This window comes from Bifidobacterium polysaccharolyticum (assembly GCF_016101585.1).
Taxonomy (GTDB): domain Bacteria; phylum Actinomycetota; class Actinomycetes; order Actinomycetales; family Bifidobacteriaceae; genus Bombiscardovia; species Bombiscardovia polysaccharolytica.
Window position 1 is genome coordinate 1826 of record NZ_JACFQG010000003.1, and the last position, 57671, is coordinate 59496.

At 59.9% G+C, this 57671-nt stretch carries 37 protein-coding genes, 1 tRNA gene, 2 rRNA genes and 1 pseudogene (2 of these 41 running past the window's edge); 34 read left to right on the plus strand and 7 right to left on the minus strand.

From position 1 onward, the window contains the following. From H3T90_RS05595 to H3T90_RS05605, 3 genes are all read left to right on the plus strand, one after another. Positions 1 to 1634: ribosomal RNA gene (locus tag H3T90_RS05595) — 23S ribosomal RNA — on the plus strand (it extends 1622 nt beyond the left edge of the window). 166 nt (positions 1635 to 1800) lie between these two features. After that, positions 1801 to 1917, plus strand: a 5S ribosomal RNA gene (gene rrf / locus H3T90_RS05600). 197 nt (positions 1918 to 2114) lie between these two features. Further along, positions 2115 to 3053, plus strand: coding sequence for an aldo/keto reductase (locus H3T90_RS05605; protein ID WP_046323594.1), 939 nt, complete (start codon positions 2115 to 2117; stop codon positions 3051 to 3053). Between the two features lie 1134 nt (positions 3054 to 4187). Here H3T90_RS05605 and H3T90_RS05610 read toward each other — a convergent pair. Further along, the gene (locus H3T90_RS05610) at positions 4188 to 4556 is read right to left on the minus strand and encodes a DUF4235 domain-containing protein (RefSeq protein ID WP_046323595.1); all 369 of its coding nucleotides are present in this window, start codon (positions 4554 to 4556) and stop codon (positions 4188 to 4190) included. Positions 4557 to 4666: 110 nt separating this feature from the next. On the opposite strand from H3T90_RS05610, the gene H3T90_RS05615 reads away from it, so the two are divergent. Further along, positions 4667 to 5368 carry a histidine phosphatase family protein gene (locus H3T90_RS05615; protein WP_046322235.1) on the plus strand — a complete coding sequence of 234 codons (702 nt, stop codon included), beginning with the start codon at positions 4667 to 4669 and terminating at the stop codon, positions 5366 to 5368. Between the two features lie 695 nt (positions 5369 to 6063). Then, on the plus strand, positions 6064 to 6834 hold the full coding sequence (locus H3T90_RS05620) for an HAD family hydrolase (protein WP_198229888.1): 771 nt from the start codon (positions 6064 to 6066) through the stop codon (positions 6832 to 6834). Between the two features lie 157 nt (positions 6835 to 6991). On the opposite strand, the gene H3T90_RS05625 is transcribed toward H3T90_RS05620, so the two are convergent. Further along, positions 6992 to 8593, minus strand: a complete 1602-nt coding sequence (locus H3T90_RS05625; RefSeq protein WP_198229889.1) for an alpha-amylase family glycosyl hydrolase — start codon at positions 8591 to 8593, stop codon at positions 6992 to 6994. Positions 8594 to 8973: 380 nt separating this feature from the next. Between H3T90_RS05625 and H3T90_RS05630 the strand changes: the two genes are divergently transcribed. The 7 genes and pseudogenes from H3T90_RS05630 to H3T90_RS05660 all read left to right on the plus strand — a co-directional run. After that, on the plus strand, positions 8974 to 9999 hold the full coding sequence (locus H3T90_RS05630) for a LacI family DNA-binding transcriptional regulator (RefSeq protein WP_232350599.1): 1026 nt from the start codon (positions 8974 to 8976) through the stop codon (positions 9997 to 9999). Positions 10000 to 10250: 251 nt separating this feature from the next. After that, positions 10251 to 11639, plus strand: coding sequence for a glycosyl hydrolase family 32 (locus H3T90_RS05635; RefSeq protein WP_198229891.1), 1389 nt, complete (start codon positions 10251 to 10253; stop codon positions 11637 to 11639). A 254-nt stretch (positions 11640 to 11893) separates the two neighbouring features. Then, a complete protein-coding gene (gene dnaK, locus H3T90_RS05640) occupies positions 11894 to 13792 on the plus strand; it encodes a molecular chaperone DnaK (RefSeq protein WP_144178255.1) in 1899 nt (632 codons plus the stop codon). Position 13793: 1 nt separating this feature from the next. Next, the gene (grpE, locus tag H3T90_RS05645; protein WP_198229892.1) at positions 13794 to 14519 is read left to right on the plus strand and encodes a nucleotide exchange factor GrpE; all 726 of its coding nucleotides are present in this window, start codon (positions 13794 to 13796) and stop codon (positions 14517 to 14519) included. Between the two features lie 148 nt (positions 14520 to 14667). Beyond that, positions 14668 to 15672 (plus strand): DnaJ C-terminal domain-containing protein, encoded by a 1005-nt coding sequence (locus tag H3T90_RS05650; protein ID WP_144178253.1) that lies wholly within the window; start codon positions 14668 to 14670, stop codon positions 15670 to 15672. 52 nt (positions 15673 to 15724) lie between these two features. Further along, entirely contained in the window at positions 15725 to 16255 is a 531-nt protein-coding gene (locus H3T90_RS05655; protein ID WP_110424916.1) for a heat shock protein transcriptional repressor HspR, read from the plus strand. 202 nt (positions 16256 to 16457) lie between these two features. Continuing rightward, positions 16458 to 17723, plus strand: a pseudogene (locus tag H3T90_RS05660) (DEAD/DEAH box helicase); the annotation flags it as partial. A gap of 486 nt (positions 17724 to 18209) precedes the next feature. Here H3T90_RS05660 and H3T90_RS05665 read toward each other — a convergent pair. Then, complete coding sequence (locus H3T90_RS05665; protein WP_198229894.1) at positions 18210 to 19322, minus strand: LacI family DNA-binding transcriptional regulator; 1113 nt, start codon at positions 19320 to 19322, stop codon at positions 18210 to 18212. 333 nt (positions 19323 to 19655) lie between these two features. On the opposite strand from H3T90_RS05665, the gene H3T90_RS05670 reads away from it, so the two are divergent. From H3T90_RS05670 to H3T90_RS05715, 10 genes are all read left to right on the plus strand, one after another. Next, positions 19656 to 21302 (plus strand): ABC transporter substrate-binding protein, encoded by a 1647-nt coding sequence (locus H3T90_RS05670; RefSeq protein ID WP_198229895.1) that lies wholly within the window; start codon positions 19656 to 19658, stop codon positions 21300 to 21302. A 131-nt stretch (positions 21303 to 21433) separates the two neighbouring features. Beyond that, positions 21434 to 22414 (plus strand): ABC transporter permease, encoded by a 981-nt coding sequence (locus H3T90_RS08895; protein ID WP_198229896.1) that lies wholly within the window; start codon positions 21434 to 21436, stop codon positions 22412 to 22414. Positions 22415 to 22419: 5 nt separating this feature from the next. After that, positions 22420 to 23388 (plus strand): ABC transporter permease, encoded by a 969-nt coding sequence (locus H3T90_RS05680; RefSeq protein ID WP_198229897.1) that lies wholly within the window; start codon positions 22420 to 22422, stop codon positions 23386 to 23388. Then, entirely contained in the window at positions 23385 to 25055 is a 1671-nt protein-coding gene (locus H3T90_RS05685) for an ABC transporter ATP-binding protein (RefSeq protein ID WP_198229898.1), read from the plus strand. Before H3T90_RS05680 ends, H3T90_RS05685 begins: the two co-directional genes overlap by 4 nt. A gap of 24 nt (positions 25056 to 25079) precedes the next feature. Beyond that, on the plus strand, positions 25080 to 25973 hold the full coding sequence (locus H3T90_RS05690; RefSeq protein ID WP_198229899.1) for an alpha/beta fold hydrolase: 894 nt from the start codon (positions 25080 to 25082) through the stop codon (positions 25971 to 25973). A 113-nt stretch (positions 25974 to 26086) separates the two neighbouring features. Next, positions 26087 to 29677 carry a hypothetical protein gene (locus tag H3T90_RS05695; RefSeq protein ID WP_198229900.1) on the plus strand — a complete coding sequence of 1197 codons (3591 nt, stop codon included), beginning with the start codon at positions 26087 to 26089 and terminating at the stop codon, positions 29675 to 29677. 1416 nt (positions 29678 to 31093) lie between these two features. Further along, the gene (locus H3T90_RS05700; RefSeq protein WP_232350600.1) at positions 31094 to 32302 is read left to right on the plus strand and encodes an extracellular solute-binding protein; all 1209 of its coding nucleotides are present in this window, start codon (positions 31094 to 31096) and stop codon (positions 32300 to 32302) included. Between the two features lie 3 nt (positions 32303 to 32305). Next, positions 32306 to 33226 carry a carbohydrate ABC transporter permease gene (locus H3T90_RS05705; protein ID WP_198229901.1) on the plus strand — a complete coding sequence of 307 codons (921 nt, stop codon included), beginning with the start codon at positions 32306 to 32308 and terminating at the stop codon, positions 33224 to 33226. A gap of 163 nt (positions 33227 to 33389) precedes the next feature. Next, positions 33390 to 34178 (plus strand): carbohydrate ABC transporter permease, encoded by a 789-nt coding sequence (locus H3T90_RS05710; RefSeq protein WP_232350601.1) that lies wholly within the window; start codon positions 33390 to 33392, stop codon positions 34176 to 34178. Positions 34179 to 34293: 115 nt separating this feature from the next. Beyond that, on the plus strand, positions 34294 to 35475 hold the full coding sequence (locus H3T90_RS05715; protein WP_198229902.1) for a glycoside hydrolase family 1 protein: 1182 nt from the start codon (positions 34294 to 34296) through the stop codon (positions 35473 to 35475). Between the two features lie 224 nt (positions 35476 to 35699). Here H3T90_RS05715 and H3T90_RS05720 read toward each other — a convergent pair. After that, positions 35700 to 35772 (minus strand) — tRNA-Ala (locus H3T90_RS05720). A 140-nt stretch (positions 35773 to 35912) separates the two neighbouring features. Next, positions 35913 to 36614 carry a VTT domain-containing protein gene (locus tag H3T90_RS05725; protein ID WP_198229903.1) on the minus strand — a complete coding sequence of 234 codons (702 nt, stop codon included), beginning with the start codon at positions 36612 to 36614 and terminating at the stop codon, positions 35913 to 35915. 819 nt (positions 36615 to 37433) lie between these two features. Between H3T90_RS05725 and H3T90_RS05730 the strand changes: the two genes are divergently transcribed. The 10 genes from H3T90_RS05730 (at position 37434) to H3T90_RS05775 (ending at position 52649) form a co-directional block, all read left to right on the plus strand. Next, the gene (locus H3T90_RS05730; RefSeq protein WP_232350602.1) at positions 37434 to 38168 is read left to right on the plus strand and encodes an ABC transporter permease subunit; all 735 of its coding nucleotides are present in this window, start codon (positions 37434 to 37436) and stop codon (positions 38166 to 38168) included. 19 nt (positions 38169 to 38187) lie between these two features. Beyond that, positions 38188 to 39129, plus strand: coding sequence for a carbohydrate ABC transporter permease (locus H3T90_RS05735; protein WP_232339520.1), 942 nt, complete (start codon positions 38188 to 38190; stop codon positions 39127 to 39129). 364 nt (positions 39130 to 39493) lie between these two features. Continuing rightward, positions 39494 to 41242, plus strand: a complete 1749-nt coding sequence (locus H3T90_RS05740) for a type 2 periplasmic-binding domain-containing protein (protein WP_198229904.1) — start codon at positions 39494 to 39496, stop codon at positions 41240 to 41242. Positions 41243 to 41401: 159 nt separating this feature from the next. Beyond that, on the plus strand, positions 41402 to 43153 hold the full coding sequence (locus H3T90_RS05745) for a type 2 periplasmic-binding domain-containing protein (protein ID WP_046322271.1): 1752 nt from the start codon (positions 41402 to 41404) through the stop codon (positions 43151 to 43153). Positions 43154 to 43394: 241 nt separating this feature from the next. After that, entirely contained in the window at positions 43395 to 44072 is a 678-nt protein-coding gene (locus H3T90_RS05750) for an SGNH/GDSL hydrolase family protein (protein ID WP_198229905.1), read from the plus strand. Further along, entirely contained in the window at positions 44059 to 45582 is a 1524-nt protein-coding gene (locus H3T90_RS05755; protein ID WP_198229906.1) for an alpha-L-fucosidase, read from the plus strand. Before H3T90_RS05750 ends, H3T90_RS05755 begins: the two co-directional genes overlap by 14 nt. Positions 45583 to 45658: 76 nt before the next feature. Beyond that, complete coding sequence (gene yicI, locus H3T90_RS05760; protein WP_198229907.1) at positions 45659 to 47686, plus strand: alpha-xylosidase; 2028 nt, start codon at positions 45659 to 45661, stop codon at positions 47684 to 47686. Between the two features lie 237 nt (positions 47687 to 47923). After that, positions 47924 to 49003 carry a glycoside hydrolase family 5 protein gene (locus H3T90_RS05765; RefSeq protein ID WP_198229908.1) on the plus strand — a complete coding sequence of 360 codons (1080 nt, stop codon included), beginning with the start codon at positions 47924 to 47926 and terminating at the stop codon, positions 49001 to 49003. 12 nt (positions 49004 to 49015) lie between these two features. Next, positions 49016 to 50518, plus strand: coding sequence for a glycoside hydrolase family 43 protein (locus H3T90_RS05770; RefSeq protein ID WP_198229909.1), 1503 nt, complete (start codon positions 49016 to 49018; stop codon positions 50516 to 50518). Positions 50519 to 50609: 91 nt separating this feature from the next. Beyond that, positions 50610 to 52649 (plus strand): beta-galactosidase, encoded by a 2040-nt coding sequence (locus H3T90_RS05775; protein ID WP_198229910.1) that lies wholly within the window; start codon positions 50610 to 50612, stop codon positions 52647 to 52649. 70 nt (positions 52650 to 52719) lie between these two features. Here H3T90_RS05775 and H3T90_RS05780 read toward each other — a convergent pair whose 3' ends face one another. Together H3T90_RS05780 and H3T90_RS05785 are read right to left on the minus strand one after the other, a co-directional pair. Further along, on the minus strand, positions 52720 to 53559 hold the full coding sequence (locus H3T90_RS05780; RefSeq protein ID WP_198229911.1) for an alpha/beta hydrolase: 840 nt from the start codon (positions 53557 to 53559) through the stop codon (positions 52720 to 52722). A 76-nt stretch (positions 53560 to 53635) separates the two neighbouring features. Further along, complete coding sequence (locus tag H3T90_RS05785; RefSeq protein WP_198229912.1) at positions 53636 to 56137, minus strand: glycoside hydrolase family 94 protein; 2502 nt, start codon at positions 56135 to 56137, stop codon at positions 53636 to 53638. Positions 56138 to 56545: 408 nt separating this feature from the next. On the opposite strand from H3T90_RS05785, the gene H3T90_RS05790 reads away from it, so the two are divergent. Then, positions 56546 to 57367 (plus strand): TetR/AcrR family transcriptional regulator, encoded by an 822-nt coding sequence (locus H3T90_RS05790; protein ID WP_110424761.1) that lies wholly within the window; start codon positions 56546 to 56548, stop codon positions 57365 to 57367. Positions 57368 to 57474: 107 nt separating this feature from the next. Then, positions 57475 to 57671, plus strand: partial view of a glycoside hydrolase family 1 protein gene (locus tag H3T90_RS05795; RefSeq protein WP_232350603.1) — the 5' portion only. Its footprint extends 1270 nt past the window's final position; 197 of the gene's 1467 nt are visible here — the first part of the coding sequence; it begins with the start codon at positions 57475 to 57477; its stop codon lies beyond the right edge, outside the window.

A 57671-nucleotide genomic window follows, 5' to 3' on the forward strand; every position in this document is an offset into this window, starting at 1 on the left:
GAATGGATGAAGGAGTCGATATTCTCCTACCGGCGTCAAGCCGTCCAATCCAAGACGCGGAAGCGTGCCCTTACCTGTGTCGGGTGGTGGTCTTCGGACCGTCCGATGGCATGGGACCGGCGTGTGGATGCGTGGCGGGTAGCGCGGGAGTGACACGGAACGGGAGCCGGGCCGCGGTGGTGGTTGTCCGTGGTCAAGCATGCGGCGCGTCGGGCAGGCAAATCCGTCCGGCATGAGCGTGAGGTGTGATGATGGGGGGTCTTGTGCCCCGAATCCGGTGTGCCGTTCCGTCGAGAAAAGCTTCGGCGTGAGGAGTGGCGCCGCCCGTACCCTAAACCGACACTGGTGGTCAGGTAGAGTATACCAAAGCGATCGAGCGAATCCTGGTCAAGGAACTCGGCAAATCACTCCCGTGCCTTCGGTATAAGGGAGGCCCCTGCCGGTGAGGCGCTTCACGCGCGGAGCCGGCGGGGGCGGCACAGACCAGGGGGTAGCGACTGTTTACCAAAAACACAGGTGCATGCGAAGACGTAAGTCGCTGTATATGCACTGACGCCTGCCCGGTGCCGGAAGGTTAAGAGGATCCGTCATCCCTCTTCGGAGGGGGCAGCGGTGAATTCAAGCCCCGGTAAACGGCGGTGGTAACTATAACCATCCTAAGGTAGCGAAATTCCTTGTCGGGTAAGTTCCGACCTGCACGAATGGCGTAACGACTTCCCCACTGTCTCGACCAGGAGCTCGGCGAAATTGCAGTACGAGTAAAGATGCTCGTTAAGCGCAGAAGGACGAAAAGACCCCGGGACCTTTACTATACCTTGGTATTGGCGTTAGGTGCGGACTGTGTAGCATAGGCGGGAGGCTTCGAAGCGGGTGCGCCAGCATCCGTGGAGCCGGAATGTGAAATACCGCTCTGTCCTCATCTGGCCTCTAACCTCGGCCGGTCATCCCGGCCAGGGACAGTGCCTGGCGGGTAGTTTAACTGGGGCGGTTGCCTCCCAAAGAGTAACGGAGGCGCCCAAGGGTTCCCTCAGCCCGGTTGGCAATCGGGTGTTGAGTGCAATCGCACAAGGGAGCTTGACTGCGAGACCGACGGGTCGAGCAGGGACGAAAGTCGGAGATAGTGATCCGGTGCCGGCGTACGGACGCGGCATCGCTCAACGGATAAAAGGTACCCCGGGGATAACAGGCTGATCATCCCCAAGAGTCCATATCGACGGGATGGTTTGGCACCTCGATGTCGGCTCGTCGCATCCTGGGGCTGGAGCAGGTCCCAAGGGTTCGGCCGTTCGCCGATTAAAGCGGCACGCGAGCTGGGTTCAGAACGTCGTGAGACAGTTTGGTCTCTATCCTCTGCGCTCGTTGGAATCTTGAGGAGCCCTGCCCATAGTACGAGAGGACCTGGGTGGACGAACCTCTGGTATGCCGGTTGTCGCGCCAGCGGCACGGCCGGTTGGCTACGTTCGGATGGGATAACCGCTGAAAGCATCTAAGCGGGAAGCCCCCTCCAAGATAAGGATTCCATGAAGCCCCCGGGCTTCTGAAGACCCCATGCAGAACACATGGTCGATAGACCGGACGTGGACACCCCGCAAGGGGCGGAGCCGACCGGCACTAATGGTCGAAGACAACACAACAACCCGCCCCCGCAAGGGGCGGCGGCATCAACCCGACTGCGAAGCCTGCCTGCGGCAATGAACACGAAACCACAGGCGATCGAACACACGAGACACGCGTCCACCATCCGGTCCCCAAGCCGCCAGGACACCCCGACCCCCCACGGGATCGGCAGAATTGAAGATTCGCGGCGGTCATGGCCTGGGGGAGACGCCCGGTCCCATTCCGAACCCGGAAGCTAAGACCCAGCACGGCAATGGTACTGCACCCGGAAGAGTGTGGGAGAGTAGCACACCGCCGCCACAACACGAAAAAGTAAAGGCCTCTGATGACACGAATCACCAGAGGTCTTTACTGTATACACGGCCATACACCCAATGCCGCTTCTGCAGATATTGCTCCAGTCTTGAGCTTTTATCGGCTCGGTTCTTGCTCCGTCCTACAAACAAGACACCGGCCCTTGTTAGAGTGAGAAGAACCTGACAACAAAGGAGATGACAGTGAAGACAATCGAATTGGGTACCTCTGGTGTCGAATTCTCTAGCGTAGCCCTTGGGGCCATGAGGATTGACAACAAGACCAGGCAGGAGGCATCAGAGATTGTAAAGGCGGCACTGGATGCCGGCATAGATTACTTTGACACCGCAGACTGCTATCACGATGGTCTGTGCAGCACCATGCTGGGCCAGGCCTTGAAGGACTGCGGTGTGAAAAGGGAGGATGTTGGTATACAGACTAAATTCGGCATCTTCCGAGATAAGGAGAGTGGCAGGGTCACCCGTTATGACTTTTCCAGGAAGCACCTGTTGGAGGCCATGGAGCAGGAGCTCGAGAACCTGCAGACTGACTACGTGGACTTCGTCCTTCTGCACCGGCCCGACACCCTGGTCGAGCTGGATCAGCTAGCCGAGGCCTTCAATGAGCTTCAATCTTCAGGCCGCGTTCGCCACTTCGGGGTCAGCAACGTCAATCCCATGCAGGTAGAGCTTCTTCAGAGTGCCCTGGATCAGAAACTTCAGGTGAACCAGTTGCAGTTCGGCCTTGGCCATACCGGTATGATTCGCCAGGAGATTCATGTGAATATGGCCGACGAGGCCAGTCTAGACCACGACGGAGGGATTTTGGCTTACTCCCGCCTCAAGTGCATGACTATTCAAGCATGGAGTCCTTTCCAGAGTGGGACCGGCGAGGGGGTCATCATTGACAACCCGAAGTTCCCTGAGCTCAACGACTGCCTTGCCAAGATCGCAGATGAACATGGGGTCAGTAAGAACGCCATTGCAGTCGCATGGATACTCCGTCATCCGGCCGGGATGCAGGTCATCATCGGATCCATGAACCCGTCCAGGATTGCTGAAATGGCCTCCGGGGCGGATGTAGAACTGTCTGCTGAGGAGTGGTATCAGCTCTATGTGAGCGCGGGCAACGATATCTTCTAAATCCTGTGGTCTTCCGCGCTGTACTGTCACAGTGCCTGCCGGATCTTTGGAACAGACAATCGGGAATCGGTGGGGAAGACCGATATAACTGCTGGAAAGCAGTTATTCCCATAGTTGCAGGGTCAGTTGCTATGCGTTATTTTGTTCCCCACCGGTGCCCCCGGTAGCGCCAAAATCACGTACCACGACCAGACAAAGGTTGCTAGGGCCGCGGAGCTATATCGAACGAGGGGCGAAGCGCTGGGTCTCTCGCTGTGGCTTCTGCTAAATCTGGCATCTGGCCAGTCATGACCCAACCCTTTATGATCGCCTGCATGGGCATGATCACCGTGCTAAGCCGCGATCGGGGAAGAGGAGCTAAGCCACGCCATTGAAGAGGGGAAGTCCAGTGCATCGGGTCGGTTGTGCTGGACTTCCCCTTTATAATTTCTATTTTCATATTCTTCTTACTATTCCCGTAGTGGCCTGTCTGTCAGCTTGGATCATCGATACCATTTCAAATTTCCCCTGCACCCGGCCTGTAACTTGTCAGGAAAGCCCTCTTCTATCTTGTTGCCAATCCGCCTCTGGCACCCGACTTTGCAGGCCGACGGTCAACGGTCCAGGTGGAAGCCTTGCCTTCGATGGATAGGAGCATCGGCTCATGGGCCGACCCGGAATCCACAGCATGATCTGCGATGATGGCGCTATAGGTTCTGTGCGGGGTGTCTGTCTTCCCAATGTCTCTGTAGTAACGCTGGACTACCTCATCGAAATCGGCCAGGGCTCGCTCGGTTCGTTCGTCCTAGGTCTGCCTTCAGCGCTCAACTCAGGGTAGCGGTTCTCCGAATATCCGGGGCCGCATGCTGTGTCGTCTCTTCCAGCGCTTGGACATCATTGTCGCTCACTGGACGGCTTGGTGAAACGCCTGGTGGACCGTTTCCCATGAGCACTCGGATAATCTCGTTGGCCACCGGTTTGAACCGGTATTGTCAGAAGGTCCCCTCGTGTGAGAGTTACACCTGACATAGGCTTACTCTGTTGTTAGAGGGTGCGACACACAAACGAGCCAGCTCACATTATCGCTGACACGGCCTCGGCACCGATTCCGTTCTGCCCGGGGTTTCTCTACAACAGTCCCTGACTGATTCAACCCTAACGGCGTTGATGACGGCGGTCCACGAATGCCTGGGACCCCCGGTCGATCACTCCCGAGACCAGGGTGGTGAGGGCGGCTGAAAGGACAGCGAAGGCCAGGCTGGCTATAGCCCCCTGCTGCTGCCCCTCTTCGGACTCGAGCCCCCCATTACGTCGAGTCTGTGCATTGTCCCAGAACGATTGGAATATCTTGCCGGCTAGGTAGCCGGCAAGGGATGGCAAGACCCACTTGATGACCTTGTCGGTGAGGGAGTCTGGGTCAGATTTAACTGAAGAAGTCATATCGCGTACCTTGTCGTCTATTGCGTGGAAACGTTCGACGATGGCATCAGCACCGTCCTTGGAAGGCCCAATCGCACTAGTCATGATGCCATTATCCCACACTGCACCGCTTGTGCCTGATACTGGGGGCCGTCGTGGTCCATACGGATGGTGTTGCTTTTCGGTACCGCAGGGGGCGAAGGTAGAATAGATACATGACAGTTTCACAGCCAATCGCGAGTGAAGGAGCTCGCAGCAAAGGACGCGTCGTCTTGCTGCGCCATGGTCAGACTGCATGGAGTCTGTCGGGACAGCACACCGGAAAAACGGACATACCCCTCACGGGGGAGGGGCGGGATCAAGCCAGGAAGGCGGGGGAAAGGCTCAGACAGGCCTTCCCGGACGGGTTCGAACCGGAATACGTGTATGCATCACCGCTGAAGAGAGCCCAGGACACAGCCCGTTTGGCAGGTTTTGACAGAATGACCATATGCGATGACCTGGCTGAGTGGGACTACGGGCGGGCAGAAGGGCGGACCAGACAGGAGGTGTCGCGTCTGGCCGGTCGTGAGTGGAACCTGTGGCGCGACGGCACTCAGGCTCTGGGATCGGACATGGATGGGACCTGGCAGGACACCCTTCCGTCCGGAGAACATGTGACGGTCAGAAACGGACCGGGGGAGACTCTGAACCAGGTGGCCCTTCGGGCTGGGCGGCTGGTGGCCAGGCTGGAGCCTTTGGTCAATCAGGGGCGGCAAGTCCTTCTGGTGGCCCACGCCCATATTCTGCGGATTCTGACGACCCAGTGGTTGAGCCTGCAGGCAGATGATGCCTGCAAGTTCCGCCTGGACACGGCCCACTACAGTGTCCTTTCCCAGTACAAGGGCAACAATGTGATAGAGACTTGGAACTGCTGAAGATTCGGAGGGCCTTCCATCCTGGACCATACCGTCATCTTCTGTCACAGGCACGTGTGCCTTCGGATTTGCCACTGCTAGATCCAGATGAGGGTCTTGACAGGTTTCCGCGCCATAGGTAACAGCTCCAAGGCAAAAAACACCAGGGCCGCCTCGGAGTTTGCCGCCTGCGGGGGGTACCAGTGCTCAGAGCCCATTACGAGGTGGGGGCATCGTCCTCACCGACCAGGATCTAATGAAGGACTGCGGAGTCAGCGCAGATATGGTGGCGGTAGCTCAAAACGATGCGCTGGATGAACGCATCTGTTGACCGGATCAACTAGACAGGCACGGCTGGTTTTCATCGCTGGTTTTTGAGACTCTGTGCGGGCTTCGGCGAGGCTATCATGAGAGTCAAAGTCAATGCTGACAACGTTGCTGCAAGGACCGAGTACTGGAATGACACTTATTAAAACTAAAAACCGACTGGCCCATGCCGTACAATCCGAACGGGGACGCAATCAGAGTTCACAGTGTTTTCGGCCCCATTCATGCGAGCGCATGGGGGCGCGGTGATGGCGGCGGAGCCTGACCGCTTCTTGGCCGTTGCATCTCTGGCGTGCGGGAATGGCGAGCCGGAGTATCGCAGTGGCGGGGATCTTGCATCGGCGGGTGGCCGATGCCGACTATATTGAGGACGCGAAAGGGCGGACATTATGCCACAGCGATTCACCACGGTCTTCTTCGACCTCTATGGGACCCTTCTGGACATTAGGACCGACGAGGATGGACCTGAAGGATGGCAGTACCTCTGGGAGTATTTCCACTCCCGCTGTGACATCTGGCCTGATGCCACAGCTGTCAGGAGGGATTTCAAGCGGATTCAGGCCCCATTACAAGCTGAGGCGGATCGCCGTTACGAGGTCGGTGAGGTGGAGGTCCGTAAGGTCTTCGCCGCCCTCTTTGATCAGGCTGGTCTACCCCACGATTGGCGTGATGTAGACGACCTGGCCTGGTCCTTCAGAAAGGCCACCACCACCCTTCTCAGGCCATACCCGGGTGCTTTTGACCTCTTGGAGGCTCTGAAATCGGCGGGGCTGCGGGTCGTTCTAGTCAGCAATGCACAGGCCTCCTACACGGATCCCGAGTTGGATTTGACCGGCCTGCGTCCGCACCTGGACCGGATCTTTATATCCAGCGACTGTGGGGTGAAGAAGCCCGATCCCGCCTTCTTCCGGATGGCCCTGGACGCAGAAGGGGCCGACCCGGACAGGACAGTCATGGTGGGCAACGACCGCGGTGCGGACATCATCGGAGGCAACCGCAGCGGTCTGACCACGGTCTATTTGGCCACTGGTATATCGCCGGGTAGTGACGGCGGTTTCTCGCCCGAAGCGGACCTCTCCCTTGCTGGTGCGGACTATGACCAAGTCTTCGACTTGGCCACAGGGGGTCTCAATATCGGAGGGGACCGCAACCAGTCATAAGGAGGGGGCGATTGTAGGTTGTTCCTGGACTGCACGGATTCCGCGGATACGGGAGCATCCGACCCGCTGCCCGATCCCGAAGTGGGGAGGAGATGCAGCGGGCCGGGTTTGACCAGTACCTCCAGGAATGAGCAACCGGTTTGTGAGGGGTTTTGATTTAAAGTGCCAGAACTGCGAAACTCTGTCCCCTCAGGGCCAGGGTGCCTTGGGAAAGATCGCTATTTACCATGACCAGGGGGTGTGGAATATGGTCGGTGGCACCGGCGCTGGCCAGACTCAGTGGGAGGTCCTCCTCCTTTCGGCTGGGATTGAGAGCCACCAGGAGGCGATCGTCGCCCTGGGTGCGGGTGTAAGCGAAGGAACGGCCATGCCTGGGGGCGTGGACCACGGCGAAGTCGGCGCCCGGTCTCAGGGACTGGTGCCCACTCCTCAAGGTGGTCATCTGCCTGATGAAGGTCAGGAGTGATTCCGGGTCTCCATCCTGGTCGGCCACGTTCGGGGCGTCGGGACTCCCGTCCACGGGCAGATAGAGTTCGGTCGGGTCGGCCTTGGAGAACCCTCTGTTAGCCGAGCTGTCCCACTGCATGGGGGTGCGGGAACCTGTCCGGTGATAGCCGCCCTCCTTGGTGGGCAGGGTTTGGTAGCGCATTCCGATTTCGTCACCGTAGTAGATGAAAGGGACCCCTGGCATGGTCAGGAACATTCCATAAGCCACCTTGATTTCTTCGGGGGTCAGACGGGGCGCTAGGCGGGTGGTGTCGTGGTTGCAGGTAATGAAGCAGAAGCTTCCCAGATTTCGGCTACGCAGGTATTGGGGAAGGTAATCAGCCAGGAAGTCCGATATGCCGGTCTTGCTGTCTGCCTTGAAGTAGCTGGCATCGTCAGGCCCTTCCAGCTCGTCTTCAGTGTTGCGTGTCAGGAAGTTGTAACCGTTTGGTACGCCTGCCCACCGCCAATTCAGGTAGAAGTCCATGTCGAAGCCAGCCTCCAGGGACTGCCAGGGCTTGCCCCATTCAGAGACGAATGCTGCCTGGGGGAATTCCTTCCTGATCGGCTCGAAAAGGCGATGCCAGGTGTCGATGGTGGCCGTCTTTTCCTTGTCGTCGTTCTTGACGAGAGAGTCGGCCATGTCCACTCTGAAGCCATCGCAACCCTGACTCAGCCAGAAGCGCATGACGTCGATCATGGCCTGACGGGTGGCAGTTGGACCCGGGTCGTCGGGTGACTGCTGCCAGGAGCGGTCCCTTGAAGCGAATCCATAGTTGAGGGCTGGTTGGCACTTGAAAAAGTTGAGGATGTAGGCGGCATCCCTGGGAGCCTCACCGCCTATGAAGGGCATGCCGGGGTAGCCCTCGAAGCTGCTGTCCGTCCAGATGTAGCGGTCGGAGTACACGTTGCGGGAGGCCCGCCCGCTGCTGGCGAACCAAGCGTGTTCTTCGCTGGTGTGCCCGGGAACCAGGTCCAACAGGACATGGATTCCCCTTCGATGGGCCTGTCCGAAGAGGTCGACCAGGTCCCGGTTGGTCCCGTAGCGGGGGGCCACTTTGGTATAGTCCCTGACGTCGTAGCCTGCGTCCTTGAACGGGGAGTCAAAGCAGGGGTTGATCCACAGGGCGTTGCAACCCAAGGAGGAAATGTAGTCCAACTTGGCTGTTATGCCCGGTATGTCACCGATGCCGTCACCGTTGCTGTCGTAGAAGCTTTGAGGATAGATTTCGTAGAAGACTGCTTCGTCCAGCCATGATGGTGTCTGGTGCATATATACTCGCTTTTTCCGTCTGACCTTCGTCGGTCTATCTGTATGGACGCTGACCATGGTAGAGATCGATGATGACAATGGATGCATCATAAAAAACTGGGGCGGTCGATGACCGAGGCTGGCGGAACAGCGCGCCGTTGGTAGTGGGGTTCGGGCTGATTATCTGGGACAGGGCCGCATCGAGCACCCACGGCGGGTCCCAGCCAAGACCGGCTTGGGCGAATGAAGGACCACAATACGGTAGAGACCGATACCCCCGGCTCTGCGTGCCATGTCATGTATCGTGGACCTCACCGCATACTTCTCGCTCACGCCTATCGGTTCGTTGCCGTCGCTTGCAATCAGTGGTAGGCAATGGTGCCCGTCTAGAATGAATGGACATGGTCACTCTTCAGGATATTGCCCGAGCCGCCGGGGTCTCGGTCGCCACTGCCTCGTGGGCCATTAATGATGATCCCAAAGCCCGTATTCCCCAAGCCACCCGTGACAGGGTCCGCAGGGTGGCCTCCGAACTGGGTTACCGTCGCAACGCTCTGGCGCGTGGGCTTGCCAGGGGGCATTCCGATCTGATTGGTTTTATCAGCGACGGGGTCGCCACCTCACCATTCGCCGGTCAGGTGATTCGCGGTGCCCAGGATGAGGCATGGAGGCAGGGGAAGATTCTACTCGTCGTGGATACGGGCGGGGACAGGAAAATAGAGGAGAGGGCCTTCGAGTTTATGTTGGAACGCCGGGTGGAGGGGCTGGTCTATTCCAGCTGGGTCCACCGCCGGGTCGACGCTCCTGCGGGGCTGGCCGGTGTAAACGCAGTGCTAGTCAACTGTTACGACCGGCTGGGCCGTCTGCCAGCCGTGGTCCCGGATGAGGTCGGTGGAGGGCTCAGCGCCACCCGCCTACTGCTCCAGGCCGGCCACCGGCGGATCGCCTTCATCAACGCCAGCGCCCGGACCCCGGCCTCCGTGGGTCGGCTCAAGGGCTACCGGAAGGCGCTGTCCGAGGCCGGTGTGACCTACGACCCCTCCCTGGTGATCCGCGAGAAGGAGGCAGACCAGGAGTCGGGCTACCGGGCCATGCGCGAGGTGATGGCTACCGGTGCCACGGCCGTCTTCTGCCACAACGACCGCACGGCCATGGGCTTCTATGATGCCCTACGTGAATGTGGGCAGCGGGTTCCCGATGATATATCCGTGGTCGGCTTCGACAATCAGGAGGTGATATCCGCCCACCTCCACCCGGCTCTGACTACCGTGGGCCTGCCCCAGTATGACCTGGGGAGATTGGGAATACGTGCGCTCATGGCAAGGGGGGACGATTTGACTAACCATCCGGCTGCTGGCTCTGGCGGCCTCGAGCCGCAACTGGTTCCTTGCCCTCTGGTCGTCAGGGATTCTATAGCCCGGATCTGATCCTCTGTTGCCTCCGCCCCGGGGGCAGAAACTGCCCGGTCTTCTCTGTGGCTATCTCATGCCATTCGTTCCGCTTCTTGTGGAAACTCCTGTCCGACTGCTTGCCGGGTCGCCATCCCGTTTGACAGCGGCGTAGGCACTTTTATAATGGTTGCTTAACCGCTTAAACAACTGGCGGGGATCCTGCCGAGGTCGTCGAGGAAGATGCGCGGCCCGGACGTATGGATCATCGGCGATATGAAAGGGTCAACATGAATAAGCTCTACTATCAATTCCCAGGCACCTGGTTTGGGGACTGCATGCCCTATGGGAAAGGCGATGAGTTCTTCCTCTTCCATCAGCGCGACACCCGCGATCCGGCCCCATTCGGGCAACCCTTCGGATGGGACCTGGCCACCACCAGGGACTTCGTCCATTACCAGGACTGTGGCACCGCCATACCCAGGGGTGGTGACGGAGACCAGGACCAGTTCATTTTCGCAGGCAGCGTCTTCGAGGGGCCGGACGGCTACCACGCTTTCTACACGGGTTTCAACCGTGATTATCCGGCCGAGGGCAAGGCCTCTCAGGTCCTGATGCAGGCCGTCAGCCAGGATCTCCGCCATTGGAGGAAGTTGGACCAGGCCCCCTCCATCGCCCCCCAGCCCGGGTACGACCCCGACGACTGGCGAGACCCAATGGTGGTCAGGGACGAGCAGGCCGGTAACTACCTGCTCATCCTGGGAGCACGGAAGAAAGGGCCCAAGACCATGCAGACAGGCCGGACGGTCAAATTCATTTCCGACGACCTGGTTCACTGGGAGTTCGGCGGGGATTTCTGGGCCCCCGGTCTTTACACCATGCATGAGATGCCTGACCTATTCAGAATCGGGGACTGGTGGTACCACATCGTCACCGAATACAGCGACCGACATGGGATGACCTACCGGATGTCGCACAGCCTGAAAGGCCCATGGACAGCCCCTGTGGATGACGCCTTCGACGGGAGCGGATACTATGCGGGTCGTACCTTCGAGCTGGGCGGTAGACGGGTTCTCTTCGGCTGGGTGGGGACCAAGGCAGGCGACGACGACAGGAACAACTATGAGTGGGGCGGGACCTTCGTTCCCCACGAGGTCTATCAGAGGGAGGATGGATCCCTGGGTGTGAGGCCGGTGGATACCCTCTGGGCCGCCTTCAACCCCCGCACCCCCATGGACGATGTGGACATCCAGGCACCTCATGAGAGGAAGGAGGTGGTCATTGACCTCGACTGCCCCGACCTCTTCTCATTCGAAGCTGATGTCAGATTCACCCCGGGCACCCGGTCCTTCGGTCTGCGCCTGCGGGAGGAGGCCGGGACCGGGCGGTCTTACCAGTATGACTTCCAAGTGGGGCAGGGACGTTACCTGTTCGAGGGGTCGCCCAATGACCCCTGGTTCACGGTCATGAACATAGGCCTTGAAAGGCCGATCCGTCTGGAGGCCGGACGCATCTACCACCTCCAGCTGGTGGTCGACGATACCATAGCCACCCTCTATGTGGATGGAGTGGCCCTGAATGCCCGGATTTACCGGCCGGGGCAGGCCTTGGGCATCTATGTGACCGAGGGCGGTCTTCAAGTCACCGGGATGAGCCTGGCCAAGGGCCTGCAGAAGTAGATGTCTTCCTGTCGGCCTCTGGTCGTACAGATCCGGTTCGGGCATCCTCCTGATGAATTTGTGCCATGACGGGAATAATATTTGCCTCGGGAAGTTGAGTGATGTAGGCTCAAGTTTCGGAGTGGTCATGATGGCTGCTTGCCCGGGCCGACGGGAGCCGGCCATCGGGACCACGAACGAAGCGCGAGCGGAGAACGTGAACGACGAGGTGCGGGGTCAGGCCCTACGCCCAATTTCATCAGGAGGTAACGAGTATGGCACGTGCAGTTGGCATCGATCTGGGAACCACCAATTCCTGCATTGCAACCCTGGAGGGCGGCGAGCCCACCGTAATCGTCAATGCTGAGGGCGCGCGGACCACGCCGTCGGTGGTGGCATTCAGCAAGTCCGGCGAGATTCTGGTCGGCGAGGTGGCCAAGCGTCAGGCCGTCACTAATGTGGACCGGACCATCAGCTCGGTCAAGCGCCACATGGGCACCGACTGGTCCGTCGAGATCGACGGCAAGAAGTGGACCCCTCAGGAGATTTCGGCCCAGATCCTTATGAAGCTCAAGAGGGACGCCGAGTCCTACCTGGGCGAACCGGTCACTGACGCGGTCATCACCTGCCCTGCATACTTCAACGATGCCCAGCGTCAGGCCACCAAGGATGCCGGCAAGATCGCCGGTCTGAACGTCCTGCGCATCATCAACGAGCCCACTGCCGCGGCTCTGGCCTACGGCTTGGAGAAGGGCAAGGAGGATGAGCGCATCCTGGTCTTCGATCTGGGCGGCGGCACCTTCGATGTCTCCCTGCTGGAGATCGGCAAGGATGACGACGGCTTCTCCACCATCCAGGTTCAGGCCACCAACGGCGACAACAAGCTGGGCGGCGACGACTGGGATCAGAAGATCATCGACTGGCTGGTCACTGAGGTCAAGAACAAGTACAACGTGGATCTGTCCAAGGACAAGATCGCCCTGCAGCGGCTCAAGGAGGCCGCCGAGCAGGCCAAGAAGGAGCTGAGCTCTTCCTCGTCCACCAGCATCTCCATGCAGTACCTGGCTATGACCCCCGACGGGACCCCAGTCCACCTGGACGAGACCCTGACCCGCGCGCACTTCGAAGAGATGACCTCCGACCTGCTGGGCCGCTGCCGTACGCCGTTCAACAACGTGCTGCACGATGCCGGCATTTCGGTTCAGGACATCGACCATGTGGTGCTGGTCGGCGGCTCCACCCGTATGCCTGCTGTCAAGGACCTAGTCAAGGAACTGACCGGCGGCAAGGAAGCCAACCAGACCGTCAACCCCGATGAGGTCGTGGCTGTCGGCGCTGCCGTGCAGTCCGGCGTCATCAAGGGCGACCGCAAGGACGTGCTGCTGATCGACGTGACCCCGCTTTCCTTGGGCATCGAGACCAAGGGCGGCATCATGACCAAGCTGATCGACCGTAACACCGCCATCCCCACCAAGCGGTCCGAGGTCTTCTCGACTGCTGAGGACAACCAGCCCTCCGTGCTGATCCAGGTCTATCAGGGTGAGCGTGAGTTCGCCCGTGACAACAAGCCTCTGGGGACCTTCGAGCTGACGGGCATCGCTCCGGCTCCGCGCGGCGTTCCTCAGATCGAGGTCACCTTCGACATCGATGCCAACGGTATCGTGCACGTCTCCGCCAAGGACAAGGGCACCGGCAAAGAGCAGTCCATGACCATCACCGGTGGTTCCGCCCTGCCCAAGGACGAGATCGATCGCATGGTCAAGGAGGCCGAGGCCCACGAGGCCGAGGACAAGCAGCGTCGTGAGGATGCCGACACCCGCAATGCCGCCGAGTCCGCCGCCTACCAGACCGAAAAGCTGGTCAACGACAACAAGGACAAGATCTCCGACGAGGTGGCCAAGGAGGTCACCGACAAGGTCAACGCTCTGAAAGAGGCTCTGAAGGGCGAGGACATGGACAAGATCAAGAACGCCCAGAGCGAGCTGATGACCTCTGCCCAGAAGATCGGTCAGGCCCTCTATGCCCAGCAGGGCTCCGCTGACGGTGCAGGCGCTCAGGGCGCTGCAGGTGCCTCCGGTGCCGCCTCGGGTGCAGGCTCCTCCTCGTCCGCTGATGACGACGTGGTGGATGCCGAGGTCGTGGACGACGACGATAAGAAGAAGGACGGCGAGTGACATGTCGGCCTTCGACAAGGATGATGCCGGGCCGCTGAAGGGCGACCCGGCCGCCGCCGGCGAACCGGACGGAAACGAGGCCAAGGCCTCTGACGCCGCCTCGACACCAGAGCAGGAAGCGGCTCGTGGACGTCACGCCGACAAGACCGCTGCGGACGAGGGCCAGGCGGCCAGCCAGTCCTCGTCGGATTCCTCCGCCAAGGACGCGTCGTCAGCAGATGCTCAGGCTGATGACAAGGCTGGGTCTGACTCGGCTAAGGAAGACGGTGCCGACAAGGGATCAGGGGGACTGACCCCTCTGGGCCAGGCCAAGAAGGAGGCCGCCGATTATCTGGAGGCCCTCCAGCGCGAGCGGGCCGAGTTCGTCAACTTCCGCAACCGTGCCAAGAAGGAGCAGGACATCTTCCGCCAGCACGGCATCGTGGATGTGCTGACCGCCCTTCTCCCGGCCCTTGATGACATTGACCGGATCAAGGAGCACGGGCAGATGGACGACTCCTTCCAGGCTGTGGCCAAGAAGATCGACAAGACCTTTGAGAAGTTCGGTGTCGAGAAGTTCGGTGAAAAAGGCGAGGACTTCGACCCCACCAAGCATGAGGCCATCCTGCACAAGCCGGACCCCGATGCCAAGAAAGAGACCGTTGACACGGTGGTTGAGGCAGGCTATCGGATTGGCGACCGGGTGATCCGGGCCGCAAGGGTAGTGGTGACATCGCCCGGGCAGTAGCAGGGACGGTGATTGCGGACCTTCCGCAGGCTGAATCGACGCCTTCGCATGCGGCGGCTGGGTGGGGTTATGATCCCGCCCGCCGCCGCACGCGAAAGGGCGGATTCCAATTCGATATATTCGTAGCTTATGAGGAAAGGAGACATGGATGGCTGAGAATGAATGGCTGAGCAAGGACTATTACAAGGTCCTTGGTGTCTCCAAGGACGCCAGCGAAGCGGAGATCACCAAGGCCTACCGCAAGCTTGCCCGCAAATACCATCCCGATCTCAATAAGACCAAGGAGGCCGAGGAGAAGTTCAAGGACATCTCCGAGGCCTACGACGTGCTCAGCAACAAGGAGCAGCGTCAGAAGTACGATGCCATCCGCCAGTTCGGCATGGGGGGAGCCCGGTTCGCCGGGGGCTCCGGCCAGGGCGGCTTCAACACCGATGCATTCTCGGACATCTTCGGCTCCATGTTCGGCGGGGCCGGGGCGCCGGGAGGAACCCGCATCCGTTTCGGCGATGGTTCTGGGCAGCCCGACTTTGCTGACATCTTCTCCTCCTTCGGCGGGGGTGCCGGTGGTGGCGGTCGGACCGCTTACCAGGAGAGCAGGCTCAGGCCTGTCAAGGGAGAGGATCGCAACTCGAAAATTGGGCTGTCCTTCCGTCAGGCAGTCAAAGGGGCCACGGTCTCCCTGAGCGTGGGAGGCAAGCGCTTCAAGACGCATATCCCCGCCGGGGTGCGCAACGGCCAGCGGATCAGGCTGGCTGGCAAGGGTCGGCCTGGCAGGGACGGGGGCGCCAATGGCGACCTCTACCTGCAGATCAGCGTCCAGCCCAGCCAGCGGTTCACCATGAAGGACAGGGATTTGGTCATGATCCTGCCGGTGACGGTAGCTGAGGCGGCCCTGGGGGCCAAGGTCCAGGCCCGGGACATCGATGACCAGATCGTCACCTTCAAGATTCCGGCTGGCTCCTCCAGCGGCGACGAGATTCGCATCGCCGGCAAGGGGGTTCAGGACCGGCGTGGCAAGGGCGACCTGGTGGGGCGCCTTGAGATCCGCATGCCCGGTCGGCTCGGGATGGCCCAGAAGAAGGCCATGCGCGACTTTGCCAAGGCAAGCGGTGACTTCGACGAGCAGATTGCCGGGGAGCGCATGAAGATATGACGATCCGGATGCCGGATCAAGTGGGAACGAGCAGCGGAAAGGAGTGATGATCATGGTCAGGGTGGATCCCGAGACCAGGCGGATTTATCTGGCCTGCGCTCGCGGTCTGGTGGCTGGGCACATCAGCCTGGATGCTGCTGACGATGCCGGTTTGGACATCGAGCTGCCGGTCTTCAGCGTTGGTCAGGTTGGGCAGTTGGCCAACATCCATCCGCAGACCCTGCGCCAATATGACAGGCTGGGTCTGATTGTGCCGGAACGGACCGAGGGGGGCGCGCGCCGATACTCCCTGCGTGATCTGGATCGGCTTGGTCAGGCTCAGCATCTGAGCCAGGACGAGTCCATCAACCTGGCCGGGGTGACCAGGATTCTGGCCTTGGCCGAGGAGAATCGTCAGCTGAGACGCCAGCTGCGTCGCTCCCACCAGTCACAGGGATCCAGCATGTTTGCAGCCGCTGCCGACGGCCGGGTCGTCGAAGTCAGGCGTTCCAGCAGGGCCCGGCTCTGGCGGCAGGACACAACGCATGACGAGGCCGACCCCACGGAGTCCAAATCGCTGATCGTCTGGAGCGTACGCTCCTGAGATGGGTGAGGGGCCTGTGCTATGGTGTACAGGTTGGCCGCTCGCCCAAGAGCTGCGGCTGATCGTCGCCTGAATGCTTTGAGTACGGGGAAACCGCTTGCGCGAAATTCGTCATTCTCTGCTTTGCACGCGGCCTGCGAACTGTCGACCGACAGTACCGTTTTCTTCCCTGTTGTGAAAGGTCATTGTGACTGCTTCATCCATGCCCGATTCCAATCCGTCCAATTCCGGCCAATCTGCCGTAGAACCTGTGACTTTCGATCAACTGGGGGTGCCTGAGCCCTTGGTCCGAGTCCTGCGCAAGGACGGCAAGACCAGCGCCTTCCCCATCCAACGGGACACCCTGCCTGATGCCCTGGCTGGTCGTGACATCCTGGGACGGGGGCGGACCGGTTCCGGCAAGACCCTGGCCTTCAGCATTCCTCTGGTGGCTCGACTGGCTGCTGGCGAGGGAGGACGGGCCCGCCATGGTCGCGGGGGCGCCGCCGGATCCGGCAGTCTGCCCCGCCCGCGTGGTCTTGTCTTGGCTCCCACCCGCGAGCTGGCCAATCAGATCGACGAGGTTCTCAACCCCCTGGCCCAGGCCTACGGCATGCGGACCTGCACAATCTACGGAGGTGTTGGCCAGGGCCGTCAGGTCGATGCCCTTCGGCGCGGGGCCATGATTGTGGTGGCCTGCCCGGGTCGCTTGGAGGATTTGCTCCGCCAGCGCAAGCTCAGTCTGGAGGACGTGGAGATTGCCGTGCTGGACGAGGCTGACGAGATGGCCGACATGGGCTTCTTGCCCGCTGTGGAGCGGATTCTGGCCCAGGTTCGTCCGGGCGGTCAGCGCATGCTCTTCTCGGCCACCCTGGATCATGGTGTGGATGCCGTGGTCAAGCGTTTCCTCAAGGATCCCAAGATTCACGAGGTGGATTCGGCCACCCAGCATGTGGATCTGATGACCCACCACATCTTCGAGACGACCCAGGCCGCCAAGCACGACCTGGTCCGCACGCTTGCCGCAGGGCAGGGCAAGAGGATCCTATTCACCAGGACCAAGTTCCAAGCCAAGAAGCTGGCTAAGAATCTGATTGACAACGGCATCCCTGCCGTCCAGTTGCACGGCAACCTCTCCCAGGGGCAGAGGGATCGGAACCTCAAGGCTTTCTCGGAAGGTCTGGTCCGGGTCATGGTGGCCACCGATGTGGCGGCCAGGGGTATGGATGTCAGTGGGGTGGATTTGGTGGTTCAGGTTGACCCCCCGGCCGACTACAAGTCTTTCCTCCACCGTTCCGGGCGCACGGCAAGGGCTGGCCACTCCGGCGACGTGGTGACGGTCGTCCTGCCTGATCAGCGGCGAGACACACGACGGATGCTGCGTATGGCCCATATAGATGCCAAGCCGGTCGGGGTCACGGCCAACTCCCAGGAGGTGGGTGATCTTGTGGGACCTCACGCCCCCCTGGTTGAGGGCTGGTCCTTGGAGGCCGCCATGGCTGGAAGCCGAGGATCACAGGACGGCAAGCAGACCGGTTCTCGTGGCCGTCGATCCGGTGGGCCCGCCCGCGGGAGACGGGGATACAAGCGGTTCGACAGGCGGCCGAGGGGTTCTGGCCGGGGATCTGATGGTGATGGGAGGAATCCCCACCGCAAGTGGGCTGATGGGCTAGATGAGGATCGACCCTTCGACGGGCGTAGGCGGCACAGCCATGCCGACCCCAATCATGCCGTCCAAGCCGGTGGTCACCGAGGCAGAGGCAATCGTGGCCGTGCAGGCGGAGCTCGTGGGCGGGGTCGCCACGATGGCGGTCGTTTCGACGACGGGGGTCGCACTTACCGCAGCGGTGATCACAGGTACGGCGGAGGCAGGCGGAGGCGGGATAATAATCCCTTCCGCCAGGTTAAGTCACGCTGATTGCTCCCGCTGAGAGGATATACCAGTCGAATTCACTGACCGGTCAGACCGCATGGGTCAGATCATGGTCCCCTCGCAGCTCTCCCGGAGTTGGACCTTCACGGGGAGCTCAGTGGAAATAGGCGGATCCTCCGGCGAGCCCAGGCGCCTGACCAGGGTGGAGACGGCGGCCCGGCCCAGATCGACCATTGGCTGGCGGACCGTGGTCAGGCGAGGCTGGGAGACGGCGGCCTCCTTGATTCCGTCGAATCCGGTGACGATGACCTGGTCGGGTACGCTTATACCCGCATCTGACAGGGCTCTCAGGACCCCAAGCGCCATCTGGTCGTTGGCACACACCAGAGCTTGGGGGAGCGTACCCTGCCTGGCCAGGCTGGTGGCAATCTGGTAGGCGACAGATTGGGAGAATTGTCCCCTGTAGATTGGTGAGGCCGAGGGTTCCAGCCCCTCTGACCTTAGACCCTCACAGAACCCTTCGTATCGTTTTCCATTGTCTGGAGAATCATCCGTCCCCGCTATGTAAGCCATTCGTCGTACCTGGTGTTTCTCGAAAAGGTGCCTGACCAGGGTGTACATGCCTTTGCGGTTGCTCACGCGGACCAGGTCGAATTCGCTTTCCTGGCTGACCGGGGCATTGGCGATCATGACCACGGGCAGACGTTTGCACAGGAAGGCCAGGACGCTGTCAGGCACGGACCTTGCCAGGACAATCAGGCCGTCCACCTTTTCCGACATGCTGTTGATCAGCTGTGGGATGTCGCCGTCTTTCCCCTTCAAGCCGATGCTGACCATGAGGCTGAGGCCCTGCCGCCAGGATTCCAGCTCGCACCCCCTCAAGACCTCGTCGAAGTAGAGGGAATCCGAATTGTTCTCCTGGGTGTGGGGTGGGTCGACGACTATGTCGGCGGCATCCTCAGTGACCAGTTCGAAGTCGCTGATCTGATCCAGTTGGTCGATGTTGGGCAGGAAGAGGCCTATGGTATTGGTCCGCCGGGCGGCTAGGCTCCGTGCGCTACCGCTTGGCAGGTAGCCCAGGAGGTTTATGGCCTTGAGTACGGTCTGTCTGGTCTCGGGCCTTACCTTCTCCGGAGTGCGTAGGACCCTGGAGACGGTGGCTATGGATACGTCGGCCTCGCGGGCGACATCGTAGACGGTCGGTTTCCTTGCCATCCGCTTTCCCTCTTTCATACATCGCATACAGCATATCATTGAAACGTGTAATTGACCGTGGAATTTGATAGCGCTAACATTTTCTTTTTATCTGGCAATATGAATGACTTTATTAAGTAATCTAAGGAAAGCATACGCTAAAAATCCCATGACAAAAGCAGATTTGCGCATTCAAATGTAAGCGCATACACTAGAAAGTGCGATGGTCGATCCGGTCCGGTCACAGGAAGCCGTGCAGATCCGGGAGCCCACTTGTGCATATACGCGCCGACTGGACTCCGATAGTAGAGGACGGATTTGGCCCGTGAATGTCAATGCGGACAAAGGAGACATATGAGACGGAAAACAGTGGCGGTGAGGATCCTCGCAACACTGGTTGCGGGGGCCACCCTCTTGGGACTGGGGGCGTGCGGGAGTAAGTCCGGAGAAACGCAGCAGGCTGCCGCAGGCAATCAGATCCTCTTCGGCGGTGACAGTGGCAGTCCAACTTTCACCCGTAATTTCAACCCATTTTCAACCAGCAAGAGGATAGGCATCAACTTCATCTACGAACCCCTCGAGGTGGTTAACAGCCTCGATGGGACCTCAACCCCCTTCCTGGCCAGCGGGCACAAGATCGTGGACCCCAAGACGGTCGAGTTCCAGATTCGTGACGGGGTCAAGTGGAGCGACGGCAAGCCATTCTCGGCGCAGGACGTGGTCTTCACCTTCAACCTGGTCAAGAAGGATGCAGCCATGGACTCCCTGGGGGTCTGGCAGCACATCTCCTCCCTTGAGGCCTCAGGCTCCAAAGTGACCTTCCACTTCAAGGACAACGACGTGCCTGCGGTGTCGATCGTCAGCCAGCAGAACATCGTCCCGGAGCACATCTGGAAGGATGTGAAGGACCCCCTCAAGTGGACCAATGAGAACCCCGTCGGGACTGGCCCGTATAAGTTGGGCACCTTCAAGCCCAACCAATACACCCTGGCGAAGAACAAGGACTACTGGCAGGCCGAGAAGGTTGCGGCCGACACTATCGTCCTGCCCGCCTCCAACAAGCAGTTGGACCTGGTCAACAAGAAGTATGACTGGGCCTACTCCTTCATCAACAACGTGGACAAGACCTGGGTGGGCGCTGACAAGCAGCACAACCACTACTGGTTCCCCCCGGGTGGCACAGTCTCCCTTTACCCGAACCTGACCAAGGCCCCCTTCAGCGACGTGAACTTCCGCAAGGGCCTCAGCTATGCCCTTGACCGCGACAAGATCGCAAAGGATGCCGAGGAGGGCTATGTGGACGGTGCCACCCAGACCGGCCTCATCCTGCCCAACCATGACAAGTGGGTCAACGATTCCATTCCCAACAAGGGAAAGGTCTCCCAGGACGATGCGCAGTCCCTGGAGTACTTCGCCAAGGCTGGCTACAAGAAGCAGGGTGACCAGTTGGTGGACTCCAACGGCAAGCAACTCGAGGTCAACATCACCGTGCCCAGCGGCTACACCGACTGGCTGCGCGGCGTGCAGACCATGCAGGGCCAGCTGACCAAGCTGGGTATAGCCGTCAAGCTCACCCAGCCCCAGCCTGCCGCATACACACAGGCGCAGAATAATGGTGACTATGACCTCCTGATCTCCTCCTTCGGAGGTACCGGTAGCGTCTTCCAGGACTACAACGGCCTGCTCAACAGTGAGTTCGCGGTTCCTGTGGGTCAGTCGGCCAACGCCAACTTCGAGCGCTACAAGAACCCCAAGGCTGATGAACTCCTGGCCCAGCTTAAGCAGGCGGCCGATGAGAAGTCCCAGAAGGCCATAGTCGACCAGCTCCAGCAGATCGTCTACGACGATGTGCCCGTGATTGGGCTCTTCTACGGCGGTCTCTGGGGCCTGTTCAGCACACGGAACTATACGGGCTGGCCCAGTGAGGACGACCCCTACACCGCACCCAGCACCTGGACCCAGTCGGTTCTCATGGTGGTAACCCATATCAAGAAGGCCTGAGAGGCCGGGCCCATCAGGGCAGAGGGGAGCGGACTGGTTCGGTGGCGGTCCTGCCGGGCCGTCGGGTCGGCCAGTCCCTCCCAGCCTGCTACTGGGCCGCCCCCCGCCCCTGACGGATGAAAGGTCGTCACGTGCGATATTTTTTCGGGAAAATTGGTCTATTCTTCGTTACCCTCTGGGCGGCCATAACCGTCAACTTCATACTGCCCAGGATGATGCCTGGATCACCTGCCGACGCGGCCATAGCCAAATTGTCCCAGAACGGGCCGGTCACTCCTGAGGTCAGGGCTTCCATAGAAGCCCAGCTGGGCATGCCCCAGGGCAACCTGTTCAGCCAATACTGGCAGTATCTGGGGGATGTGGTCCACCTGAACTTCGGCGTCTCGTACAGCAACTTCCCGCAGAACGTATCGGATCTGGTGGGGGCAGCCCTCCCTTGGACCCTGACACTGGTGGGACTGGTCACAATCATCTCCTTCATCATCGGGACTGCACTCGGGGCTCTCATGGCCTGGAGGCGGGGGACCGCCGTAGACGTGACTGGTACGATCTCCAGCTCCTTCCTATCGGCCTTCCCATCCTTCTGGCTGGCCCTCATGCTCCTCTTCTTCCTCGGTTACAAGGCCGGCATCTTCCCGACCTCCGGCGCCTACTCGTCCACCGCGATACCCAACTTCTCGATGGACTTCATATCTGATGCCGTGGAGCACTCCATACTGCCGGCCCTGACCATCCTGCTGACCTCCCTGGGCAGCTATGTGATGGGCATGCGCAACACCATGATCAACACATTGGGTGATGACTACGTCACCTTCGCCGAGGCCAACGGCCTGCGCCAACGGACGGTCATGCTCAAGTACGCGGCCAGGAATGCCCTCCTTCCCAACCTGACCTCCTTCGGCCTGGTACTGGGCGGCGTGGTCGGCGGTTCCCTCCTGGTCGAGCAGGTCTTCAATTACCCGGGGGTCGGTCTCCTTCTCTATCAGGCCGTGACCAACCAGGACTACCCCCTGATGCAGGCCATCTTCCTGATGATCACCATCAGCGTGCTGGTGGCCAACTTCATCGTGGACATTCTTTACGGGGTCCTTGACCCGAGGACGAGGAGGTGAGGACGATGACGAACAGCATCGTCAGCACAGGGATGCAGACTTCCGCCCAGGGGGACGGGGATGACCCTCAAGGGCCGCAGGCCCGTACTGCCAGGGGCCAGAATCCTGTCCTTCGGGCCCTGGAGGTGATAGGCAAGGGGCTCAAGACGGTCTGGGAGGTGCCCAAGGCCAGGTTCGGTCTGGTCCTGTTGGCCCTGATCGTCCTTTCGGCCCTGTTTGCCCCTTGGCTCAGCCCCTATGATCCAAAGGCGGGCGATTTCGAGGCCAGCATCGGACCCAGTGCCCAGCACTGGCTGGGTACCACCAGTAACGGGCAGGACGTCCTTTCCCAGCTCCTGTGGGGCGGAAGGGTCTCCGTCATGGTGGCCATGGTCTCCGGCCTCCTATCCACCTGCATAGCCGTGTTGGTGGGCCTGAGCTGGGGCTACATCCGCTCCTTCGCCGGGGAGTTCGTCGGTTTCATCGTCAACCTCTTCCTGGTCATTCCCTCCCTCCCCCTGATGATCATCATTGCCGCCTACCTCCAGAACGGAGGCATGAGCGTGATCATATTGGTTATCGTCCTTACCGGGTGGGCCTGGGGGTCCCGGGTCCTGCGCTCGCAGACCCAGTCCCTGCGTTCCAGGGACTTCGTCACTGCAGCAGCCTTCAGCGGGGACAGTTCTTGGCGGATTATCTTCCATGAGATCTTTCCCAATATGCTCTCCCTGATTATCAACAACTTCTTCGGTGCGGCCACCTCCGGCGCCCTGTCGGAAGCAGGCCTGGAATTCCTGGGCCTGGGCGACTCAACCACGGTCAGCTGGGGCACCATGCTCTACTGGGCCCAGAACAACAATGTGATTCTGACCGGCCAGTGGGCACTCCTGCTGGCGCCCGGTCTCATGGTCGCCCTCCTGGCGGTCTCCATGACCTTCATCAACTTCGGTGTGGACCGCCTGAGCAACCCCCGTCTGCGTGAAGGGAAGGCATGATGGAACTGCTACGTGTCGAGAACCTGTCCGTCGAATATGACAGCCCCGACCAGGAACCGGTCAAGGCAGTCGAGGATGTGAGTTTTTCGCTGGATCAGGGTGAATTCGTGGGCTTGGTCGGGGAGTCGGGGTCGGGCAAGTCCACCCTGGGCTTCGCCATCACACGACTCTCCAAGCCGCCGGCCCGGATCAGCAAGGGGCGTGTGCTTTTTGGTGGCAAGGACATTACCACCCTCAGCCAGGAGGAGCTTCGCAGGCAGCGGTGCGGCGGATTCGCCATGGTCCTTCAGTCGGGCATGAACGCCTTGAACCCAGTGCGGACCGTCCGCAAGCACTTCGTGGACATCTACAAGGCCCACGGGAACGTGGAGAAGAAGGATTACGAGACCCATTCCAGGCAGCTGGTAGAGAAGGTAGGTCTGCAGGACTCCGTTCTCAACGCCTACCCGGGCGAACTGTCGGGCGGTATGAGGCAAAGGGTCTCCATATCCCTGGCCCTGGCCCTGGAGCCCAAGCTCATGGTCTTTGACGAGCCGACGACCGCTCTAGACGTTCTGGTCCAACACGAGGTGATGGGAACCATCCGAGAGCTGCAGAAGCAGGAGGGCTTCACCGCCATCCTGATCAGCCATGACCTCGGTGTGGTCCTCGAGTCCACCCAGAGGGTCCTGGTCATGCACAACGGGCGGATCGTGGAGGATGCACCCAGCGAGCGGATCCTGACCGATCCCCAGGACGACTACACCAAGATGCTCCTCAGCCATTATGGAGACCCCAGAGCCGAACACGTTTCAGTGCCCGGTTTGAAGCCGCGCGATGAGGCCGCCGCCTCCGGCTCGGTTGGCGGAACCCCTCCACAGGCCGATGATGAGGAAGACATGACGGTCACGGTGACCGGCGTCTCCAAAATCTATCCCGCCCGCAAGCGGGGTGAGAATTCAGTGACCGCCGTCAACAATGTCTCCTTCACTCTGTCCCCGGGTCAGTCCTTGGCCCTGGTGGGGGCTTCCGGATCCGGCAAGTCCACGATAGCTAAAATGCTCACTGGTGTGGAAAGGCCAACCTCAGGCAACATCACCCTGGGCGGCAGGCGTGTGGATCAGATGAAGCGGCGCAAGGATCTGAGGTCACTGCGTTCCGACATCCAGATGATCTTCCAGGACCCCTATTCGGCCCTCAACCCCCTCCACACGGTGGAGTACACGCTGACCAGGCCCATCCTCAATTACACGAACCTGAGGGGTGACGATGCCCGCAGGCGGATGTTGGAACTCCTGGACACGGTGGGCTTGACCCCTGTGGAACAGTATGCCGCCAAACTTCCCCATCAGTTATCGGGAGGGCAGCGTCAGAGGGTGGTCATAGCACGTGCGCTGGCCAGCAACCCCCACGTCCTGGTGGCCGATGAACCGGTCTCCATGCTGGACATGACCCTGAGAGCCGGAATCCTGGCCCTCCTCGACGACCTGAGGGTCCGGTTGAATGTGAGCATGCTCTACATTACCCACGACCTCCTGTCGGCCCGACTGATCACCGATTCGATCATGGTCCTCAATAAGGGCACGGTGGTGGAGCGGGGGCAGACGGCCCAGGTCCTCCAACATCCAGAGAACGATTACACGATTAAGCTGCTCGACTCCATCCCCAGCCTGCGCACGCAGGCCTGAAGGCAGAAAGCTACAGGAGAGACAATGATATCCCACCATGCCGTGGACAGGGGTGTGCCCTTTGGGGAACTACCCCTGCCGGAAAACATTGAACCCATGGTCATACATGCCCCCGTGGGCGACCTGACCGCCCTTCATGCCCCCAAGGGGGTAAGAGGAGCGCGTGGAGTGGCCATGATGATTCCCGGCTTCACCGGTTCCAAGGAAGACTTCTACCAGATCAGCTCCATCTTGGGAGGGGACGGTTGGGATGTCTGGTCCTACTCGCAGAGGGGGCAGGCAGACTCGGTAGCTCCTCGTGGTAAGACTGCCTACGACAGGCGGGCCACGGCCGGTGACGCCGTGGATGTTGCCCGTATTCTGATCAAGCACACCGGGGCTAAACGGATCCACCTCCTGGGGCACAGCTTCGGTGGGGTGGTTGCCCAGGCGGCCCTTCTGGCCGAACCTGACCTCTTTGCCAGCATCACCCTCATGTCGTCCGGCCCCCACGGTTGGCCGGGCCGGAAGGCGGACCTGCGTCAGCGGCTCCTGGATCACCCTGGCGGGGACCTGTGGAGGCTGGACAATCCGGACAGGGCCAGCCTGCCGGACGAGGAGCTGAATCCGCAAGACAGATTCCAGCGCCTTCGGGCAGAGCGGACCAGCCGGGACCAGCTCATCGGAGCCATAGACCAGCTGGCCGACCTGCATGACAGGACCGAGCAGCTGGCTGCCACCGGCCTGCCCATGATGGTTTTTCATGGCGAGCACGACGACTTCGCCTGGCCCCAGGACTGGCAGGCAAGGATGGCCCGCCTACTGGGCGCCCGCTATGAGGTGGTTGCGGATGCGGGTCACTGTCCCAACATCGATAGGCCTGAGGAGACGGCGGCCCTCCTGGACGACTTCTGGGCTTCTGCGCAGGATAAACGGTGAATTTCAGCAGGAACAGCCTATTAGCAACGAAAGCGGAGAAGATGAACACAGGCACTCCACGCAGCAAGTCTCCCGATCAAGGCGCAGGTGACGGTGAAGGAGACGGGGGCCGGATGCGGCGGCCCAAAGGCATGACCGTCGAGAGGGGGGATTTCTCGGCTTCGTTCAACTTTAACGGGGATCTGACACTGATCAATGCAGGAGGCATCCAGGTCAATCAGTTCAGGCCCTGCCTACATGACTGTCCCCTGGCCGGTCTCTGGCTCCGCCGCCATCGGGAGGGGCGGATCAACTCCATCCAACTGACCGGATCAGGTTCCCGGGCCTCCTTCGCTCCGGCAGCCGACAGCCCCGTCTGGGAGGGGAGGGACCTGGGTGTCCGCTGGCGGGTTCGACTTGTTCCAAAAGTCATATCTCCTGCGCTTTCCCGCGCTCTTACATCTGGTTACGAAAGCGGCGGGCCTGGTAGGGGAGCGTCATGGACCTGGGAGGTGTCGGTCACGATTGACCAGGGTAACTCAACTGGCGGCAGTAAGAGACAGAAATGGGATGACGTCATCTTGCCCGACGATCTGTGGGACCTGGTTTCCGCCCAGGATCTGGCCCTGGTGGAGCCAGCCATGGCTGCCGGTGCCGAGTCCTACATCTCCCAGTACATTGCTTACCATGTGCAGGACGTCCCCAATTTAGGCAGTGTCCTGTCAGCCCGGCAGACGATGGGTTGTGCACCTCGGCTTCCTTTGTACGTTACGGGAATCTCACAGGGATGCAGGGCATTCATGACCGACGGTTATGACTTTTACGGGCTTGGTGCCCGCCTGGACGGTCAACCTGCGGCGCTTGGTGATGCCGACTGGGGCCGGGGAGGTATAGATCAGTATGAGTTCGCCATGGCCTGCCTCCTCTCCACTAGGGCGCCGTTGACCCAAGGGGGTCTTACCTGGCAGGTGTGGAACACTGCACTGTCCGATTACAGGGGTGACCTAGGGGAGGCCTGTGCCGCCTGCGCAGAGGCCTCTGAAGAAAGTCGGAGTGGGGCAGACGAGACCGAGGCGGATGGCGGACCATCCGCCGGATCCTCTGACACCTCACCTGTCTGTCCCGCTGCCACACGGGCTGAGCCAGCAACCTCACTCCTGATCTCTTCTGCACTGTTGAATGGCGACCTCCTGCCTGAGGATGAGTTCAGCCAGCTGGGTAGAGGGCCCGTCCGCCAGCCAGAGGCGGACCAGACGGGCCATCTGCTCTCTTACTTCGGAGATGATGCCCGCCATGTGGTAAGCGCTCGCAAGGAACTGGAGGTGGCCCGCTCCCACGGGCAGATTCTCCTGTCCGGCAACCCGGATACCGACCCGTCACGGCCCACCATGGCAGCCACCACCTACGCCGGAGGTGTCTTCGCCTCACAGGTGGTCATGGGCAACACCAATATGAACCAGCTGATTTCAGTCCAGAAGACCGGTCTGGGCCTCCTGCGCTCGCGAGGAGTCCGCATCCTGGTCCGGGTGGACGGGGCCTGGCGCCTCTTGGGGGTTCCTTCGGCCTACATCATGGATCTGGGCGGATCCCGTTGGGTCTATCGTCTGGGTGATCGGACCCTGACGGTGTCCACCATCGCCCACCTGGACAGGGCCGCCATCGACATCCATCTGGAGGCCGATGGTCCCATCCGGGCCCTGTTGACGATCAGCCTGGAAGATCCGTCCACCTGGCTTCGGGCATTCGCTCCTGCCGATATAACCCAAGGGATGGGGGAGTCCATTTCCTTTACCCCTGCACCGGGTAGCCCGGCGGCTGAACGTTGCCCGGGACTGAAATATGTAGTCTCATCGCCTGACGCAAGGGCCGGGGATGACGGCCCCCTTTTCGATCCAGGCGCAGGGGCCCATACCACCGATCCGGCCATGGCCACATTCCTGTCGGACGGGGGCCGTGCCCTGTCCGTCACCATCGCCGGATCCATGGATGGCGGTGCAAGCGAGAAAAGCACGCCCGATGCGGCCCCCGCCTCCTCCGAAAGGGAGCTCCTCCATGCCCATTACCTGGCCATAACCTCCTTCATGCAAGGTCTGCATGTGGCAGGGGAGGGGAGATTCGCCGAATTTAATGATCTTCTGCCCTGGCTGGTGCAGAACGCCCTGGTTCATTTTCTATCGCCCCACGGGCTGGAACAGTACGGGGGCGCCGCCTGGGGTACACGGGACGTCTGCCAGGGGCCCCTGGAACTGGCACTGACCTTCGGCCATACTGACCTGGCCCGGACCATCCTCCTCAAGGTCTTCGCCCACCAGAACCCCGACGGCTCCCTGCCGCAGTGGTTTATGTTCGACCAGTATGCGGACCTCTACCAGCACGATTCCCACGGGGACATCCCAGTCTGGCCCCTGCTGGCGCTGGCTGAGTACGTCGAAGCAGGCGGTAGGTTGGACATCCTGGATGAGCCCGTGGCTTTTTGGCGAGATGATGTCGCTCGCCCCTCCTCTGGCCTGCCCATGGTATCCGACCACCTGGCTCGGACGCTGGACTATATCCAGTCGCATAGAGTCCCGGACACCGACCTCTTCTGCTATGGCGAGGGGGACTGGGACGACACCCTTCAGCCGGCCCAGGAGTCTATGAAGAGACAGATGGCCTCCACATGGACCATCGCCCTCCTCTACCAGGCTTGCTGCGGATTGCAACCGCTCCTGGAGGCTGCCGGCCGGACCGAACTGGCCTCCCGCTTTGCCGGTGAGGCCGGCAGAATTAAGGCCGACTTCGCCGATAACTTTATCTTCCAAGGAGTCTTGGCCGGATACGTCAACTTCGTTGATGGCCAACCCCGCCCGGTCATACACCCCTCGGATAACAGGACAGGCGTACGGTACAGGTTGATTCCCATGACTCGCTCCATCATCGCCGGCCTGCTCACACCTGACCAGGAGGCGGACCATGAGAAAATCATCGAAGACAATCTTCATTATCCGGACGGAGTGAGGCTCATGGACCGCCCGGCCTCCTTCCATGATGGAGTGACCAAGGTCTTCAAGAGGGCCGAACAGGCCGCCAACGTGGGCCGGGAGATTGGTCTGATGTATACGCACGCCCATGTGCGTTATACGGAGGCCCTGGGCTTGCTGGGCAGGACCCGCCTGGGTCAGGAACTCCTAAGAATCAGCCCGGTCGGCCAGTTCCGCCGCCTGACAACCAGCGAGCCCAGGCAGCGCAACTGCTACTTCGCCTCGTCGGACGCCGACTTCCCCGACAGATACACGGCCGCCTCACAATGGTCGAGGCTCAAGGAGGGGGCCAAGGACCCCGTAGGCGTGAGGGGAGGGTGGAGGATCTATTCCTCCGGCCCCGGCATCTACTGCCGACAAGTGGTCCAGCACCTCTTCGGCCTCCAGCTGCACGATGGGCGGGTTGTTTTCGACCCGGTCCTGTCCCAGGAAGATGACGGATTGGAGGTGACCATGACCCTATTCGGCCAGCCGCGTACATTCCGCTACTATGTGGCTGGTGGGTCGGCCACTGGACCAGGAGACAGAGACTCAAAGGGTGCAGGTTCGGATCGTCTATGGGTTGAGGCCGATGGACGCAGGCTTGAGGGCCGAATTCTGGATTTGCCTTACCGCAAGGGCGGGTTGGAAGTGACGCAGGACCAGTTGGCTGGTGCTGCCCATATCAACATCTTCCTCAGAGTCGATGGACAGACTGTACAGTAAGTGCCGACACCCATGTCTGTAACTGTCCACCGGCCCATGTTGACAAGGGAGGTAGCTGGGTGGCCAAGGTTCCGCAACAGGTCATCTGGCGTCCTTTCTTGTCTACGCGGACAGAATGGGTGTTACGCGCAGAGCAAGAGTCCACGATGTGGCGTAGGAAGCCAGCGTCTCTATCGCCACGATGTCTTGCATCTACTGCCGATCGAGTCACGTAAGGGAATTCACGCGTTTGAAAGGGTTAGAAGTTTCCCAGCGGTTGAATGACATTCCGGGTGTAAGTGCGCGCAGCCTGGCTAGTGGAGGACCGACGTCCTGGGCATCTATTCAAGCGGACCTTTCTGCGTGTATAGGCCTGGCGATGCCGGCAATGCAAGTCCGGGCTGTGAGAAAGGCGGGGATGATATCGATATCTGCTCCCAGACTTTGTATTCCAATGAGATTCTGCGGGGGCCCAACAGGTCTGCTGGGATATGCGTCAGGCTGTGCTCTGCGATAGTTCGATAGTCGATAATAAAACACGATCGATTCTTGATATGGCTGGCCGCATCGATGGTCTGGTACTGTTCGCGTGGGCCGGTGTTACCTCCACTTCATAGGAGCTTCGCATTATGATGCAGACAGCTATGCAGATCCGGAGTTCCCAGGGTTCCCCTTGTTGTACGTCACTGAGAGTAACCACAAGTGATTCGGTGAGTTGGTCGATCATCTTATTTCCGTTCATGACGCTCATCGGGTTGAGTTTGTGGGTTCCCTGATTAACCCCGTTATTTCGGAACCGTTCCATGTGGTCCAGGAACGCCTTGCTCGACTGGGCAAGTCTGTTCCGTCAACTCCAATTAATGAAGGCTGTAGTGGTGATCATCCCTTCCGGGTAAACAAAACAATGCTGTTGGTTTGTGATGTACCGGATGCAATCATCTGCGGGATTGACACAACAGCTCTGACCTTGTTTCATTTTCTCAGAGGATTAGGTGCGTGCGTCCTGGATGGTGTAATTGTTACCGGTTCTGACGGTATATACTGGCTGGCCGATTCTCCTAACCATTTGTGACCGCGGTCTAGTTGCCGATGCGGGACATCGGCTGCCTGCCCGCTCGGGAACACGCAAAGCGAAGTAGAAAGCCATGGATTGAAGCCATGTCAATCTTGGTTCCTGAAAAGCTAGTTATTTGAGGGAGTTGTGGTTGTGCTCCTTCTGTGATGCACATATCTAACTGCCGTTAGGCTCCCGCGAGTGATTTGACTGGGCAAATCCGGTCGCATAGATTAGCTATGTAATCTAAGCCCTTAGATTACCGTAAATCACTTCAAGGAGGAACGTGATGAGAAGAAGTGCGTCAAGCGCAAGGGCTTTGGCAGGGATCGTCATCAGCATTGCTACTGTCTTTGGATTCGCCGGTTGCGGAAGGACGAATAATGAAACAACTGCGGGGGGGGGGTGGTGATTCTTCCATAGCCCTTGACAACAAGCCGGCAACTGGTGAGTTGAATTTATGGGGTATTGGCAACGAGGGTGAGAAGTTGCCTGAATTGATCCGGGATTTTGAAAAGGAAAATCCGGATGTCCATGTCAAGGTGACCTCCATTCCATGGACTTCCGCACATGATAAATTTCAAACTGCCATCGCTGCGGGTACGGGTCCTGACTTGGCGCAGCTGGGGAGCACCTGGATGGCTGATTTCGCCAACGGGCTAGCTACGGTTCCCAAGAATCTGGACATGAGTGACCTGGCCAAGGGTGCTGTGGAATCCGGTAAGGTCGCAAAGCGTCAGGTCGGTGTTCCTTGGTATGTAGAAACGCGCGTTATTTATTATCGAACTGACATCGCAAAAAAGGCAGGGTGGGATCATGCACCCGGCAATTGGGATGAACTACGCGCGATGGCCAAGGACATGCAGAAACAAGAGGGCGTCAAATATGGAATCTGGCTGGTTCCCACCGGCCAGGACAGTTTCCTCGCAAGCCTTCCATTCGCTTTCTCCCAGGGTGCTGAACTGACTAATGCCGATGGCAGCAAATGGACGATTGATACACCGGAGATGAAGAAGGCCATTACATACACTAGCAACTTCTTCAAAGACAAGATTGCAAATGTAAACGCAGATGTCAGCCCAGGGGCTGACATGGCTGCATTCGCGGCAGGTACCACTCCGATGAAGCTTGACGGTCCTACCAGTATAGGACAGATTGAACAAATCGGTGGTCCTGATATGAAATCCAAGTTCACCACTGCTCCTCTTCCGAAAGGAGAGAAGGGGAACATCTCATTCTCGGGCGGATGTGGAATGATCGTCTTCAAGACCTCGAAGAACAAGGAAGCTGCCTGGAAGTTGATTCGTTGGCTGAGCAAGCCAGAAGTGCAGGCGAAGTGGTACAAAATCTCAACCGACCTGCCGGCTTCCCAGAAGGCGTGGGATGACCCAGTTCTCAAGAATGACGACAAACTGGCCGCCTTCTCCACACAGTTGAAGAGCATGAAAGCCACACCTTCGGTAACCACATGGCAACAGGTAGGCTCTGCCGGAGACAAAATCATCGAACAGATCAACAGGGGAGCCGTGAGCGTGGACGAAGGCCTGTCCAAGCTTCAGTCTGCAGCTGATGCGGCTGGGATGGGTAAGTAAGCTATGAAGCTCTTCCGTAGCTCATCCGATGTCGGCGGTGCTTCCGCCCTCATGCGTCGCCGGCGGACCCTGGTGGCCTGGGGGTTTGCCCTCCCATTCACATTGGTCTTCTGCATTTTTATGCTTCTGCCTCTCCTCTCATCTCTGTTCATGTCCTTCACCGACATGACCTCCAGGGATCTGAGGACGCCGTTCAATGTGAACTTCATGGGGCTGTCACAGTATGTGGCCCTCTTCAGGGATCCGCAGTTCCTGCGATCTCTGAAGATCACCGGTATCTTTGTCCTGGTGGGTCTTCCCCTGACCATGGCCCTGGCCCTCTGTTTTGCCGTGGCCCTCAATAAGGGTTCCCAGCACCTGAACGCCTTCTTCCGGGCCCTCTACTATGCACCGGTGGTGGCCAGCGTGGTTGCCGTATCCGTGGTGTGGCGCTACATCCTTCAGAGGGACGGCTTGCTCAACTCAGCACTGGCCCTTATCGGGGTGCAGGGTCCGGACTGGCTCCACGACACCAGATACGCCCTACCGGCCCTGATCGTCATGACTACCTGGCGGAACATGGGCACCCTAATGATCATCTTTCTGGCTGGATTGCAGACCGTGCCAGAGGACGTCAAGGAAGCTGCGGCCATTGATGGGGCCTCTCGGAGGAGGATTTTCTGGAGCATTACCCTCCCCCTGCTCAAGCCCACCCTCCTGCTGGGGGCGGTTCTCCTCTCGGTCACCTACCTCCAGTTCTTCGAGGAATCTTTCGTGATGACCCAGGGGGGACCGTTGAATTCCACCCTCTCGGCCTCCTACTACGTCTACCAGAAGTTCAGTTTCGGTCAGTATGGGATTTCATCGGCGGCCAGCTATGTCCTCTTCGTGATAATCGCCTTGGTCAGCGCCCTGCAATTCAAGGTGTTGAGGTCCGATGACTGAGGAAGGGGAGAGAGCAATGAAAGCACATATGGGAGTGAGAAGCACCGGCTTCCGCTCTTCTTCCACTGCCGGTGCCCTTGATGCCCGCAGGGTCCCATCTCCACTTAGGGAGAACACGCCTACACCCTGGCAGAGGTTCATGAGGGGGAGGGGCCTGTCTTATATGGTTCTAGCAGTGGTGGGCGGTTTCTGGGTCTTCCCATTCATCTGGATGGCGCTGGGCTCGCTAAAGACCCAGCGTGAGATTTTGGTTTCACCGCCCACCTTCCTCCCCGAGAATCCGACCGCGGCCAACTACACCAAGTGGTTCAGCGAACTCCATTTCGGTACCTTCTTTGCCAACAGCCTCATCGTGGCCGTGGTGACCGTGCTGGGGAACGTGGTCTTCTGCTCCATGGTTGGGTATGCCCTAGCCAAGATCGACTTCGCCGGCAAGAAGATCCTCTTTGGGGCTGTCATGGTCACCCTGATGGTCCCCAGTGTCTCCACCTTCGTCCCCCTCTTCGTAATCATCGCCAACATGGGGTTGTCTAACTCCTACCTGGCCCTGATCCTCCCCTTCCTGACCCAGCCCATCGGGGTCTTCCTCATGCGGCAGTTTATCTCGGGTATCCCGGACGCCCTCCTGGAGGCCGCGCGGGTGGATGGGGCCGGCGAGCTGAGGATATTCTGGTCCATCGTCCTCCCCCAGTGCGGGCCACCACTGGCCACCCTGAGCATCCTTACCTTCCTGTCTTCCTGGAACAACTTCCTGTGGCCGCTTGTCGCCATGCAGACGGAAGATAAGTACACGCTCCCGGTGGCTCTTTCGCTCTATTCAACCGGTCAGAACGCCACGAATTATGGTGTCCTCCTGGCAGGGGCCGTGCTGGTCATCACTCCCATACTTTTGCTCTTTGTTTTTCTGCAGAGGTACTTCATACAGGGAGTGGCCATGACCGGCATCAAGTGAAGGCAGCGGGTGAGGGGACGACCGGCACCCTCGTCTGGAAGATGCAGGCAGGCCGGTTCAATGGGCGACCCTGGGAGGGGCCGCCCACCCAATCCAACAAGGAAGGTACATTCACATGCCAACGCCTACATACACCTTTCCACAGGATTTCCTCTGGGGAGCGGCCACGGCTGCCCACCAGATAGAGGGCAACAATGTCAATGCCGACTGGTGGGTGCGTGAGCACCGGCCGGACAGCGACCTTAGCGAGCCTTCGGGGGACGCTGACGACAGCTACAACCGTTACGCGGAAGACATATCCCTCCTGGCCGGCAGCGGGTTGAACACATATCGCTTCTCAGTGGAGTGGGCCAGGGTGGAGCCTGAGGAGGGATTCTTCTCCCAGGCCCAGCTCCTACACTACCGGGCCATGATCGAAGCCTGCCTCCAGGCCGGGGTGACCCCCATGGTCACCCTGAACCACATGACCCTTCCCCGCTGGCTGGCCAGGCGAGGGGGCTGGCGCGATCCTGCCTCCACAGACCTCTTCGGCCGATACGTGGAGCATCTCATCCCCATTCTGGAAGGGGTCACCTGGGTCTGCACGATCAATGAGCCCAATATGGTGGCTCTGACCCAAGGGGGGCAGGAGGGCAGCGACATGGCTGCTGCTTCTCTGCCCACCCCCGACCCGGTCATCTCAGAATCATTGGTCAAGGCCCACAGGAAGGCTCGGGAAGTCCTTTCCCGCCGACCGGGAATCAAGTCCGGTTGGACCATTGCCTGTCAGGATTTCCAGGCCTTGCCGGGCTGTGAGCAAGACATGGAGGAGTACCGCTACCCCCGTGAAGACTTTTTCACCCAGGCTGCACGAGGTGACGACTTCATAGGGGTGCAGGCTTACCTACGCACCTTCATCGGCCACGACGGTCCCCGGCCGGTCCCGGAGGATGCGGAGAAGACCCTGACCGGCTGGGAGTATTACCCTGCCGCCCTGGGGGAGGCCGTGCGCCACACTTGGCAGACCGCCGAGCACACCCCCATCGTGGTCACCGAGAATGGAATTGCCACAGCCGATGACAGTCGGAGGATCGACTACACCTTCGACGCCTTGGCCGGCCTTCATCAGGCTATGGATGAAGGCGTGCATGTGGAGGGCTACCTCCACTGGTCCCTCCTGGACAACTACGAGTGGGGATCCTACGAGCCTACTTTCGGTTTGGTATCCGTGGACCACGAGACTTTCGAGCGTCACCCCAAGCCATCCTTGGCCTGGCTGGGTCAGGTGGCCCGTTCCGGCCTTCTTGCCCATCCCTAAGGCTAATACAGACACGAGCACGAACGTCCGGCCCCGAACCGACTTCATATTAGTCCGGGGCCGGACGCTACCACATACCTCGCTGCGCTTACTGGCTGGTCGGGCGCGATGCCCTTGCCTGCACGGATCCAGATCAAGAAGTCACGGTGGATACAAATCGAGAGATTCAGCCGATGAGCCAGCTGACGGGCGAAGCATGCATGCACGGAATTACTGCTGAAAAGTGGAGCTGAGGGTAGTCGAAACCCCGACCTCTTCGATGCGAACGAAGCGCTCTACCAACTGAGCTACAGCCCCATTCGTTGCCCGACCGTAGCCGAACAACAGACTGTACTGTATCGCAGGGTGGGCACAAACGCAATTTGGACGGTCTGTGCCATGACTCCGTGTTACGACCCATGGTTCGGTTTTTGCAGATGCCGGATGGGTTGTCATATTCAGTCGCTGAGGTTCTCGTCCTGGTCAGCGGCTACCTGAGCGGATTCGGCCCTTTTGCCCCTGCCTGCTCTGGCCTTGATCAGGCCGATAACGGTCGGCATGACGGATATGAGCAGAATAAGGATGATGACCAGTTCGAAATGCTCCTGGACGGCCGGGATACCGCCGAAGAAGTAACCCAGGAGGGTGAAGAGGGTGGACCAGACCAGACCCCCCAGAACACTGAAGGGTGTGAACCGGGTCCACTTCATCCCCGAGATCCCCGAGATGAAAGGCATGAAGGTCCTGATGAAGGGGAAGAAGCGGCCTAGGAAAACAGCCAAGGGGCCCCACTTGTCTATCATTCCCTCTGTTTTGGCCAGCCGCTCTGGGGTCAAGGCCTTCACCCTGCCTGACCTGATGATGGCCCGTCCGAAAAAGTGCCCTATGAAGTAGTTGCTCTGGTCGCCGAGGATCGGAGCCAGGCAGACGACCGGCAGGAGGATGTCCAATGCCATCCCGCTGGTGGGGTCGTGTGCGAAGACGCCGGCCGCGAATAAGAGGGAGTCACCGGGCAGAAAGGGCATGAAGACCACGCCCGTCTCGATGAAGATGATCAGGAAGATGAATGCATATGTGGGCACCAGTCCCATGGCAATCCACCCCGCGATAGCGCTACGCGGATCTTTGAGTAGGTTGATGAGCCAGTGTATGAATCCCATTTGTCAAAGACCGTCCTGTTATGTTGAAACATGAACAGTTTCAAACTGTAACAAGTCTGGTTCACGGCAGGTTGGCCTTCACCAGACCCTTGCGAGGAAGACACAACCGCCAGCCTCCGGCACAGGTCCTGTGCGAGGGAGGTAAATTGTTCCTATGGTGACTTAATTCGAAGGGTAACGGCTGGTGTCCATGGTCAAAGCCGTTATCAATGACTCCAGTCCAGCCAGTCGTCAGGTCCGCCTGACGTGCAGGTGGAAGGCGGTGGCCTGTCATGGGCTCCCGAGGCCTATCTGCGGATGCCGTACCTGACGGACTCTCTGATAGGGATAGCAAGAGGCGTTTCCTATTTGCGATTATTGGGAGTCCCCTGCTAGTCTAATTGACATAAGAGGAATTGTTAATTTAATATCCTATTTATAGGGCTTTGGTAAAACCAAAGCGAAAATACATGGCTGTATTCCATTTGACCATGTACCGCATTCGAAGAAGCGAAGTGGCTGACCGAAGGAGGAAGGGTGCAGGTTAATCATCAAGATGCGAACGTCGTTTTGGACCGGGCCGTCGGGTCTCCCGCGTCCGAAGCGACGCTGTCTCATAGTGCGCGAGCGTCCGCGCCGAAAAGGAAAAGACGGTTTCCAGGGAAGGTAGAATCCTCCAAGCGCCACGGTTTCAATCTTTGGCTCCTCATCGTTCCCCTTCTTATTTTCGTAGTTCTCTTCAGTTATCTCCCTCTGTTCGGGTGGGTTTACGCCTTCTTCGACTACCAGCCCCCTATCCCTCTGTCGAAGAGCAAATTCGTGGGCCTCCAGTGGTTCGAGATGATGATTCAGAACCCCGCTCAGCTCCGCGCGGTCTGGCAAGTGCTCATCAACACTTTCGGCATTAGCGGCCTGGGCATTCTGACCAGCATGTTCCCCCTCTTCTTCGCCATCGCTCTCAACGAGATTAGATCCCGTTGGTTCAAGAACGTCGTCCAGACATTGACCACCCTGCCCAACTTCATCAGCTGGGTCCTGGTCTACGCCGTGGCATTCGCCATGTTCTCCTCCTCCGGAATGGTCAACGAGACCCTGATGGACCTCCATCTGATCACAGACCCCATCAAGTTCCTCGATTCCGACTCGCACACCTGGCTGAAGATGATGGCCTGGGGCTTGTGGAAGGGACTGGGCTGGGGGTCGATCATGTACCTGGCGGGCATCGCCGGCATTGATCCGGAGCTTTATGAGGCCGCTGAGGTGGATGGGGCCAACCGATTCCAGCAGATCATCCATGTGACGATTCCGCAGTTGATGCCCACCTACTTCGTGCTCCTGCTCCTGTCAGTCTCCAACTTCCTGAACAACGGGATGGATCAGTACTTTGTCTTCCAGAACGCCTTCAACCTCAAGCACATCCAGGTGCTTGACCTCTACGTCTACAACGTGGGCATGGGTCAGAACAGCCTCTCTCTTGCGACGGCCATATCCATGCTGAAATCCCTGGTCAGTGTGGTCCTTTTGTTCCTGGTCAATTGGGCCTCCAAGCGGACCCGTGGCGAGTCAATCATCTGAGCATGGGGGGAAAACAATCATGAGCGACAGCATGGCAATCGAATCGAAGGGCGTTTCTCCCCTCCTGCAGCGGACCAAGGGCGAGAAGGTGTTCAATGTCTTCAACATCGTCTTCTTCATCCTCTTCGCCTTTATCTGTACATATCCTTTCTACTATCTGATCATCAACAGCATCTCCGACAACACCCTGAGTGCTGCCGGCAAGATCACCATTCTGCCCAAGGGAATCCACTGGAGCAACTATGTGGAGGTCTTCAAGCTGGAGGGCCTGGGCACAGCAGCCATGGTCTCCCTGGGACGTACCGTGATCGGCGCTGCCCTGACCGTACTGGCCAGCGCCTTCCTGGGCTTCCTCTTCACCCAGGAGGGAATGTGGCATCGCAAGCTCTGGTACCGCTTCATCATCGTGACCATGTACTTCAATGCTGGTCTGATCCCCATGTTCATCACGATGAAGAACCTGGGTCTGACCAATAACTTCTGGGTGTACATTCTGCCGGCCATCGTGCAGCCCTTCAATATTATTCTGGTGAAGACCTACATCGAGTCCATCCCCAAGTCTCTCCAGGAGGCGGCCGAGGTGGACGGCGCCGGCACACTGACGGTCTTCTTCAAGATCGTCCTGCCCATGTGCACGCCAATCTTGGCCACGGTGGCCATCTTCTCGGCCGTGGGGCAGTGGAACTCCTTCCAGGACACCTTGATCTACATGACTGATTCAAAGCTCTACTCTCTGCAGTATCTGCTCTATCAGTACATCAACCAGGCAAGCTCCTTGGCCAGTGCAGTCAAGGCCAGCGCGGGCGGCGCCCTGAATATGGCGGCCCTGGCCACCCAGCAGACCCCGACCTCAATTCGCATGACTGTTGCCGTGATCGTGGTGCTGCCCATCCTCTTTATCTACCCGCTCTTCCAGCGCTACTTCGTCAAGGGCATGATGCTCGGCGCCGTCAAGGGCTGATCGAGAGGAGGTGCAACCTAGCCGCCGTGCGGGCCTGATCCCACGCGGCGGCCAGGAAGCGTTCATGTCGATTCATCAAGGAGGACAAATCGATGGGAGATGCAAGGCCGGTAGTGGCCCCGCCGGTCCGAAGGAGATCAACCACGGGGTTGACCATCACCGCTCACGGAGTCGTCGGCGGTGGGCAGGGGCCTGAGGGCCGGGAGCATGGACCGAGGAGGACCACGCAGGCCGTTGAGACAATCGTAAGAGACAAAGGGATGTAAGCGGAAGTCAGAACCCTCCTGATGACCTGCAGCCCGCCGACTTGCCGAAGGTGACAGGACGGGCCCAGGAGCCGGACGGTGTCTGGAAAGGGGAAACAATGCAAGCCAAGAAGCTGACGGCGGTGGCTGCCGCTGTCATAACCGTGTCCATGGCCCTGGCGGGCTGTGGCGGCGGAGACAATTCCGCCAACGAGAAGGACGACGGGTCGCTCATGCAGGTGGATGTCTTCGATGGTCTGGCCAACTACCAGGGCATCCAGAAGGGCTGGTTCGCCAAGATGGTCAAGGACAAGTTCAACCTCAAGTTGAACATCGTGGCCCCCAATGTGGCGGGCGGGGGTAGCACCCTCTTCGACACCCGTTCAGCAGCCGGGAACCTGGGTGACATCATTATCACCGGCTCCGGCTCCGGCCAGGCGGCCAAGCTGGTCAAGTCCCACCTGATCGAGGACATGACGCCGTACATGAAGAATGCGAAGAACATCAAGAAGTACAAGTCCGCCACCGACGCCCTCAACAAGGTGGCCGGGCAGACAAGCGGGGTCTGGGGGGTGCCCGGGTCGGTCACTTCTCTGCCTCCCACGGAGCCCTCCGAGGGGCTGGAGCCCACCTTCGGCCCCTACGTGCGGTGGGACATCTACAAGGAGGTAGGCTATCCCAGGATCGCCAACATGGATGACCTGGTCAATGTCCTCAAGCAGATGCAGGACAAGGCCCGGGCCGATACCGGCGACAAGAGCATCTACGCCATGTCCCTCTTCAAGGACTGGGACGGCAACATGATGAACAACGCCAAGCAGCCCACCTGCTACTACGGTTATGACGAGATGGGCTTCGTTCTGGCCAAGGCCGATGGCTCTGACTACCAGTCGGTCACACAGAAGGGCGGGATGTACGAGAAGGCCCTCCAGTTCTTCAATAAGGCATCACAGGCTGGCCTGGTCGACCCCGAGTCGACCACCCAGAACTACGACACCATGTACGCCAAGTACCAGCAGGGCAAGATCCTCTTCTCCTTCTGGCCATGGCTGGGGCAGGCCGCCTACAACACCACGGACAACAAAGCACAGGGCAAAGGCTTCATGATCGCCCCGCTGGAGGACATGAAGATCTTCTCCTATGGCGCCACGCCTGATGGGGGCAGCACCTTCATCGCTCTGGGTTCCAAGGCCAAGAACAAGCAACGCTTGGTCAACTTCATCGACTGGCTTTACTCGCCTGAGGGGGTCTACGCCTCCGGTGCCCAAACCGGCGGATCCGCTGGTCCTAAGAACCTGAACTGGACGGTCAAGGACGGCAAGCCGGTTCTGACCGATTTCGGCGAGAAGGTCCTCTTCGGCAACGGTGCCAACGTGCCGGCGGATTGGGGTGGCGGCACTTATAAGGACGGGGTTTCGGCCTTGAACTACCCGACTGTGATCGTCCAGGACAAGGATCCCTCCACGGGCTACCCCTACAACGCCAGTATGTGGCCTTCGCAGCTGGCCAAAAACACGGACCCGCTGAGCACTGACTGGTCCGCCCACATGGGCGGGGCCAAGACTACCATGGAATATTTGAAGAAGAACGACAAGATCATGGTGGCCCCCGGTTCCAGCTACGTGACCCCGGACGAGTCCTCCCAGATCAAGACCCTCCGCGGCCAGGTGAAGACCGAGATCGTCAACGCCTCCTGGAAGGCCTCTTTCGCCAAGGATGACAACGAGTTCAATGCCCTCCTCGATGAGATGCGCTCCAAGGTTGACGGGATGGGCTACAAGCAGGTTCTCGATGTGGACATGAAGGACGCCAAGGACCAGAATACGGCCCGGGTAAACATCAAGAAGCAATTCGAAGACAAGAAGTGAAGCATAGTATGAGCGTCCGGCCCCCGTCGGGAGCCCCGGGGGGTTCGGGCCTCACATGAAGACTTGACCACCTTGCTGGGCCTGTGTCGAGCGACCGGCACGAGCCGACCAAGGGAGTCTGAAAATCAGACTATTGCAGAGAAAGGTAACAAGGAAACCATGAAGAAGAGCAAACTCGCAGTGGTGATGGCAGCGGTGCTGTCAGCCTCGCTGGCCTTGGCCGGCTGTGGCGGCGGAGGAGACAACTCGGCCAACGAGAAGGATGACGGCTCCTTGATGAAGGTGGACGTCTATGACGACCTGGCCAACTACCAGGGCATCCAGAAGGGCTGGTTCGCCAAGTTGATCAAGGACAAGTTCAACCTCAAGTTGAACATGATCTCGCCCAATGTGGCCGGCGGTGGCAGCACTCTCTTCGATACCCGTTCGGCAGCCGGGAACCTGGGCGATCTGGTCATCACCGGAGCTGGCAACGGCAGACTGACCAAGTTGATCAAGGCCCACCTGATCGATGACATGACACCGTACCTGAAGAATGCCAAGAACATTAAGAAGTACAAGTCCGCCACCGATGCCCTCAACAAACTGGCTGGGCAGAGCAGCGGGGTCTGGGGGGTGCCGCAGAGCGTCTCCACCAAGAGCCCGACCGACCCCTCCGAAGGTAACGAGCCTGTTTTCGGCCCTTACATCCGCTGGGACTACTACCGTGAGATTGGCTACCCCAAGTTCAACAACCTGGATGACTTCCTGCAGGTTCTCAAGCAGATGCAGGACAAGGCCCGGGCAGATACCGGCGACAAGAATGTCTATGCCTTCTCCCTCTTCAAGGACTGGGACGGCAACATGATGAACAACGCCAAGCAGCCCACAACCTACTTCGGCTACGACGAGATGGGCTTCGTTCTGGCCAAGGCCGATGGTTCTGACTACCAGTCGGTCACCCAGAAGGGCGGGATGTACGAGAAGGCCCTCCAGTTCTTCAACAAGGCCAACCAGATGGGCTTGGTCGACCCCGAGTCCTCCACCCAGAACTACGACACCATGTCGAACAAGTACAAGCAGGGTAAGATCCTCTTCTCCTTCTGGAGCTATCTTGGTCCTGCCGCTTACAACACCACGGAAAATAAGGCCCAAGGCAAGGGCTATATGCTGGCCCCCATGGGTGACATGAAGATCTTCTCCTACGGAGCCACCCCCAATGGCGGCGCCGCCATTATCGCTGTCGGGTCCAAGGCCAAGAACAAGCAACGCTTGGTGAACTTCATCGACTGGCTCTATTCCAAAGAGGGCGTCTATGCCATGGCCGGCAATGTCAAGGGTATGAACTTCGACATCAAGGACGGCAAGCCCGAGCTGACCGACTTCGGCAAGAAGCTTCAGAGCGACAAGTCCTCCAAGGTCCCCGCCCAGTTCGGCGGCGGCTCTTACGCCGACGGTGTATCTGCCCTGAACTTCACCACTGAGCTGGCCACTGACATCGATCCTGATACCAAGGAGCCCTACGACTCCAGCATGTGGAAGTCCACCATTGACCAGTTCAGCAACTCGGCCCTGGACAAGGATTGGTCCGAGCACATGGACGGGGCCAAGACCTCCATGCAGTATCTGGAGAAGGCGAACAAGCTCATGATCGCCCCCGGCTCCAGCTTCATCCAGCCCGATGAGTCCTCCCAGATCTCTACCCTGCGTGGTCAGGTGAAGACCGAGATCGTCAACACCTCCTGGAAGGCAGTCTTCGCCAAGGATGACAACGAGTTCAACAGCCTAATGGACGAGATGCGTTCCAAGGTCGACGGACTGGGCTTCAAGCAGGTACTGGATGTGGACATGAAGAATGCCAAGGACCAGAACACGGCCCGTGTCAACATCAAGAAGCAGTTCGCCAATCGCGAGAAGTCGGAAAGCAACTGATTCCGCGCCGGACGGTGAGGCAGGGGAGCTCTGGTGACCCTGCCCGCCGTCAGGCATGTACCGGTGGGGAGCGTTAGTCGGGCGGGTGGTCAGCCACCCTCTGCCGCGCTCCCCTTGCCATGCCGGTGTCACAGTGGATGGTTCTACAGTCACCGGTGATGAAGCAGCATCGGTCCCAATCAGGGGCCGTGCTGCGAATGACAGAAAAAGACAGAGAAGGAAAACGAGGTGCGAGAGCTGCATGCTCCCATTTGAAAAAAATTCAAGGATTGTCTTCTGTGGAGACTCGGTCACTGATGTCAACCGTGATTACAAGGCCGTTCCAGCCGGCTGGGGCTCCTTCGGCGACGGCTATGTCAACCTGGTCCACGCCCTTCTTACCGCAGTCTATCCTGATCGGGAACTCATGATCATGAACGAGGGAGTCAGCGGAGACGACATCAAGTTGATGGCAGCCCGGTGGGACAGGGATGTGCTCGATATGAAGCCCGACTACGTCTCCGTTATGATAGGAATCAATGATGTCTGGCGTCACTTCGACGGTCCCTTCCGCCAGGCGGACCTGGTCTCTTTGGATGAATTCGAACAGACCTACGAGGATCTGATGGGCAGGACCGAACCTCGTGTCAAGGGCCTGATTGTCATGAGTCCCTTCATGATGGAGCCCAACAGGGATGATCCGATGAGGGCCATGGTCGACCGTTATGCCGAGGTGGCAAGGCAGGTGGCGGACCGGCATGGAGCCACCTACGTGGATGTCCAGGCCGCCATGGACCACTTCCTCGAGAAACAGAGCAGCTACATACTCAGCATGGACCGTTGCCACCCTGGGGTTGAGGGGCATATGCTGGTGGCTAGGACCTGGCTCCAAGCCGTCGGCTTTGATTGGGAAAGGACCACATTCGATGATGAAAAGTGAACAGGAGCCCCGTCCCCTGCGAGAAGACGTAGTCGGGGCCGACAATCTTTCGCGGGTGGATGACGAGATCAGCCGTGGCGCCTTCAAGGCCGATTGGGCCTCCCTGTGCGCCATGGAGCCCCCCACCTGGTTCGCCGATGCCAAGTTCGGCATCTTCACCCACTGGGGCCTATACAGCGTGCCCGCCTACAATAACGAGTGGTACTCGCGCAACATGTACATCAAGGGGTGCCCGGAGTTCGACCACCACGTGAAGACCTATGGACCCCAGAAGGAGTTCGGCTACAAGGACTTCATCCCCATGTTCAAGGCGGAGCGTTTCGACCCCGACCAGTGGCTGGACCTCTTCCGCCGGGCTGGCGCTCGCTACTACATGCCCGTGGCCGAGCACCACGACGGATTCCAGATGTACCGCAGCGAACTGTCGGAATGGAACGCCTTCGACAAGGGGCCCCACCGCGACCTGATAGGTGAGCTGCGGCGGGCCACTCTGGATCAGGGCCTTCACTTCGCCCTGTCCGACCACCGGGCTGAGCACTGGTGGTTCATGGGCCACGGGCAGGAGTTCGACAGCGACGTGCATCAGCCTATGAAGAGGGGCGACTTCTACTGGCCTGCCATGCCCGAGCCTGACAACCAGGACCTCTTCAGCAAGCCCTATCCCACCAAGGAGTACCTGGACGATTGGCTCCTTCGGGTCTGCGAGGTGATCGACGCCTATCGGCCCGAACTCCTCTATTTTGACTGGTGGGTCCAGCATGAGGCGTTCAAGCCTTATTTGCAGCGCCTTGCCGCTTACTACTACGACCGGTCCGTGGAGTGGGGGGCCCCGACCGCCATCTGTTACAAGATGGACGGCATGGCCTGGGGTTCGGGCATCGTAGACGTGGAGCGCGGCGGCTTCGCCAACCCCACCCCCTTCGTCTGGCAGACGGACACTGCCATCGCCCGCAACTCCTGGTGCCACACGACCACCCTGGATCACAAGTCGGTGGCTGAAATTCTGGCCGCCCTCCTCGACGCGGTCAGCAAGAACGGCAATCTCATGCTCAACATTGGTCCTTGCGCCGACGGATCCATCGACCCCGAGGAGGAGGAGATGTTGGAATCCATCGGTCGTTGGATGGATGTGAACGGGGAAGGAATCTATGGATCCCGCCCCTGGTGGATCGCTCAGGAGGGCCCCACCCACCCGGCAGAGGGGTCCTTCGCGGACCAGACCGAGGCCGTCTTCACCTCCGAGGATTTCCGGTTCACCTCAGCATCAGGCGCTATCTACGCCTACCAGCTCAAGCCGTCCGCTGATGGGCGGGCCCTGATTAAGGCCTTCGCCCCACGCGGCAAGGAGGGGTCGGTCTTTCAGGGGATTGTCCGCCAGGTCAGCCAGTTGGGTGCAGGACCAGTTAACTACCAGCTGACGGACCAGGGACTGGAGGTTCGGGGCCTCAAAGACCCGGTCGGGGCCACAGCCACCGGCCTGCCTCTGGGCATCCGGATCGACGTGGAGTGAGATCCGCGTCCTGCAGGATTTCTGTCACCGGATCTAGGACATAGTGGCCGACAATAACAAGGAAAGATAGGAAAACATGAAGTTTCTCAACGGAGAGTGGCTGGTGCGAGACGGTTTCGACGTCAAATATGCGGCCAACATCTACAGCGCGGACGTCGAAGAGAAGAGGCTGACCCTCTACGCCCCCTTCCAGGTGATCAGGAATCCCGGCATGACCCTGGACGGAGGGTTGCTCACCATCGAGGTGACATCCCCCCGTCCCGACATCATCACCACCCGGATCATCAACTACAGGCAGGACCACAGCCATGACCCCCGGTTCACACTTAACCGGACCGATCCCCCGGTGAAGATTGAGGAGAGTGAGAAGGGATGGACCTTCACCAGTGGCAGGCTGGCCCTGAAGATCGCCAAGGGTGACGCCATCGATTTCGAGTATGAGTATGAGGGCCGTCCGCTGACCAAATCGGCGTGGAGGGGCAAGGCCCTGGTGACCGATGACGATGGCAGGCCACACGTGGTTGAGTCCCTCGACCTGGGCGTGGGAGAGAAGATCTACGGCCTGGGCGAGCGTTTCACCAACTTCGTCAAGAACGGGCAGACGGTCACCATCTGGAATCAGGATGGTGGTACAGGCACGGCCCAGGCCTACAAGAACGTCCCCTTCTACATGAGCAACCGGGGGTATGGGGTCTTCGTGGATTCCACTGATAAGGTGGAGTTCGAGATCGGTTCCGATGAGGTCTCCAAGGTCCAGTTCTCCGTCCCCGGCCAGGAGCTGACATACTCGGTGATCGGCGGCCAGGACCTCAAAGGGGTGCTGAACACCTACACCGATCTGACCGGCAAGCCCCCTCTGGTCCCCGACTGGAGCTTCGGTTTGTGGCTGTCGACCTCCTTCACCACCGACTATGACGAGAAAACCGTCAACGAGTTTGTCGACGGGATGGCGGAGCGGGACATTCCCCTGTCGGTCTTCCACTTCGACTGCCGCTGGATGGACGACCTGGAATGGTGCAATTTCGAGTGGAAACACTCCGCCTTCCCAGACCCCGAAGGGATGCTGGCCCGCCTCCACCAGAAGGGTCTCAAGGTCTGTGCCTGGATCAATCCCTACATCGCCCAGAAGTCCAAGCTCTTCAAGGAAGGGGCCGAGAAGGGGTACTTCATCAAGCGCACTGACGGCCAGGTCTGGCAGTGGGACAAGTGGCAGGCGGGCATGGCCATCGTCGACTTCACCAACCCCGAAGCAACGGCCTGGTACCAGAGCAAGCTCAGGCACCTGCTGGATCAGGGTGTGGACTGCTTCAAGACCGACTTCGGCGAGCGCATCCCCACTGAGGGCGTCGTCTATTACGACGGTTCCGACCCGGTCAAGATGCACAACTACTACACCCTCCTATATAACAAGGCCGTCTATGACCTCCTGGTCGAGGTGAAGGGGGCCGACCAGGCCATTCTCTTCGCCCGCTCCGCGACGGTGGGTGGTCAGTGCTACCCGGTCCACTGGGGTGGGGATTGCACCTCCAACTACCCCTCCATGGCCGAAAGCCTGAGGGCCGGCCTCTCTTTCGGCATGAGCGGATTCGGTTACTGGAGCCACGACATCGCCGGCTTCGAGGACCAGCCCACCCCCGACATCTACAAGCGCTGGACCCAGTTCGGCCTCCTTTCCTCGCACTCCCGCTACCATGGGTCCACCGCATATAAGGTTCCCTGGCTTTATGGAGATGAGGCCGTCGAAGTCACCCGTGAGTTCGCCAAGCTCAAGCAGCGTCTTGTGCCCTATCTGATCAAAATGTCGCATGAGACCCATGAGACGGGCCTGCCCATGATGAGGGCCATGGTCCTGGAATTCCCCAGCGACCCGACTTGCGAGGACATCGACACCCAGTACATGCTGGGTGACGACATCCTGGTGGCCCCAATCTTCAACGAGGACGGGACCGCCCGCTTCTATGTGCCAGATGAGGGCACGGGCCGACCCTGGGCCAACATGCTGACCGGGAAGACCTATGAGCCTGGACGCTGGTACCAGGAGACCTACGACTACCACACCCTGCCGGTCCTGGTCAGGCCCGGCACCGATCCTCTCCACGTGTGAGCCAGATCCTAGTGCTACGTGCTACATGCGAGACCGGGTGCCGCTTTCGGCATCCGGCCCCTGTGCCCGGTGCGGTCCTCCCCGGACCAGTAGGTCAGGGGAGGACCTGGATTGCATAAATGAAAACGCTAATGGATGCATGTGCTCGTAGGCTTCCCCTCCGATTGGAGATCCTGCCGTCAGGGCGGTGCATCCCTTATCGATACAGCCTTATCGGCAGAAAGAAGTGGATGGTTCATGACGACCGCCCTTGAATTCGTCAGACAGTTGGGCCTGGGTTGGAACCTGGGCAACACCTTCGATGCTTTTCCCCTCCAAGGAGAGCATGAGAAGGCCGTGAAAGAGGGTCGGACCTGGACCCCGGAGGATCAGGAGAAGCTCTGGTTCAACCAGCCCTTCACCCCTGAGTGCGCCCGCCTGGTCAAGCAGGCCGGGTTCGACACCATCCGCATCCCGGTGACCTGGGTGGAGTGGATTGACGGGGAGGGCCACGTGGACTCCATCTGGATGAACGCGGTCCGCCGGGCCGTCGACTGGAGCTTGGATGCCGGGCTCAAGGTGATAGTCAATGTCCATCACGATGGTGGTGAGGGTGATCTCCCTTGGATTCGTAAAGCGGACAAGGATCCGGATGGAGTCTGCAGTCGGTTCGCCGGCCTCTGGCGTGAGATCGCCGACACCTTCAAGGATTACGGGCAGGACCTCATTCTGGAGGGTGGCAACGAGATTGGCTTCGATGGCATGGACCGGGACCAGGCCTATGCACTCTTGGAAAGGCTCAACCAGATTTTCGTTGACACGGTCAGGGCCAGTGGATCGCACAACGCCGACCGCTTCCTGCTGATTCCCGGTTACAACACCGACACGGCCATGACCTGTGACTCCCGTTACCACCTGCCTAAAGATAGCGTAGCGGACCGGCTGATCGTATCCATCCACTATTACTCCCCGGCCGACTTCGCCCTGGCAACACACGACACCACTTGGTGCAAACCCAGGCAGGAGTGGGGCAGTGAGGCGGACGTCAAGGCAATGGAGGCCGACTTCGCCGCCCAGCGCCGTCGCTTTGTCGATACCGGCATCCCCGTGATCATCGGAGAGTACGGTCTGCTGACCGAGGCCGTGGACGGGAAGGACCATGCCAGTAACCTCAAGTGGATATCGACCGCTCTAAACTGCTGCCGCGAGAACGGATCCTGCCCGATCCTCTGGGATACCTCCACCAAGGAGATGTGTTTCCTGGACCGGACCACTGGCCGCTTCTTCGACCCCGACATGGCCTCCTTATTCGCCCAGGCCAGGGCGGACCGCCAGTAGGGAGGTGCCGCGATGACCCTGTTCAACTGCAAACCCGCCCGCCGGATCGCCTCAGGATTCCACCCGGATCCGACCATCTGCCGTGCCCCCTCGGGCCGCTACTTCCTGGCCAACAGCTCTTTCGAGTATTTCCCGGGCCTTCCCATATACGAGAGTGGCGACGGGAAGCATTGGGCCCTGGTAGGGAACGCCATGGACCGCCCCTCCCAGTTCCCCTGCGAGGGCATGGGCAACAGCGGGGGCATCTATGCTCCGACCCTGCGCTGGCATGATGGCCTGTTCTACCTGATCGTCACCAACGTCAACAAGGGGACCATGATCATGACCACGCCGGACCCCCACCAGGGATGGTCCGATCCTCTGTGGATCAAGGGGTGGCCCGGTATTGACCCCACCCTTCTCTTCGATGACGATGGAACCGTCTACATCTGCGGCAATGAAAGCGACCAGGTTGACCAGGAAGGTCATAGGGAGGTCCCCGGTATCTACCTGTCCCGTCTGGATGTGGGCACGGGAACCGTCCTGTCTAAGAGGGAGAGAATCTGCGGAGGGACCACCGGGGCAAATCCTGAGGGGCCCCACATGTACAAGCGGGATGGCCTCTACTATCTGATGTGGGCGGAGGGGGGCACCGAGGCTGGTCACATGGAGAACATGGCCCGTTCCGCCTCGCCCACAGGCCCCTACGAGATGTGTCCGGGCAACCCCCTGATCACCAACCGGAGCACCCACCTGACCCTTCAGGCCATCGGCCACTGCGACTGCGCCGGATTCGATGAGGACCGCACCCTGATGGTCTTCCACGGAACCCGGAACAACCATGAGTATCCCGCCCAGGGTTGGCTGGGCAGGGAGTCCTATGCGGTCTGGTTCGCATGGAAGGATGGATGGCCCACCCTGGCCGACCAGTCCTACGATGTCCCCCTTCTGGGCAAGGGGGAGGCCCTTGAGGATCAGGTTGACTGGATCACCCCCTCCCTGGACAGGGCAGGTCGTTTTAGCGTGGCGGATTCGGGCGACCCAACGGCGACCCGCATACTTGTGGAGGCCGCAGGCCATGACTTCGGCCTGGACGACGGGGCGCCCATGATCGGGACCCGGCAGACCGACTTCCGCTGTACCTTCGAGGCCACCCTCCCCGAGCCGGACCAGTTGGCTGATGGCCAGGCCGGATTGGCCGTCTACGCCAATGCCGGCCATTACATGGATCTGTCGGTGGAACCTGCGCGCAATGGTCTGGTGCATGTCCAGGTCCAGGTACACAACGCCGGCCTGGTCAGCCTGGTGGGGTCCGCAGAACTGCCGGCCGGGGCGCCCATAGGCCTTGAGGTCAGGGGGGACGAGATGGGCTACGCTTTTCGCGCTTCGGGGCGGGACGGGGATCACAATCTGGGTCATGCACCGGGCAAGGTCCTCAGCTTCACCAACGCCGGCGGCTTCACCGGAATACTTCTGGGGGTCTACGCCCATGGATCCGGACGGGTCACCTTCGATCCGGTGGCCTATCGGGTCTGAGCAATCCCCATACATTCGCAAAAATCAACAAGAGAAGTCGCCCGCTATGGAGCCATTTGGTGCCTGTCGGACGACCTGAAGGAGATTGATCATGAAACCCACATTCAGCAGCTTCCTGTTCGGGGGCGATTGGAATCCGGAACAGTGGCCGGAGGACACTTGGGAACAGGACATCGAAAAGCTCGAGGACGCCCACATCAACGAGGCCACCATCAACGTCTTCTCCTGGGCCCTTCTGCAACCTTCGGAAGACGGATATGACTTCTCCATGCTGGATAAGATTGTGGCCCTCCTGGTCAAGCACCGGTTCAACATCGTCATGGCTACGGGGACGGCGGCCCTGCCTGCCTGGATGGTCAGGACCCACCCAGAGGTGATTCGGACCGACCAGGAGGGCAGGCATCGCGTTTTCGGTGGCCGACATAACTTCTGCCCCACCAGTGAATACTTCCGACAGGCATCCGGGGCTCTGGCAGACCACCTGGCCGAACGCTACGCCGCCACCCCGGGCCTGGTGGCCTGGCATGTGGGCAACGAGTACGGCGGTGGCGGCGGCCTGTGTTACTGCGAGGGCTGTGCCCGGGCCTTCCGTGTCTGGCTGAAGGAGAAGTACGGCACGGTCCAGGCCCTCAACCAGGCCTGGTGCACCAACTTCTGGAGCCACACCATCTACGACTGGGATGACGTGGTTCCACCCGTGACCTACGGCGACGGGATCGGTGAGAACAAGTGTGTGATCTCCGGGTTGCAGATGGATTACCGCCGCTTCCAGGAGCAGGCACAACTGGCCTGCTTCACCAATGAGCGCGATGCCATCCGCCGTCACGACGGTTCCACGCCGATCACCACCAACCTGATGGGGACCTTCAAGGACCTGGACTACTTCGAGTGGGCCCAGCAGATGGACTTGGTCAGCTGGGACAACTATCCGGGCATGGACACCCCACCCAGTTTCACCGCAATGTCCCACGACCTTATGCGGGGGGTGGGCGGCGGCCGACCCTTCATGCTGATGGAGCAGACGCCCAACCAGCAGAACTGGTTCCCCTTCTGCAAGGTCAAGCGGCCCGGCGAGGTCCGCAAACTCAGTTGGGAGGCCGTGGCCCATGGGGCCGACACGGTGCAGTTCTTCCAGATGAAACAGTCCCGGGGTGGCTGCGAGCGCTTCCACGGGGCTGTCATAGACCACAGCGGCAGTGAGGAATCCCGGGTCTTCAAGGAGACCGCTGCCCTGGGGGCCGAGCTGGATCGGGTGGGGGCCCGTCTCATGGGTAGCCGAGTGGTGGCCAGGGTGGCCATGATGTTCGACTGGCAGAGCTACTGGTCCCTGGAAGGTTGCATAGGACCCACGGCAGGCTTCTCCTACCCCCAGGAGGTCCACCGCTTCTACCGCCCCCTTTACCGCCGCAACCTGGCTGTGGATTTCATCTCCAGCACGTCCCCGGTCGAGACACTGAAGAAGTATGACCTGATCCTGGCCCCGGCTCTGATTTCGCTATTGCCCGGTGTGGCAGACCACCTGGAGTCCTATGTGTCCGACGGTGGCACCTTCGTCACCGGTTATATGGCTGGTATCCACGATGAACGCGACCTGGTGGTTCCAGGCGGGTATCCGGGTGTTCTGAAGGGGCTGACCGGGGTCTGGGTCGAGGAGATCGATGCCCTGGCGCCTGACGAAACCATACCGGTGGAGGGCCTGGCAACTGCTGACGGCCAGCCTGCCGGTCAGATCGTGGCCAGCCTGATTCATTGCGAGGGAGCCAAACCCCTTGCCACCTACGGGGGCGGCGACTTCTACGCCGGCAGCCCGGCCCTGACGGTGAACGATTTCGGCAGGGGGAGGGCCTACTTCGTTGGCACTCCTTTGGACGAGGCCGGCATGGATGCCTTCATGGATCCCATCATTGACAGCCTGGGGCTCCCCGCGGTCGATACTCCCAAGGACGTCAGCCTTTCCATTCGCCAATCGGATGACGGGACACGGTATGCCATTGTGATCAACTCGGCCCACTCGCCAGTCACCACCGACCTTCCCCTCCTGAGGGGCGGTGAGGAACTCTTGGGCGGTGGCCGAGTGTCTGGCCCATTGGACCTGCCTCCCTACGGGGTGGCTCTGGTCGCGCTGGCCTGACTTGTCAACGGTGAACCTGAGTATCCGGGTTCTGTTATGGCTGGCATCAAGGAGTTCTGAACTACGATAGTCAGACGGCCGGCTCCCCCTGCCCCCTGAAGGTCCGCTTGATCCAGGCGGCCGCGAGACGTGGCCAGATCTGTACGCAGGGTTCGATTCCATTGGTTCCCTGCCAGGCGGTCTCTTCGGTCCCCAGGCCCAGACCGTGACCTCCGTGGGGGAAGAGGTGGGCTTCCACGCTGACGCCAGCCTGCTTGCACGCTTCTACTAGCATGAGGGTGTTCTCCGGAGGGACCAGGCCATCCTCCATGGTGTGCCAGACGAATACGGGCGGGGTCTTGCTGTCTATGTGCTTCTCGATGGAAACCGCCTCTAGGGCCTCAGGGTCCTCCTTCTTGTCGCCCAAGAGGTGGTCGATGCTCCCTCGGTGGGCGAGGGGGCCGGAGGTGATGACCGGATAGCCCAGCATAAGACCGTCGGGGCGGACGGCGTCGGGGTCGTAGCCGTGGGGCCTGAGGTCCTGGTCTCCGGCGGTCGTGGCCAGGTTGGCTGCCAGGTGGCCGCCGGCTGAGAAGCCCATGATGCTGATGGCCTTGGGGTCCACGTGCCACTGCTCGGCATGCTCACGGATGCGCTTCATGGCTTCAGCCGCTTCGACCAGGGCTGTCGGGTACACGGAGGGCCAGCAGGAATAGCGCAGGACGAAGGCATTGCAGCCAGCCGCCAGGAACTGTACGGCGATGGGCTCGGCCTCCCTGTCCGAGGTCATCTCATAGCCGCCCCCGGGGATGACCAGGACCGATGGGCGGACCCGGTCCGGCACTACCTCCTCGCTGTTGTCCAGGCTGTAGCCGACGAACTTGGCCCGGCTGCCGTCAATCCCCTCAATCTCCTGCTCGAAATACTGCATCTGCTCTCATCCTCTTTGATACTTAGGGCCCGCAGGCCGTGATTCATTGTAAATCACCAGGTGGCTCGGCGGTCCTTTAGAAGGTCACGGTCACGTCTACGGGATTTTCGCTGGTCTGGGGTGGTACTATCCCGCCACTCAGTTCGTGGCCGTCCAGGCTGACCGAACGCCTTCCAGTCCGCTTCATGGAAATCCGATAGGTGACCCCCCTCCAGGCCCTGCCGATGGTCAATTCGTTGAATTCGGTGGGCAGGTGGGGTTCGATAGCCAGCCCGTCCAAGGTGGGCCTGACCCCCAGCAGGTACTGGGAGACATCCACGAAGGACCAGGCGGCCGTGCCTGTCAGCCAGGAGTTCTTTCCCTCGCCGGGGGTGGGGGACTCGGGACCGGCCATCATCTGGCAGTAGACGTAGGGTTCCACCTTGCGGATGTCGGACTTCTCCTCGAGGTAGGCCGGGCAGGTACGCCTGTAGACTGCAAAGGCCTCCTCGTCATCGCCGACCATGGCGTTGGCTATGGAGATCCAGGGGTTGACGTGGCAGAAGATACCGCCATTCTCTTTGTAACCCTTTGGATAGGAGGAGATTTCGCCCAGTTCGATCCGGTAGGTGGAATAGGCGGGGGCCAGGATGGCGGTACCCCAGGAGGAGGTCAGCCTCTCCTTGACCGAGGTCAAAGCCTGTCGGGCCTTGCCGTCACCAAGACCAATACCGGCCATCACGCACATCCCCTGAGGTTCGATGTAGATCTGCCCCTCAGTGTCAGTGTGGGAACCGACAGGACGGGAGTAAGCATCGTAGGCCCTGAGGAACCACCGGCCGTCCCAGCCGGCACCCTCCACGGCATGGGTCATCTTCTCGATGGCCTGGCGGATCGTGGCAGTCTCCTGGGCCACAGCCTCCCTGCCCATCCCGCAATCCGTTCCGTAATGGTCGAGGATGTCGGCGTAGTGGCCGGCGTAGAGGACGAACATGCCTCCGATCAGAACCGACTCAGCCACGCCTGTGTCATTGTTCTCGACGGTCTGGAAACTCTCTCCCGGCGTATCGGAGAAGCAGTTGAGGTCAAGGCAGTCATTCCAATCGGCCCGTCCGATCAGGGGGAGCTTATGCGGACCCAGGTGGTTCATTGTGAACCCGACCGATCTGCGTAGGTGCTCCAGGAGGGGCTCTTCGGTCTTTTCCACATTGTTGAAGGGGACGGGCTCCTCCAGGATGGAGGAATCCCCGGTCTCGGCCAGGTAGGCGTAGGTACCGGCCACCAGCCAGAGAGGGTCATCGTTGAAGCCGCCGCCAATGTCGGCGTTCCCTCTCTTGGTCAGGGGCTGGTACTGATGCCAGGCCGACCCATCCTCCAGCTGGGTTGAGGCGATGTCGATGATGCGCTGACGGGCGCGGCCGGGGATCAGGTGGACGAAGCCCAGGAGATCCTGGTTGGAGTCGCGGAAGCCCATTCCCCTCCCCGTGCCCGACTCGAAATAGGATGCCGAACGCGAAAGGTTGAAGGTGACCATGCACTGGTACTGATGCCAGATGTTGACCATCCGGTCCAGGCGAGGATCGCCGCTGTCCACGGTGAACCGACCCAGAAGGTCGGCCCAATAGGCCTTGAGGTCGGCGAAAGCCTGGTCGACCTGGTCGTCCCTTCTGAATCGGTCGAAGAGGGCGTGTGCGGGTTTCTTGTTGATGATTCCCACCTTGGCAGGGTCATCCGGGTCCTCCCACTTGTCTTCCTTGGGCAACTGGACATAGCCCAGGATGAATACCAGGCTCTCCTCCTGGCCGGGGTCCAGGGATAGCCTGACCCTGTTGGCGGCTATGGGGAACCAACCGTGCGCAACAGAGTTGTGGGCTCTGCCTTCGGTGATGGCCTGGGGAGTGTCCCAGCCGTTGAACCGACCCAGGAATTCGTCTCTGCTGGTGTCGAACCCGCAGGTATGTCGGTTGACGCTGAAGAAGGCGTAATGGTTCCGGCGTTCCTTGTACTCGGTCTTGTGGTAGAGAAGGGTGGCTTCTGGTCCCTGCTCGACCTCCACTTCGCCTGTAGACAGGTTGCGCTGGAAGTTGCTGGAGTCGTCCACGGCGTTCCACAGGCACCACTCCACGCAGCCGGTCACATCCAGGAGGACGGGAGAGTCGGTGGTGTTCCTGATTCTCAGACGGTTGATTTCGGCATCGGCATCCACGGGAACGAAGGCGGTCATGACCGTGTCGATCCCCTTGTAGGAGGATTCGAAGACGGTATATCCGGTCCCCTGGCGGCAGCTGTACCGGTCAAGGGGGGTCCTGGAGGGCAGGAAGGTGGGGGACCAGGTGGCTAGGGGGGCGGACTCTGGGTTGTCCCGATTCATGAGGCTCAGGTAGTAGTTGCGGCTGCCATTGTCGGCAGGTATCCCGTTGTAGCGGTAGCGGGTTATCCTCTGGAGCTTGGCGTCTTTATAAAAAGAGTAACCGCCGCCTGTGTTGGAGATGAGGGAGAAGAAGTCCTGGTTGCCCAGATAGTTGATCCAGGGCAGCGGGGTGGCGGGTGTGTCGATGACATACTCCCTGGCTGCGTCGTCAAAATGACCGTATTGCATGTTCTCCCTATCCTCGATGCAACCTTGGCTCAGCCCCTTGGGTTTGGGCCGGTTGGGCAGGCCGCAGGCAGCCCTTCCGGTCTGTACCAGGGGTCACGACATCCTGAAGGCAACAGCGTTCGATTGGAATAGCTGCCGGAATCGTACCCCACTCCGGGAAGGACCGCTAGGCTGGCGACCCGCGTTTGTATTATCGTTTGACTAAGATGATAGCATTCATTAATAAACCCATAGATAAGCGTGTGTGGATTTCCTTTAATGGTTGAAATCATGCGGCGACTAACAGTTCGGAACCCCAAGGGTCGGGAATGTTGGAGGCGCTTGCAGTTATGATGGGGACCCACGAGGGCGGGCTGCAACCGCAGGGACGGGGTCCCCGCCCGCAAGGTGCCTGTGTAAAGGAGGTTCATGACCGGCGTAGAGGATTGGAACCAGTACCGGGCCGGCAAGAGGGTCACCGGATCCGGCCCAACGGTCGGATCCACTTTCTCGGAGAACCCTCGTGCTCGTCAGGTGTTTACCGGCAAGGCCTTCACCCGGCGCAAGCGGATGACCGCCGATGAACGCAGGGACCAGATTGTGAAGGCTGCCGTCAAGGTGATTGCCGTCAAAGGCTTTTGGGGGATGTCCCTGCAGGACGTGGCCGATCAGGTAGGCATCACAGAGGCCGCTCTCTACCATTACATCAACTCCAAGAACGACCTGTTCAGCATGGTCATGGAGCAGGCCTATGACTCTCCTGAAGCCGACGAATTCATCTACAAGACCTGTACGGGGACGGATGCGGACGGACACAGCCTCCTCTTCTTCCCCCGATTCTGCGCCAACAACGTTATTTTCAATGCTCGCAGGCCGGAGATGGTCAAGCTCTTCTCCATCCTGAACGGTGAGGCTCTCAGCCCTTCACACCCAGCTCACCGCTATTTCATAGGCCGCAACCAGAAGTTCTGGCAGACCATCAAGTCACTGAACTGGTGCCTGCCCAGAGGGTACGACCTGGACCGTTTCCACCACATGTGGATGCTGTGCATGTCGGCCATGGATGGCCTGCAATACCGCTGGCTGGCGGACGGGTCAGCCGACCTGGTGGCCGAGTGGCTCGCCTTCTCCGACGAGCTCTTCCCCCAGGAGAAATGGCATGGGTTCATGGACCCCAGTGACATCGACCCGGATTCTGAAGAATGCCTGGCTTCCTACGGCCTTATCACGGGTGGGGGGCAGACAGCTTAGGAACGGCAGCTTCGTTCAGACGGCGTCTGCAGTGGGACGGCGGCCGCCAAGGGTATCCGTCGGCTGAAGGACAGCAAATGATTGCAAGCGGGTAAAGCGCTATGGATATGAAAGAAACGAAAGAGAGGATTGGCATGGGCCAAGAGAGCAAGTTCATCTTCCCGTCCGATTTCACTTGGGGAACGGCCACGGCCGCCTTCCAGGTGGAAGGGGCGGCACATGAGGACGGCAGGACGGATTCCATCTGGGACACATATTGCGCCCGACCGGGCGTAGTCGTCGACGGATCCAACGGTGATGTGGC

Bases quoted from the DNA above. Each gene is read 5' to 3' on its own strand.
- H3T90_RS05610 (WP_046323595.1), bottom strand. From the start codon at position 4,556: ATGACTAGTGCGATTGGGCCTTCCAAGGACGGTGCTGATGCCATCGTC.
- H3T90_RS05755 (WP_198229906.1), top strand. From the start codon at position 44,059: ATGATGAAAAGTGAACAGGAGCCCCGTCCCCTGCGAGAAGACGTAGTC.
- H3T90_RS05785 (WP_198229912.1), bottom strand. From the start codon at position 56,137: ATGCAATACGGTCATTTTGACGACGCAGCCAGGGAGTATGTCATCGAC.
- H3T90_RS05740 (WP_198229904.1), top strand. From the start codon at position 39,494: ATGCAAGCCAAGAAGCTGACGGCGGTGGCTGCCGCTGTCATAACCGTG.
- H3T90_RS05735 (WP_232339520.1), top strand. From the start codon at position 38,188: ATGAGCGACAGCATGGCAATCGAATCGAAGGGCGTTTCTCCCCTCCTG.
- dnaK (WP_144178255.1), top strand. From the start codon at position 11,894: ATGGCACGTGCAGTTGGCATCGATCTGGGAACCACCAATTCCTGCATT.
- H3T90_RS05700 (WP_232350600.1), top strand. From the start codon at position 31,094: ATGAAACAACTGCGGGGGGGGGGTGGTGATTCTTCCATAGCCCTTGAC.
- H3T90_RS05680 (WP_198229897.1), top strand. From the start codon at position 22,420: ATGACGAACAGCATCGTCAGCACAGGGATGCAGACTTCCGCCCAGGGG.
- H3T90_RS05685 (WP_198229898.1), top strand. From the start codon at position 23,385: ATGATGGAACTGCTACGTGTCGAGAACCTGTCCGTCGAATATGACAGC.
- H3T90_RS05780 (WP_198229911.1), bottom strand. From the start codon at position 53,559: ATGCAGTATTTCGAGCAGGAGATTGAGGGGATTGACGGCAGCCGGGCC.
- H3T90_RS05615 (WP_046322235.1), top strand. From the start codon at position 4,667: ATGACAGTTTCACAGCCAATCGCGAGTGAAGGAGCTCGCAGCAAAGGA.
- H3T90_RS05650 (WP_144178253.1), top strand. From the start codon at position 14,668: ATGGCTGAGAATGAATGGCTGAGCAAGGACTATTACAAGGTCCTTGGT.
- H3T90_RS05765 (WP_198229908.1), top strand. From the start codon at position 47,924: ATGACGACCGCCCTTGAATTCGTCAGACAGTTGGGCCTGGGTTGGAAC.
- grpE (WP_198229892.1), top strand. From the start codon at position 13,794: ATGTCGGCCTTCGACAAGGATGATGCCGGGCCGCTGAAGGGCGACCCG.
- yicI (WP_198229907.1), top strand. From the start codon at position 45,659: ATGAAGTTTCTCAACGGAGAGTGGCTGGTGCGAGACGGTTTCGACGTC.
- H3T90_RS05630 (WP_232350599.1), top strand. From the start codon at position 8,974: ATGGTCACTCTTCAGGATATTGCCCGAGCCGCCGGGGTCTCGGTCGCC.
- H3T90_RS05770 (WP_198229909.1), top strand. From the start codon at position 49,016: ATGACCCTGTTCAACTGCAAACCCGCCCGCCGGATCGCCTCAGGATTC.
- H3T90_RS05635 (WP_198229891.1), top strand. From the start codon at position 10,251: ATGAATAAGCTCTACTATCAATTCCCAGGCACCTGGTTTGGGGACTGC.
- H3T90_RS05750 (WP_198229905.1), top strand. From the start codon at position 43,395: ATGCTCCCATTTGAAAAAAATTCAAGGATTGTCTTCTGTGGAGACTCG.
- H3T90_RS05625 (WP_198229889.1), bottom strand. From the start codon at position 8,593: ATGCACCAGACACCATCATGGCTGGACGAAGCAGTCTTCTACGAAATC.
- H3T90_RS05665 (WP_198229894.1), bottom strand. From the start codon at position 19,322: ATGGCAAGGAAACCGACCGTCTACGATGTCGCCCGCGAGGCCGACGTA.
- H3T90_RS05655 (WP_110424916.1), top strand. From the start codon at position 15,725: ATGGTCAGGGTGGATCCCGAGACCAGGCGGATTTATCTGGCCTGCGCT.
- H3T90_RS05745 (WP_046322271.1), top strand. From the start codon at position 41,402: ATGAAGAAGAGCAAACTCGCAGTGGTGATGGCAGCGGTGCTGTCAGCC.
- H3T90_RS05715 (WP_198229902.1), top strand. From the start codon at position 34,294: ATGCCAACGCCTACATACACCTTTCCACAGGATTTCCTCTGGGGAGCG.
- H3T90_RS05790 (WP_110424761.1), top strand. From the start codon at position 56,546: ATGACCGGCGTAGAGGATTGGAACCAGTACCGGGCCGGCAAGAGGGTC.
- H3T90_RS05730 (WP_232350602.1), top strand. From the start codon at position 37,434: ATGATGATTCAGAACCCCGCTCAGCTCCGCGCGGTCTGGCAAGTGCTC.
- H3T90_RS05725 (WP_198229903.1), bottom strand. From the start codon at position 36,614: ATGGGATTCATACACTGGCTCATCAACCTACTCAAAGATCCGCGTAGC.
- H3T90_RS05775 (WP_198229910.1), top strand. From the start codon at position 50,610: ATGAAACCCACATTCAGCAGCTTCCTGTTCGGGGGCGATTGGAATCCG.
- H3T90_RS05620 (WP_198229888.1), top strand. From the start codon at position 6,064: ATGCCACAGCGATTCACCACGGTCTTCTTCGACCTCTATGGGACCCTT.
- H3T90_RS05705 (WP_198229901.1), top strand. From the start codon at position 32,306: ATGAAGCTCTTCCGTAGCTCATCCGATGTCGGCGGTGCTTCCGCCCTC.
- H3T90_RS05670 (WP_198229895.1), top strand. From the start codon at position 19,656: ATGAGACGGAAAACAGTGGCGGTGAGGATCCTCGCAACACTGGTTGCG.
- H3T90_RS05690 (WP_198229899.1), top strand. From the start codon at position 25,080: ATGATATCCCACCATGCCGTGGACAGGGGTGTGCCCTTTGGGGAACTA.
- H3T90_RS05695 (WP_198229900.1), top strand. From the start codon at position 26,087: ATGCGGCGGCCCAAAGGCATGACCGTCGAGAGGGGGGATTTCTCGGCT.
- H3T90_RS05710 (WP_232350601.1), top strand. From the start codon at position 33,390: ATGGTTCTAGCAGTGGTGGGCGGTTTCTGGGTCTTCCCATTCATCTGG.